This is a genomic window from Enterococcus sp. AZ188, from assembly GCF_050544075.1.
In the GTDB taxonomy this organism is placed as follows: domain Bacteria; phylum Bacillota; class Bacilli; order Lactobacillales; family Enterococcaceae; genus Enterococcus_D; species Enterococcus_D entomosocium.
This window is the reverse complement of record NZ_CP172943.1, coordinates 3,703,357-3,750,000: the sequence shown is the minus strand read 5'-3', so window position 1 is coordinate 3,750,000 and position 46,644 is coordinate 3,703,357. Positions and strand designations below refer to the sequence as shown.

At 45.7% G+C, this 46,644-nt stretch carries 46 protein-coding genes, 5 tRNA genes and 1 riboswitch (2 of these 52 cut by a window edge); of the genes, 47 read left to right on the top strand and 4 right to left on the bottom strand.

Annotated features, from left to right (window positions below):
• The 18 genes from IGI86_RS17260 to IGI86_RS17175 form a co-directional block, all read left to right on the top strand.
• Positions 1-67, top strand: a tRNA-Thr gene (locus IGI86_RS17260); it begins 6 nt to the left of the window's first position.
• A gap of 10 nt (positions 68-77) precedes the next feature.
• Positions 78-149, top strand: a tRNA-Gly gene (locus tag IGI86_RS17255).
• A gap of 18 nt (positions 150-167) precedes the next feature.
• Positions 168-253 (top strand) — tRNA-Leu (locus tag IGI86_RS17250).
• An 11-nt stretch (positions 254-264) separates the two neighbouring features.
• Positions 265-338 (top strand) — tRNA-Arg (locus IGI86_RS17245).
• A 30-nt stretch (positions 339-368) separates the two neighbouring features.
• Positions 369-442 (top strand) — tRNA-Pro (locus IGI86_RS17240).
• Between the two features lie 102 nt (positions 443-544).
• A complete protein-coding gene (rsgA, locus tag IGI86_RS17235) occupies positions 545-1,429 on the top strand; it encodes a ribosome small subunit-dependent GTPase A (RefSeq protein ID WP_086332823.1) in 885 nt (294 codons plus the stop codon).
• A 9-nt stretch (positions 1,430-1,438) separates the two neighbouring features.
• The gene (gene rpe, locus IGI86_RS17230) at positions 1,439-2,092 is read left to right on the top strand and encodes a ribulose-phosphate 3-epimerase (protein ID WP_005232947.1); all 654 of its coding nucleotides are present in this window, start codon (positions 1,439-1,441) and stop codon (positions 2,090-2,092) included.
• The gene (locus IGI86_RS17225; protein WP_016612034.1) at positions 2,093-2,725 is read left to right on the top strand and encodes a thiamine diphosphokinase; all 633 of its coding nucleotides are present in this window, start codon (positions 2,093-2,095) and stop codon (positions 2,723-2,725) included.
• 142 nt (positions 2,726-2,867) lie between these two features.
• The gene (mreC, locus tag IGI86_RS17220) at positions 2,868-3,725 is read left to right on the top strand and encodes a rod shape-determining protein MreC (protein ID WP_005232949.1); all 858 of its coding nucleotides are present in this window, start codon (positions 2,868-2,870) and stop codon (positions 3,723-3,725) included.
• 2 nt (positions 3,726-3,727) lie between these two features.
• A complete protein-coding gene (mreD, locus tag IGI86_RS17215) occupies positions 3,728-4,237 on the top strand; it encodes a rod shape-determining protein MreD (protein WP_008381673.1) in 510 nt (169 codons plus the stop codon).
• Positions 4,238-4,422: 185 nt separating this feature from the next.
• The gene (locus IGI86_RS17210) at positions 4,423-5,784 is read left to right on the top strand and encodes an NlpC/P60 family protein (RefSeq protein WP_301388489.1); all 1,362 of its coding nucleotides are present in this window, start codon (positions 4,423-4,425) and stop codon (positions 5,782-5,784) included.
• A gap of 103 nt (positions 5,785-5,887) precedes the next feature.
• A complete protein-coding gene (locus tag IGI86_RS17205; RefSeq protein WP_430617621.1) occupies positions 5,888-7,570 on the top strand; it encodes a PTS sugar transporter in 1,683 nt (560 codons plus the stop codon).
• Complete coding sequence (locus tag IGI86_RS17200) at positions 7,551-9,581, top strand: BglG family transcription antiterminator (protein WP_429968227.1); 2,031 nt, start codon at positions 7,551-7,553, stop codon at positions 9,579-9,581. The genes IGI86_RS17205 and IGI86_RS17200 overlap by 20 nt, the downstream gene beginning before the upstream one ends.
• 12 nt (positions 9,582-9,593) lie before the next feature.
• Entirely contained in the window at positions 9,594-10,028 is a 435-nt protein-coding gene (locus tag IGI86_RS17195; protein WP_016612038.1) for a PTS sugar transporter subunit IIA, read from the top strand.
• A 315-nt stretch (positions 10,029-10,343) separates the two neighbouring features.
• Positions 10,344-12,116: a PTS mannitol transporter subunit IICBA gene (locus IGI86_RS17190; protein WP_194199864.1), complete on the top strand. Its 1,773-nt coding sequence runs from the start codon at positions 10,344-10,346 to the stop codon at positions 12,114-12,116.
• A 15-nt stretch (positions 12,117-12,131) separates the two neighbouring features.
• Positions 12,132-12,569, top strand: a complete 438-nt coding sequence (locus IGI86_RS17185) for a PTS sugar transporter subunit IIA (RefSeq protein ID WP_005230254.1) — start codon at positions 12,132-12,134, stop codon at positions 12,567-12,569.
• Positions 12,570-12,591: 22 nt separating this feature from the next.
• Positions 12,592-13,740 carry a mannitol-1-phosphate 5-dehydrogenase gene (locus IGI86_RS17180; RefSeq protein ID WP_005232956.1) on the top strand — a complete coding sequence of 383 codons (1,149 nt, stop codon included), beginning with the start codon at positions 12,592-12,594 and terminating at the stop codon, positions 13,738-13,740.
• A 175-nt stretch (positions 13,741-13,915) separates the two neighbouring features.
• Positions 13,916-14,215: a hypothetical protein gene (locus tag IGI86_RS17175; RefSeq protein WP_005232957.1), complete on the top strand. Its 300-nt coding sequence runs from the start codon at positions 13,916-13,918 to the stop codon at positions 14,213-14,215.
• A gap of 135 nt (positions 14,216-14,350) precedes the next feature.
• Here the strand turns inward: IGI86_RS17175 and IGI86_RS17170 are convergent, their stop codons facing one another.
• Positions 14,351-14,863 carry a type 1 glutamine amidotransferase domain-containing protein gene (locus IGI86_RS17170; RefSeq protein ID WP_008381689.1) on the bottom strand — a complete coding sequence of 171 codons (513 nt, stop codon included), beginning with the start codon at positions 14,861-14,863 and terminating at the stop codon, positions 14,351-14,353.
• A gap of 124 nt (positions 14,864-14,987) precedes the next feature.
• On the opposite strand from IGI86_RS17170, the gene IGI86_RS17165 reads away from it, so the two are divergent.
• The 3 genes from IGI86_RS17165 to IGI86_RS17155 all read left to right on the top strand — a co-directional run bounded on the left by IGI86_RS17165 (position 14,988) and on the right by IGI86_RS17155 (position 16,919).
• Positions 14,988-15,539, top strand: coding sequence for a hypothetical protein (locus tag IGI86_RS17165; protein WP_061053507.1), 552 nt, complete (start codon positions 14,988-14,990; stop codon positions 15,537-15,539).
• A 181-nt stretch (positions 15,540-15,720) separates the two neighbouring features.
• Positions 15,721-16,155: a hypothetical protein gene (locus tag IGI86_RS17160; protein WP_061053506.1), complete on the top strand. Its 435-nt coding sequence runs from the start codon at positions 15,721-15,723 to the stop codon at positions 16,153-16,155.
• Positions 16,156-16,163: 8 nt separating this feature from the next.
• A complete protein-coding gene (locus tag IGI86_RS17155) occupies positions 16,164-16,919 on the top strand; it encodes a DUF6681 family protein (RefSeq protein ID WP_086298910.1) in 756 nt (251 codons plus the stop codon).
• Positions 16,920-16,975: 56 nt separating this feature from the next.
• Here IGI86_RS17155 and IGI86_RS17150 read toward each other — a convergent pair whose 3' ends face one another.
• Positions 16,976-17,383, bottom strand: coding sequence for an Hsp20/alpha crystallin family protein (locus IGI86_RS17150; protein ID WP_034871953.1), 408 nt, complete (start codon positions 17,381-17,383; stop codon positions 16,976-16,978).
• Between the two features lie 174 nt (positions 17,384-17,557).
• On the opposite strand from IGI86_RS17150, the gene ispE reads away from it, so the two are divergent.
• The gene (gene ispE, locus IGI86_RS17145; protein WP_086298909.1) at positions 17,558-18,409 is read left to right on the top strand and encodes a 4-(cytidine 5'-diphospho)-2-C-methyl-D-erythritol kinase; all 852 of its coding nucleotides are present in this window, start codon (positions 17,558-17,560) and stop codon (positions 18,407-18,409) included.
• Between the two features lie 179 nt (positions 18,410-18,588).
• Here the strand turns inward: ispE and IGI86_RS17140 are convergent, their stop codons facing one another.
• Entirely contained in the window at positions 18,589-18,768 is a 180-nt protein-coding gene (locus IGI86_RS17140; protein ID WP_005232965.1) for a hypothetical protein, read from the bottom strand.
• 306 nt (positions 18,769-19,074) lie between these two features.
• Between IGI86_RS17140 and IGI86_RS17135 the strand changes: the two genes are divergently transcribed.
• The 7 genes from IGI86_RS17135 (at position 19,075) to thiT (ending at position 26,044) form a co-directional block, all read left to right on the top strand.
• Positions 19,075-20,022 carry a metal ABC transporter substrate-binding protein gene (locus IGI86_RS17135; RefSeq protein ID WP_034878800.1) on the top strand — a complete coding sequence of 316 codons (948 nt, stop codon included), beginning with the start codon at positions 19,075-19,077 and terminating at the stop codon, positions 20,020-20,022.
• 12 nt (positions 20,023-20,034) lie between these two features.
• Positions 20,035-20,715: a metal ABC transporter ATP-binding protein gene (locus IGI86_RS17130; protein WP_005232967.1), complete on the top strand. Its 681-nt coding sequence runs from the start codon at positions 20,035-20,037 to the stop codon at positions 20,713-20,715.
• Entirely contained in the window at positions 20,688-21,518 is an 831-nt protein-coding gene (locus tag IGI86_RS17125; protein ID WP_005230272.1) for a metal ABC transporter permease, read from the top strand. The genes IGI86_RS17130 and IGI86_RS17125 overlap by 28 nt, the downstream gene beginning before the upstream one ends.
• Before the next feature lie 151 nt (positions 21,519-21,669).
• The gene (gene purR / locus IGI86_RS17120; protein WP_008381701.1) at positions 21,670-22,494 is read left to right on the top strand and encodes a pur operon repressor; all 825 of its coding nucleotides are present in this window, start codon (positions 21,670-21,672) and stop codon (positions 22,492-22,494) included.
• Between the two features lie 177 nt (positions 22,495-22,671).
• A complete protein-coding gene (gene glmU / locus IGI86_RS17115) occupies positions 22,672-24,045 on the top strand; it encodes a bifunctional UDP-N-acetylglucosamine diphosphorylase/glucosamine-1-phosphate N-acetyltransferase GlmU (RefSeq protein WP_008381702.1) in 1,374 nt (457 codons plus the stop codon).
• Positions 24,046-24,161: 116 nt separating this feature from the next.
• Positions 24,162-25,136 (top strand): ribose-phosphate diphosphokinase, encoded by a 975-nt coding sequence (locus IGI86_RS17110; RefSeq protein ID WP_008381705.1) that lies wholly within the window; start codon positions 24,162-24,164, stop codon positions 25,134-25,136.
• 181 nt (positions 25,137-25,317) lie between these two features.
• Positions 25,318-25,419: riboswitch (TPP riboswitch) on the top strand.
• A 52-nt stretch (positions 25,420-25,471) separates the two neighbouring features.
• Positions 25,472-26,044 carry an energy-coupled thiamine transporter ThiT gene (gene thiT / locus IGI86_RS17105; RefSeq protein ID WP_430599755.1) on the top strand — a complete coding sequence of 191 codons (573 nt, stop codon included), beginning with the start codon at positions 25,472-25,474 and terminating at the stop codon, positions 26,042-26,044.
• A gap of 54 nt (positions 26,045-26,098) precedes the next feature.
• Here the strand turns inward: thiT and IGI86_RS17100 are convergent, their stop codons facing one another.
• On the bottom strand, positions 26,099-26,887 hold the full coding sequence (locus IGI86_RS17100) for a hypothetical protein (protein ID WP_005232973.1): 789 nt from the start codon (positions 26,885-26,887) through the stop codon (positions 26,099-26,101).
• 231 nt (positions 26,888-27,118) lie between these two features.
• Here IGI86_RS17100 and IGI86_RS17095 point away from each other — a divergent pair, with 231 nt between their 5' ends.
• From IGI86_RS17095 to gor, 18 genes are all read left to right on the top strand, one after another.
• Positions 27,119-27,835: a class A sortase gene (locus tag IGI86_RS17095; RefSeq protein ID WP_005232974.1), complete on the top strand. Its 717-nt coding sequence runs from the start codon at positions 27,119-27,121 to the stop codon at positions 27,833-27,835.
• Positions 27,836-27,910: 75 nt separating this feature from the next.
• Positions 27,911-29,575, top strand: coding sequence for a patatin-like phospholipase family protein (locus IGI86_RS17090; protein ID WP_430617620.1), 1,665 nt, complete (start codon positions 27,911-27,913; stop codon positions 29,573-29,575).
• Positions 29,568-29,783 (top strand): YdbC family protein, encoded by a 216-nt coding sequence (locus tag IGI86_RS17085; protein WP_005230288.1) that lies wholly within the window; start codon positions 29,568-29,570, stop codon positions 29,781-29,783. The genes IGI86_RS17090 and IGI86_RS17085 overlap by 8 nt, the downstream gene beginning before the upstream one ends.
• A gap of 27 nt (positions 29,784-29,810) precedes the next feature.
• Positions 29,811-30,695 (top strand): YicC/YloC family endoribonuclease, encoded by an 885-nt coding sequence (locus IGI86_RS17080; RefSeq protein ID WP_086332810.1) that lies wholly within the window; start codon positions 29,811-29,813, stop codon positions 30,693-30,695.
• Between the two features lie 13 nt (positions 30,696-30,708).
• Positions 30,709-30,990, top strand: a complete 282-nt coding sequence (locus IGI86_RS17075) for a hypothetical protein (protein ID WP_005230307.1) — start codon at positions 30,709-30,711, stop codon at positions 30,988-30,990.
• 124 nt (positions 30,991-31,114) lie between these two features.
• The gene (gene gmk / locus IGI86_RS17070; protein ID WP_005230308.1) at positions 31,115-31,729 is read left to right on the top strand and encodes a guanylate kinase; all 615 of its coding nucleotides are present in this window, start codon (positions 31,115-31,117) and stop codon (positions 31,727-31,729) included.
• A 5-nt stretch (positions 31,730-31,734) separates the two neighbouring features.
• Positions 31,735-32,040: a DNA-directed RNA polymerase subunit omega gene (gene rpoZ / locus IGI86_RS17065; RefSeq protein WP_005232977.1), complete on the top strand. Its 306-nt coding sequence runs from the start codon at positions 31,735-31,737 to the stop codon at positions 32,038-32,040.
• A gap of 128 nt (positions 32,041-32,168) precedes the next feature.
• Positions 32,169-34,571 carry a primosomal protein N' gene (gene priA, locus IGI86_RS17060; protein WP_430617619.1) on the top strand — a complete coding sequence of 801 codons (2,403 nt, stop codon included), beginning with the start codon at positions 32,169-32,171 and terminating at the stop codon, positions 34,569-34,571.
• A 10-nt stretch (positions 34,572-34,581) separates the two neighbouring features.
• The gene (def, locus tag IGI86_RS17055) at positions 34,582-35,073 is read left to right on the top strand and encodes a peptide deformylase (RefSeq protein ID WP_005230314.1); all 492 of its coding nucleotides are present in this window, start codon (positions 34,582-34,584) and stop codon (positions 35,071-35,073) included.
• Complete coding sequence (fmt, locus tag IGI86_RS17050; protein WP_086332809.1) at positions 35,066-36,019, top strand: methionyl-tRNA formyltransferase; 954 nt, start codon at positions 35,066-35,068, stop codon at positions 36,017-36,019. Before def ends, fmt begins: the two co-directional genes overlap by 8 nt.
• A complete protein-coding gene (rsmB, locus tag IGI86_RS17045; protein WP_430617618.1) occupies positions 36,009-37,367 on the top strand; it encodes a 16S rRNA (cytosine(967)-C(5))-methyltransferase RsmB in 1,359 nt (452 codons plus the stop codon). Before fmt ends, rsmB begins: the two co-directional genes overlap by 11 nt.
• A gap of 14 nt (positions 37,368-37,381) precedes the next feature.
• Positions 37,382-38,122 (top strand): Stp1/IreP family PP2C-type Ser/Thr phosphatase, encoded by a 741-nt coding sequence (locus tag IGI86_RS17040; RefSeq protein WP_005230317.1) that lies wholly within the window; start codon positions 37,382-37,384, stop codon positions 38,120-38,122.
• Positions 38,119-40,122 carry a Stk1 family PASTA domain-containing Ser/Thr kinase gene (gene pknB, locus IGI86_RS17035; protein WP_005232981.1) on the top strand — a complete coding sequence of 668 codons (2,004 nt, stop codon included), beginning with the start codon at positions 38,119-38,121 and terminating at the stop codon, positions 40,120-40,122. The genes IGI86_RS17040 and pknB overlap by 4 nt, the downstream gene beginning before the upstream one ends.
• 223 nt (positions 40,123-40,345) lie before the next feature.
• Positions 40,346-40,813, top strand: a complete 468-nt coding sequence (locus tag IGI86_RS17030) for a CtsR family transcriptional regulator (RefSeq protein WP_005230319.1) — start codon at positions 40,346-40,348, stop codon at positions 40,811-40,813.
• 5 nt (positions 40,814-40,818) lie between these two features.
• The gene (locus IGI86_RS17025) at positions 40,819-43,299 is read left to right on the top strand and encodes an ATP-dependent Clp protease ATP-binding subunit (RefSeq protein ID WP_008381720.1); all 2,481 of its coding nucleotides are present in this window, start codon (positions 40,819-40,821) and stop codon (positions 43,297-43,299) included.
• Positions 43,300-43,568: 269 nt separating this feature from the next.
• On the top strand, positions 43,569-44,489 hold the full coding sequence (locus tag IGI86_RS17020) for a peptidase U32 family protein (RefSeq protein ID WP_016612060.1): 921 nt from the start codon (positions 43,569-43,571) through the stop codon (positions 44,487-44,489).
• A gap of 13 nt (positions 44,490-44,502) precedes the next feature.
• Positions 44,503-45,744 carry a peptidase U32 family protein gene (locus IGI86_RS17015; RefSeq protein WP_008381725.1) on the top strand — a complete coding sequence of 414 codons (1,242 nt, stop codon included), beginning with the start codon at positions 44,503-44,505 and terminating at the stop codon, positions 45,742-45,744.
• 94 nt (positions 45,745-45,838) lie between these two features.
• A protein-coding gene (gene gor / locus IGI86_RS17010) for a glutathione-disulfide reductase (RefSeq protein WP_313263676.1) crosses the window boundary here: on the top strand, positions 45,839-46,644 show its 5' portion. Its footprint extends 541 nt past the window's final position; 806 of the gene's 1,347 nt are visible here — the first part of the coding sequence; its start codon is at positions 45,839-45,841; its stop codon lies off the right edge, out of view.

The window sequence follows — 46,644 nt, the reverse complement described above, 5'->3', positions numbered from 1 at the left end:
TTAGCTCAGTTGGTAGAGCATCTGATTTGTAATCAGAGGGTCGAGGGTTCAAGTCCTTTAGCCGGCATCAGGAATACGCGGAAATAGCTCAGTGGTAGAGCACCACCTTGCCAAGGTGGGGGTCGCGGGTTCGAACCCCGTTTTCCGCTTTGCCTTAGCAATTTTCAGCCGGGGTGGCGGAACTGGCAGACGCACAGGACTTAAAATCCTGCGGTGAGTGATCACCGTACCGGTTCGATTCCGGTCCTCGGCATTTCATAATATGCGCCCATAGCTCAATTGGATAGAGTGTTTGACTACGGATCAAAAGGTTAGGGGTTCGACTCCTCTTGGGCGCGTAGTCTTTTTATTTGTTTCATTTTTATTATCGGGAAGTAGCTCAGCTTGGTAGAGCACTTGGTTTGGGACCAAGGGGTCGCAGGTTCGAATCCTGTCTTCCCGATTTTTTGATGCCTGAAGCATTCGCTTCAGGCTTTTTTGTGTTTTCAGCCAGTGAGAAGACCTGAAAATATGATACAATAGTAAAAAACGAGGAGGAAATTGTTTGAAGGGACAAATCATCAAAGCGCTAAGCGGATTTTATTATGTGGCATCAGAAGATGAAATCTTTCAAACCCGCGCTCGAGGAAATTTTCGAAATCGAAAAATCACTCCTTTGGTTGGGGATGAAGTGATTTTTGAAAGCAGCAATCAAACAGACGGCTATCTTTTAGAGATCTTGCCGCGAAAAAATGAGCTGGTTCGACCGCCAGTCGCAAATGTGGATCAAGGAGTGGTCGTGACAAGTCTAGTTGAGCCGAACTTTTCCTATAATCTATTGGATCGCTTTTTGGTGACCTTAGAGTATGAGGGGATCGAACCGATCATCTTTTTGACAAAAGCGGATCTTGTGAAAGATCTTGCCGCAATGAAAGCAATTGAGGAGACCTATCAAGCAATTGGCTACCACGTGATCACGTCAAAAGCAGAAGGCGAAGATCTATTGGAACTTCAACGGTACTTCCCTGAGCGGATCACTGTCTTTATGGGGCAATCCGGTGCTGGAAAGTCTACGCTATTGAATCGAATCGTCCCGGAATTGGCATTGGAAACAGGAGTGATCTCAGAATCTCTCGGACGGGGGAAACATACGACCCGTCATGTGGAGCTCTTGCCGATTTGTGATGGATTGGTTGCCGATACACCAGGATTTAGTTCGATCGATTTTCTGGAAATCGAAGCAGTAGAGTTACCAAAGCTCTTCCCTGATTTTTTAGCAGTAGCTTCCAACTGCCGCTTTAGGGAGTGTATGCACCTCAATGAACCTGATTGTGCAGTTAAACAGGGAGTTGCAGCAAATGAGATTGCTGCAACTCGTTACAAAAATTACGTGCAATTTTTAGAAGAGATTGAAAACCGACGTCCGGTTTATAAAAAGAAGAAAAAGTGAGGGAAAAGCATGATGAAACTAGCACCATCTATTTTAAGTGCCGATTTTGCAAATCTTCAAAGAGACATTGAGTTAGTGGAACGCCATGGCGCAGATTACATTCACGTAGACGTGATGGACGGTCATTTCGTCCCTAATATTACCTTAGGCCCAAACATCGTTAAAGCGATTCGCCCAGTTACCAAGCTGCCGTTGGATGTTCATCTAATGATCACCGAGCCAGAAAAGTATATCCATGCCTTCGCGGAAGCAGGCGCAGATATCATTGGTATCCACGCGGAAGCAACGCCTCATATCCATCGTGCGATCCAAATGATTGTGGCAGAAAATGTCAAAGCAGAAATCGTCATCAACCCAGGCACACCAGTTTCAGCCATTGAACATGTTTTATCCATGTGTGATCAAGTGTTAGTTATGACGGTCAATCCAGGGTTTGGTGGGCAATCATTTATTGAAGAATCACTGGAAAAAATTGCGGCGCTGGCTGCTTTAAAAGAAGAAAAAGGCTACCATTATGATATCGAAGTAGATGGCGGGATCGTTCCTGAGACAGCCAAACGCTGCCTGGAAGCAGGCGCAAATGTCTTTGTAGCAGGAAGCTATATTTACGATGCCGATGAACCTGCGGCGCAAATCAGAGCCTTGAAAGAAGCTTTGCAATAAATGAAGATTTTGTTAGCGGCAGGTGGAAGTCCTGAAAATTGGCCACAGTTGATGGCGTATGATAAATACATTGGAATTGATCGTGGGGCCCTGTTTTTGCTTCAGCACCAACGGCCAGTCGATCTGGCAATCGGTGATTTCGACTCCCTGACCGCAGCAGAACTGCAAGCGGTCAAACAACAAGTTAAAACAGTGATCCAAGCCCCTGCTGAAAAAGATGATACAGATACCCAATTGGCATTGGTTGAGACGTTGCGTCTTTATCCAGAAGCGCAAATCGACGTGATTGGTGCAACGGGGGGACGCCTTGACCATCTTTTAGCCAATCTGTGGTTAGTTTTAGAAGATCGGTTTCGTCCATTTGCCCCAAATCTGCGTTTTTTAGATCGTCAAAATGTCGTTCAGTTCTTTTTACCAGGCACCTATCAATTGGAAAAAGAACCCGGGATGCAGTATTTGGCGTATTGCTGTTTGACGCCGGTAACAGATTTGACGTTAACAGGTAGCAAGTATTTATTAGAAAACGTCCAAGTACCGTACCCAACTTCATATGCCAGCAATGAATTTCTGACACAAACAGCAGGTTTTTCCTTTAGCAGCGGGATGATAGCAGTCATTCAAAGTTGTGATTAAGAGACGGAACGTCTCTTTTTTTTGTTGAAAATTTCAGAAACTTAATTACAAAAAAAACATTAAGACGGACAACTTAGCTTTTGTTTGCAGGGTATTAATGGTAAAATTGGAACTACAGTTTGGAATTATTTGAGGTGTCTTTGTGAAAAAGTTTAATCCTAATAAAAATATTATCATCACATTGATTATTGTGATTTTAGTTGTCACCGTATTAAGCGTGACGATCGCCCGCCGAGCAGCGGGAAACTCCACCAATGCCGTGCAATCTACGGTCAATGACTCCGTTGGCTTTATCGATAAAATGATTACCGCTCCTTTTCGTTGGATCGAAAATGGTGCCAATTCAGTCAAAAATTTGTTTGTGACCTATGAAGAAAATGAACGTTTAAAAGAGAAATTGGACAGTTTTGAGGAACTGGAACAAGCGAAGGACAATGCGCAAAGAGAAATCGATGCCTTGAAAGAAGAGCTAGAGCTGAATGCAACCTTGACGAATTATGAACGGATCTCCGCCAATGTCATCAATCGGTCACCTGATACTTGGCAAGATATGCTGATCGTGGACCGCGGATCAAGAGATGGTGTTGAGGTCAACATGGCAGTCATGTCGCAAAAAGGCTTGATTGGTCGTGTCATTGAGGTCAATGCAGCTTCTTCTAAAATTGAACTTTTGACTTCTGAAAACCAGAATTCCAACCACTATCCGGTTCGGATCAGCGGCGAAGATGGGTCAAACTTTGGGATCCTAAGTAGTTACGATCAAAAAGAACGTTCCTTAGTCATTACCCAATTGACGGGGGACAATGAGCTGAAGGAAGGCGATGTCGTGCAGACCTCTGGATTAGGAGGAAACTCGCCCGCCGACTTAGCGATCGGAACAGTGATCCGTACCACCAAAGATGAGTTTGGTCTTGATACCCAAGTATTTGTAAAACCGTATGCCCAAATGTATGATATTCAAGCAGTAACGATTATCAAACGCTTGGCAGGTGAGGAATAGCCATGAAAAAGCATGACTACATCAAATACCTGGCAGCGGGCGTCTTCTTTTTGATGATGTTGGCAGATGGACAACTGACGCGTTTTTTGGAAAAATGGACCCAAGACAATTATATCGCCAGTGCGCATCTTTTATTGATCGCCCTTTTATGTGGCGCGAAGTATTTGCCGAAAAACTTTTTGATCACCACGGCGCTGGTGATCGGCTGTCTCTATGACGTGTATTATGTCGGTGTGATCGGCATCTACACGGTGGCGTTTCCCTTGATCGTGTGGATTATGTATATTTTGAAAAATACGCTTTATCAAAATGTATTTACCATGTTTTTCGGAATGATCATCTTTGTTACCAGCTTAGAAGTTGTGACATTGGGGGTTCAATTGCTGTTTAAGATCGCATCAGTTAGCACGTCATTCTTTGTTTCCCGCTTTTTAGCACCAACGCTTTTATTGAACATCCTTTTGTTTATCCTTTTAGTTGTTCCATTCATGAAGCTATTCAAAGACGAATAGCTTCATTTTTTTTGCGTTTGACTGTATAAAAATAACAGTGATTGAAATGTTTTTGTAATATTCCTTTTATCTCTCTGACATACGGCTGTGTTACAATCACACTATCGTGAAGGACTTTAGGTATTCTTAAGCATTTATACATAAAAAAACCATATTAGGGGAAGCAACAGCCGGAGGAATGAAGAGTGAAAAAGCGAATTTTATCTTTATTGTTAGTAAGTTCAATTGTTCTTACTTCTGCAGCAGCACCGACACTTGTCTTTGCATCAGATTTTGACAATAAAATTGAAGAAAAAAATCAAGAGATCTCTGACTTGCAAAACCAGCAAGCGAGCATCCAGTCACAAGTAGCAGCACTTGAAAGCGACGTGGCTGCAATCAATGAAAAAGCCCAAACTTTGTTGCAACAACAAGGGGATTTGCGTGCGGATTCTGAAAAGTTGAAGCAAGAAATTGCCGATTTGAAAGTCAGAATCGAAAAGCGTGAAGAAGCGATCCAAAAACAAGCTCGTGATGTTCAAGTCAATGGACAAAGCACGAACTTTATTGATGCAGTATTAGAAGCTGACTCTTTAACAGATGCTATTGGCCGTGTGCAAGCAATGACGACGATCGTCAATGCTAACAAAGATCTTGTGGATCAACAAAAAGCAGACCAAGAAGCAGTTGAAGCGAAAAAAGCGGAAAACGACGATAAATTGGCAGAGATCGCAGCGAACCAATTTGAATTAGAAACACAATTAGGGGATCTACAAGCCAAACAAGCTGATTTGAATGTTTTGCAAGCGGAATTGGCTGTTCAACAAGCATCTAAAGAAGATGAAAAAGCTGATTTAGAAAAACAAAAAGAAGAATACGAAGCAGAACAAGCTCGCATCGCTGCGGAAGAAGCGGCGGCAGCAGCAGCTCGTGAACAAGCAGCACAAGAAGCAGCGGCTCAAGAAGCGGCAGCAGCTGAAGCAGCTACTCAGGAAGCAGCACCAAGCGAATCTTCAACGTCGAATTCAACGACATCAAGCGCCACAACAAATTCTAGTACGACGACTGATACTACGCAAGGCAGTTCATCACAAGGCAGCGGTTCAGCAAATACGACACCATCGACACCTGCCAATAATAACAATAGCAATAACAACCAAGGATCAAATAATAGCAGCAACGGTTCAAGCAGTACTCCTGCACCCGCACAAACGGTCAATGGTTCAGCAATCGTAGCAGAAGCAATGAAATACATTGGTACCCCTTATGTTTGGGGTGGTACGACACCAGACGGCTTTGACTGTTCTGGCTTTACACAATATGTATTTGCTAAAGTTGGGATCTCATTACCACGGGTAACTTACGCACAAGAATTTTCCGGTACGGTAATTTCGATCAACGAAGCAAAAGCCGGTGACTTGTTATTCTGGGGTAGCCGCGGAAGCACACACCACGTGGCGATCGCTATGGGTAACGGACAATACGTTCATGCACCAACACCTGGTCAAAATGTTTCTGTCAGCAGTTACTCTTATTACTCACCAGATTTCGCGGTGCGCGTAAACTAAATCAATTGAAGCTATTTCAAAAGCTGGCGTTTTACGTCAGCTTTTTTTGTTTTCAGTCTTGCCAGAACATCTTATAATAGAGAAGAGAAAGGAAGCGGATAAAATGAACAAGACCTCGTCTTCCAGAGAAAAAATGATAACGGTTAAGTTTTATACGAATTATCTTTCTCGCATGATGATGCCGAATCTAAGTATTTTTATTGCATGGATGCTGATTTCATTCCTGCTGCCTTTGTTTTCAGTCGATCAACAAGTGATCCAGCAAATGGAACAAGGGGTCTTGACTGTGTTGCTGCCCCTCATGATTGCTTATACAGGTGGGCAAATGTTGGCACCTGAGCGAGGTGGGGTCGTAGGAGCAGTGGCGGTCTTAGGGGCTATTCTCGCAACGGAAATTCCCCAAGTCTTTGGGGCGATGCTACTGGGACCACTGGCAGGCTGGCTGTTGTATCGCAGTGATTCGATCGTGAGCAAAGTCAAAAGTGGCTATGAGATGCTGGTGCGCAATTTTATTGCAGGTGCGCTTGGCGGACTCCTTTTTTTAGGTAGTTATTTCCTATTGGCGCCGCTTTTTAATTGGTTCAGTCTCGGCAGCTATCAGCTCGTTGATTATTTCGTTCGGCAAAATGTCTTGCCCTTTATTCATATCATTGTAGAACCATTGAAGGTTTTGTTTTTTAATAATATTGTCAACCATGGACTATTTACGCCGCTAGGAATCGAAGCCGCGGCAGTTAACGGTCAGTCGGTTTTATTTTTGATCGAGGCCAACCCCGGTCCAGGATTAGGGGTCTTAGCGGCGTATCTTTTCTTTGGTTCAAAGCGAAACCGAACGAATGCCGCAGCATCCATTTTTGTGCAGGCCATTGGCGGGATTCATGAAGTCTATTTCCCGTTTGTTCTGCTCGATCCTTGGGTGTTGCTCGGTCCGATCGTTGGTGGTTTCAGCGGTACACTGATCTTCCAATTTTTAGGAGTAGGCTTGAGAGCACCGGCGTCCCCGGGCTCGATTTTGGCGATTTTACTCAATACACCGGCTTCTATGATCCTTGGTGTCTTAACTGGGATTGTCGTCAGTACGGTCGTATCGTTTGCGATCGCTAGTGTGCTATTAAAACGGAAGACCAATACAGAAAATGAGGAGCGTAAGATGCCGAAAATGAAGAAAGTCACGGAGATCGTCGTGGCCTGTGACGCAGGGATGGGGTCCAGTGCGATTGGTGCCAGCATACTAAAAAAACAGTTGCAAGAAGCCCAGCTAACGTTTCCTGTCCGCTATCAGTCGATTTATCGTGTGACGGATGATCCCAAGCTGTTAGTGATCACCCAACGGGAATTAGCAGCTATTGCCCAAAAGCAGACACCACACGCACAGCATTATGTGCTAGATAATTTTTTGGCGGCAGATGAGTATGCTCCGCTGATCCAAGAATTACAAAGAAGAGAACAGGATCCGCAAAAATCGTTACAAATCGAAGCAGCAAGTTCGCTAGGGTTTTCAACGATCATCTTTTTGTATACTGGAAAAAAACGCGGTTCACAAACGATGGCAGTGGAGATATTAAGAAAAATGGCTCGCCAACAAGCGCTGTCTTTGACCATCAAAAAAATGGCATATGAAGGACAAGCTCTTGATCCTAAGACAGTCTATATCCTCCCGAAAGAACTTGCAGAAAAGTGCCCGATCCCAGATGTTCCTTTACTGGTGGTGGATGATTTATTGACGACAGATGCGTATCGTCAGTTACTGACAGAAGGAGTCGACTATGTTTTTGACCAATCGTGAAACACTTTTATTAACGGAATTGATGAATAGTACCGGTCCAGTTTCTTTAGATCGCATGATGCAAGTCTTAAAAGTCAGTAAACGAACGGTGTACCGTGAACTGGCTAATCTAGAAAAATCCTTAGAAACAGTAGATGCTACCTTAGAGAAGGTCGGTCGTGGTCATTTCCAAATTTTTGCATCAGAAACGAGCATTCGCCAATTGCAAGAAGCCATTATGGCAGATACCGATCAAGCATTCGCGGCTAGTGAGCGACAACATCGTATTTTGTTGCAACTGACTACCGCCACGAAGCCTGTATCCAGTCATTTTTTCTTGGAGCGTTACCAAATCAGCAATACGACGTTTTTTTCAGACATCAAACAGCTTGAAGAGAGTCTCGCACGGCTGCCGTTAAGGATCGTGCGCAATCAAGGGTATGAGATTGAAGGCTCCGAAAAGTATCGGCGGTTGATCACAGCCAATACACTAGTGATGGAGATCAATGAATACCAATTTTTCCATTTACTGGAAACCGATGATGAAGCCCCGTTTATTTTTCAATTTCTGTCCCGCGACCACCTATTACTAGCCCAGCGGTTGATTCGCGAAACCATCGAGCCGCAGTTCAAGGAACTTAGTGACCGCAAATTGGCCTTTATCGTCTTGATGCTGGCGCTAGCCATGGATCGGGTAGCTTTGGGCTATACGGTGGAAGAAGAGACGTACCCGAGTCAGATCAACAAAGACTTGCTGAAGGTGGCGAAAAAGATTTTTGCTCAGATCGCCGAAAAGACCAAACTGCTTTATTCCATCAACGAAATCGTCTTTTTTGCCGTGTTACTAGGTGATTTTGCCAATTCCTTTGACCGTGATTTTTTTGATGACAATTTTGATACCGACTTGGCTTATCGTGTAAAACGCTTGATCGAATTGGTCAGTGAGCAAACGGAAGTGGCGTTTTATGAAGACACGAACTTGTATAAAATGCTGCTGACCCATATCTCAGGAGTAATGACGCGGGCTATTTTAGAAGAAGATCATTTGAACAACCCTATCCTAGAAAAAATCATGAACCAGTATGTCGAGATTGCCAGCGGGATTCGCAATCATCTGCCGCAAGTCTTTCCGCAGCAGCAGTTCTCGGAAGAAGAAATTGCCTATATGGTCCTGCATTTTGCCAATTCGTTGGAAAAAAATCCGAAAGTGTTAGAAGTCAATATTGCAGGGATCTCTCCTAGCGGATTAGCCTCCATCAGTTTGTTAGAGATGCAGCTGCGGAAACATTTTCCCTTTATCAATCAAATCACCTTCTTTCGAGTGGGGGATGTCAAACGGGAAAATATCGAGGAGACCTATGACTTGGTGATCTCGACTTCATTGCTGCCAGGGTATCAAGGAGAGTACAAACTCGTTTCACCGATCCTGCTAGAAGAAGACATTCAAGAGTTGAAGAAGGCCTTCCAAGCCATTAGTCAGAAAAAACGTTCCGCCAAAAAAGCGCCCTCTGCTTTGGTCAAAGAGGAATCCTATGAAGCGGTCTTGGCTTTTATCGAAGCTATTAACCAGCTATTGGCGCTGTTTCAAGTGCAGGCGATTGATAACCCAGCGGACTTGGAAGAAACGTTGCAGCTGGTGCTGACGTCTTTTGATGCACATGTTGTTTTAGATCGTGAGAAAGTTGTTGATCGTCTCTTAAGGCGCTACTTCCAAGCGCCAGTGGGCATTCCTGACACCCACTTTGCCTTGTTTCACGCGGCGAGTTCGGCGATCCTGCAACCTGTTTTTCGTATTTTCGATTTGAAACAGCCGCTGCCACTTCTAGCGATGGATAAAAAAGAAATCGCTGTTACCCGTTTATTAGTCATGCTGGCGCCCTATCCTATCAATGAAACAAGCTCTCAGATGTTAGGGAAGATCAGTGGTTCGATCATTATGAATGATCTAAATACGGAGATTTTTAATTCCGGCAATGATTCGATTATTTATCAGTTACTCTCTTCGCTCTTGATTGAAGAAGTAAAACAATAGGAGGGATCAGCGATGTATATTCCACAGGAGCGGATTTTGTTGGATCAACACTTTACCGATGCCACAGAGGCTCTGACAAAAATTGGCGAGTACTTAGTCAACCAGGAGATCGTCTCTTTACCTTATGTCAAAAGCCTTTTGCGGCGCCATCAAAAAACAGGTGTTTACATCGGTAACTTTGTTGCATTGCCCCATGGGGAAGAAGAAGCCCAGCAATGGATCAAGGAAGAAGGGCTCTTTTTGATCCAAGTGCCGGATGGCGTCGACTTTGGCACGAAGGAGCAACCCAAAATCGCTACGATCCTTTTCGTAGTCGTCTTAAAAGAGCAGCAATTAGCTGTTTTGCAAGAAATCGCCTTTTTTTGTTCCGATATGCAAAATGTTCGGGCGCTTAGTGATGCCGAATCGGTTGAAGAGATCCAACAGATTTTGCTTGCAGAAGAATAAGCGGTCAGCAGCAGACTGGCTTGTAACAAGAGAAGCGAACGAAATGAGTGAATGAGCTGCCTCCGTGTGCTCGCTCTTTCTACCTTGTGTAGAAGGAGCGGGTACACGTTTTTTTTTGTGTTTTGGCAAAAACCAGATAGAAATGCTCCACGTGAAACATAACAAAAATAAGCGAGTGCAGGGGCTACTCGCCTTTTTTTGTTCTGTCTGTTTGGCTACAAGTTTTGGCACAGTTTTTTGTGCCAAAGTACGACTTTCGACCGTTTTGGGAAGCGCCTACAATAAGGGTGTAAGCAGACGAGAGGAGAGAAAAAAATGGAACAGACACAAAAAGCAGCCAAATCATCAGTAAAAGCAAAAGTTCAAAAATTAGGCAGTACGTTGTCGAGTATGGTGATGCCAAATATCGGCGCATTGATTGCATGGGGTGTATTAACGGCATTATTTATTCCAGATGGGTATCTACCAAATGAAGCTTTTGCAACGATGGTCGGTCCAATGCTAACGTATTTGATCCCAATCTTGATCGGGTATACCGGCGGGAAAGTGATTGCTGGCGACCGCGGGGCCGTGGTTGGGGCGATCGCGACGATGGGGGTCATCGTCGGAACAGATATCCCAATGCTATTGGGTGCGATGATCATGGGTCCTTTAGGCGGTTGGGTCATCAAGAAATTTGACGAGATCTTCCAAGACAAAGTTCGCGCTGGCTTTGAAATGTTGGTCAACAACTTTTCATCAGGTTTGATTGGCTTTGCCTTAGCATTACTGGGCTTTGTAGCAATCGGGCCAGTTGTTAACACCTTGACACAAGCAATGGCAGCAGGGGTAGAAGTGATCGTCAATGCCCACTTGATTCCATTAGCCAATATTTTTATTGAACCAGCAAAAATCCTATTCTTAAACAATGCCATCAACCATGGAATTTTGACGCCACTAGGTACTGAGCAAGTCAGCGAATTTGGGAAATCGATTCTTTACTTGTTAGAAGCCAATCCTGGACCTGGTTTAGGAGTCTTGCTAGCCTTCACTTTCTTCGGAAAAGGAGCAGCGAAATCTTCGGCACCTGGAGCGATCATCATTCACTTTATCGGTGGGATCCATGAGATCTACTTCCCATACGTCATGATGAAACCATTGATGTTCTTAGCAGTGATTGCCGGCGGTGTATCAGGAAGCTTTACCTTCCAATTGTTAGGTGCAGGCTTACGGGCACCTGCTTCACCAGGTTCGATCATTGCGATCTTAGCAATGACGCCATTCAACTCGGTGATGAGTGTCGTTTCTGTCTTAGCCGGAATTGCCGTAGGAGCAGGCGTGTCCTTTATCGTCGCTGCCGCGATCTTGAAAGCAGATGCGAAGGATACGGTGGATAATTTTGAAGAAAAAGTACAACAAACGCAAGCAGCAAAACTCAGCGCCAAAGGTTTGGCGGCTCAACCAATGACTGGCATCAATCGCATCATCTTCGCATGTGATGCAGGCATGGGCTCCAGTGCTATGGGGGCATCGATATTACGTAAAAAAGTCAAAGAAGCGGGTCTTCCACAAAATGTTTCGAATTCCGCCATCAACAATTTGACGGACGATGCCAATACATTGATCGTCACTCAAGAAGAATTGCAAGAACGTGCCAAACAAAAAGCGCCAAATGCGACTTTCGTCGCGGTTGAGAATTTCCTGAACTCTCCACGGTACGATGAAATCGTAGCCACATTGTCAGGGACAAAGACAGCGGGGGAGTTAGAAAAAAAGTCTGAAGCAGGCAATCAGGCAGATGTTCCTTCCGCCAATGACCTTAAGCAAGTCAGTGAAATCATTTTGGCCCACGATGATCGCAAAGGTTCGGCAACGATGGCTCAGAAAGTCTTCCAAGATCTTTTAGCCAAAGAAGCTCTGACGATGCCAATCAGAAAAAGCCATATCAATGATCTCCATGCCAACGCCTCTTCCCTGGTGATCACAAAAGAAGCCTTAACGCCGCAAGCGCAAACCTCAGCGCCAGAAGCGATCCATCTATCCGTTAATAATCTGATGGGAACGACGAACTATCAACGGATCGTGGCATCGATCAAAGCAGCGAATTAAGAAAGGATGAGCCGAATGCAAGTATTAGAAAAAGACATGATTGAATTGAACAAACAATTTGCGACCAAAGAAGAAGCCATTCGTTACTGCGGCGAAAAACTGCTGGCGGCAGGCTGTGTGGAAAAAGAATACGTCGAAGCCATGCTTGAGCGTGACGAGATGCTCTCAGTCTATATGGGGAACTTTATTGCGATTCCTCACGGTACGGATGAAGCCAAAAAATACGTCAAAAAATCAGGTATCTGTATCGTGCAAGTGCCTGATGGCGTGAATTTCGGTACAGCGGACGAAGAAAAAATCGTCACCGTCCTTTTTGGTATCGCGGGCAAAGGGGAAGATCATCTGCAATTGGTCCAACAAATCGCCCTCTTTTGCAGTGATATCGATAACGTCGTCGAATTGGCGGATGCTTTGGATAAAGAAGAAATCGCCCAAAGTTTGACCGTAGCATAAGGATTTAAGGAGGATACAAGACATGAAGGCAGTTCACTTTGGTGCAGGTAATATTGGTCGCGGCTTTATCGGCGAGATATTGGCTGCCAACAACTTTGAAATCACATTTATTGATGTCAATGAAACGATCATTGACGCCTTGAAAGCAAGACAAGGGTATACCATCGAATTAGCCGATGAGACCCAAGAACAGATCCACATCGAGCATGTGACAGGATTGAACAATGCCAAAGAACCAGAAGCGGTGATCCAAGCGATCGCCGAGGCAGACATCCTTACGACCGCCATTGGTCCCAACATTTTGCCGCATATCGCTGAGCTGATCGCCAAAGGCTTAGAAGCACGTCAGCAACACCCAGACAAGCCAGCCATTGATGTGATCGCCTGTGAGAATATGATCGGCGGATCGACCTTTTTAAAAAGCGAAGTGCAAAAATACATTGCGGATTGGTCAGCGTTGGAAGCGACGGTTGGTTTTCCAGATGCAGCGGTGGATCGCATCGTACCGCTGCAGCACCATGAAGATCCCTTATTCGTTCAAGTAGAACCCTTCTGCGAATGGGTGATCCAAGAGTCAGGGATGAAATCCTCGATCCATCTGCAAGGGGTCCATTATGTGGCGGATCTGGAACCGTATATTGAACGGAAATTATTCAGTGTCAATACGGGTCATGCCACGGTAGCGTACACAGGCGCCCTCCAAGGCTATCAGACGATCGATGAAGCGATGCAGGACCATTTAGTGGTGATCCAATTAAAATCCGTTCTCGAAGAAACTGGCCGGCTTTTAATTGAGAAATGGGCTTTTGATCCTGAAGAACATGAACGGTATATCGAAAAAATCATCCAACGCTTTAAAAACAAACACATTTCCGATGCCATCACTCGGGTGGCACGGACACCTGTCCGCAAATTAGGGACCGAAGAACGCTTTATCCGACCAGTCCTTGAGTTAGAAAAACGCAATATGCAGCCAGATCATCTCTATGAAACGATCGGCATGATCTTCAACTACAAAGACCCTGAAGATGAGCAAAGCCAACAATTGCAAGCACTTTTGGATGAAAAATCACTACCGGAAGTCATTGCAGAAATCACAGGCTTGCAAGATGAAGACATGATTGAAACGATCCGACAAAACATTGAAAAATATGCGTATGTTGCCGCATAAAAACGAGTAAAACACAGAACAAGCAGATAAATTGCCGCATCCGTAAAAGCTAGCCCAACAAGCGAGCTTTTGCGGATAGGTCAATTTCTTTCAACGCTTGTTCTGTGTTTTTTGGCTCACCGATTGACCTTTGCTGCCAACTTGACGATAATAAGAAAAGAAATGAGGGAGAGCAATGGAACGATGGTTTGAAGAAGCCCAGCTTCAAGTAATTGAGTTGCCGATCGAATGGCAGGAAAACCGCCCCGTCTATCGGGCCTTTATCCGTGAATTGCCGACGATCCAAGGGGAAGGAACATCGCGGCAAGCTGTTTACCGGCAGTTGGCAGAAGCCTACGCGGCTTACCTTGCCCAACTTCGAGAGGTCAATGAGGCGCAGGAAGAAATGACGTCTTCCTTATTATCGACGGAAGAATTATTGCGCTACTATGATGGCGAGACCTTCGATGGTTTTGAGTTGCCCTCTGACGAGTAACAGGAAAAAAGCCATTCACTGAAAACTGAAAAGCTACGCAAGAAAAAACCGCTCAGCTGCAGCTCGATCGATACGAAGGATCGAACGCTGCAACTGGCGGCTTTTTTTCTCTAAGAAACCAAGTCTTATTCGTGGTTAGTTCAATGCCTCGGTAATGGCTTGATTGAAGGCATCTAAGTCATCTGGGTTTCGGCTGGTGATCAACCGATAGGTTTCGTCGATCACGACGGGCTCATCTTTGACAGTGGCACCTGCGTAGGCTAAATCTGGTCGCACAGAATCATAAGCCGTCAAGGTCAAATCTTTCGTCAGTCCTGTTTGGATAAACAGTTGTGGGCCGTGGCAAATGGCAAAGACGGGACGATCAGATGTCAAAAAGTCTTTCGTCAATGACACATAGCGCTCATCGGTCCGTAATTGGTCAGGGGAGAAACCGCCTGGGATCAACAAAGCATCAAAACTGGCGGGATCGATCGTATCGATGGCCGCATCAACGGGAAACGTTCCACCTTGTTTGCCTTTTACGGTCTCGGCGCCTTCATTACTAATAACGACTACTTCATGTCCGGCCGCTTCCAGTGCTTCTTTTGGTGACGTCAATTCAACATCTTCAACTAGATCAGTGACAATAACAGCAACTTTACTCATTCGATCTCCTCCTTATTACTTGATGAACAATTTGTTCACCTGCTATTATTTATGCTAACGAAGATTTTCGCTGTTGACAAATCATCTGTTTGTCTGCAGCTTGAAAAAGAAAGAAGGCAACGCCATGGCAACGATCCAACTATTTATCTCTGATACCCCCCTTTGCTTTGAAAAAGCGGAATTCACTTTTATGGAAGAAACATTTGTCATCGAGAAACAGCAACTATTTGAAAAAGTCGATGCGGTGATGCATCAAGAGGTATCCTCGTCCTTGGTTTCATTGGTAGAAAAAGCCCTTTTGACGCTAGAAGCGATCGGGGAAGAAGAGGATTATTTCGACCTGCTTTATTTGACCTATGAGAATACCCGGCGTTCCCTCAGCGGACAGCAATTACTCGCACAGCCTTTTCCAGCTGTAGAGGCAGCCTTGCAGCCGGTCTTTGATGAGTTGGCAGAACCGATCGTAGAAAAGTTTTATGAAGAGCTGACCAATCAATTAGAAGAAATCACCGATGATGAGCTGTTTAGTTCCTACTATCTGGATGATGAGCAAGCGGTGATTCAAATCGATGCCCCGATCCAACATGAAGAAGTAATCGCATTGCCCGCCCTTTTACGGGATTACCATGGCACGTTGCACCTGACCTTTGAAAAGTTTTATGAATACCTTGTGTAGCGGCGGCAACTGTCGTCGTTATTTTTTGTGAAAACAGTTACATGTTTAGTTTTTTTTAAATCCTGCGACAGAAGCCTCGGGAATCTTGACCCTTTTGTCAGAAACGATTATAAAGGTAAGAAGAGGCTGAAGGAACCGAGACTGCCGATGGGCAGAATCGGGTAAGAAAAGGATGAGAATCATGCGAAAAGTCCCGCCTATTTTAAAACCAATTGCACTTTTAACGATATCAACGATCATTGCCACTGCCACCGGCGTGGTGAATTCAGGCAGTTACCGCCAACCAAGTCGTGCGACGGAAACGACAGAAACGACCGAACAAGCACCAAGTGAAAGCACACCGTCTTCGATAACGGAAGACAGTCAAAATCAAACACCTGCTAGCACGGACTCACAACCGACGAACGATGACCAGCAGAACACACCGTCATCCAGCAGTGAAGTAGTAACACCAGAAACGACCCCGTCTTCTTCGGTGCCGACAGAAACGACACCATCAAGCGATGAGAGTGTTTCACCGGCGACACCGGAAAACAATCAAGAAACGCCTTCTTCAAGTGAAGAAACCACGCCAGATCCACAAGGGATCATGGATGAGAATCAAGGAAATGAGTAGGTGAGAAAATGACGCTTATTTTAGATTTAATCAACGGCATCCACAAATTTTTGGGCTATCTTGACATCAGTCCCAAATACTTGAATCGCGCCTATACCATCCTCAGCATCATTCCAACGGCGTATATTTTGCGGATCGTCTATGGAATGTTTGCGAACCAAAACTATTTTCAAGCGATCCTTTATACGATCGGCTTTTTGGTCTTAGTCTATTTTTGGGTACTGAATATCTTCTATTATTTCTTGAATAAAAATATGAAGTTCGATGTCACTCAGACCTTTGTCAAAGTCTTGCCGGATGAAGTCTTCAATATTGAAGGGGAAACTATCAGCACCACCGACATTGATCGTTTGACGACTGAAAAAGCGGTGATCGATTTTGAAGAAGACTATCAGCTGGTATTGGCGAATCATTTGCAGACCTTGATCGCTCAAGAAGAATTGGCGATCAAACCGTCATCCAACGGCTTTACGATCCCGAAAAATACCTTGTACCCTTACTATTTTGTCAAACAGCAAGGGAAAAACGAGTACGTATTGCAGATCGGGACCAGCTACACGGAGATGACGAAAGTCGGCACGATTCAATGGACCGGCAAGCAACCTTTAGAGCCAGTGGGCTTATTTATCACTGGCGGTGATTTTGTCAAAAATGATGTCAAATACCATGAACCCTACAGTTTGAAATTGTACGTCAAAAAAGAGGTCTCCGAAGAAGAACCACAGACCTCAAGACAGGCATATCGACGACAAGCACGCAAATAAGAAAAGGCAGTTCCCCCAGAGCGTTCTCTGAAGGGACTGCCTTTTTGGTATCTCGGTTATTCGATCGGAATGTTTTTTGCAGGTGCGTCTTTGTAGCTAGCTTTCGGTAAAGTCAGGGTCAAAACGCCGTCTTCAAACACTGCTTTGATGGACTCGTCATCAATGTCTGTGATGGTGAAGGTCCGTTGATAGGCACTGCTGGAGCGTTCTTTGCGCAAATAATGTCCGAAATCATCCTCGGTTTCAGTGGTCTCCGTTTGAGCCGCTGAAATCGTCAAGGTATTGTTGACGTAACTGACGCGGATGTTTTCTTTCTTGATGCCGGGTAAATCTGCTTGAACGAGATACTTGTCTTCGTATTCTTTAATGTCCGTGTTCATTTGTCGTTCTTGCCAAAAACTGTTCATTAATTTGCCTAATAGTTCTTCGCCGCCTGCTAAATCTCTTGGAATCAAATTTGCCATGTGGTTCCCCCGCTTTCTTTTATCCATTGAGTTGGTACCTCTATTTTACGAGGAACCAAGCCAAAGGGCAACCAAAATGGCAACAATCATAAAAACAAGAGAAATCACTCAACTATCTTATAAGAATCTGCTATGATAGAACTAAATAACTATCAGATGATTGGATGAATGAAGATGGAGATTATTGAAAAAGCGCCAGCTAAGATCAACCTCGGTCTCGATGTGTTAGAGAAAAGAACAGACGGCTACCATGAGTTGGAAATGGTGATGTCTAGTGTTGATCTAGCCGACCGTCTGATAATGGAAGAGATAGCAGAAGATAAGATCATTGTAGAAACCAACAAAGCTTTTTTACCAATTGATAAACGCAATAATGTCTATCAGGCCGCCAGTATTTTAAAAAAACGCTATAGTATCAAAAAAGGCATCCGCATTCGCATCACCAAGAATATCCCGGTGGCAGCTGGGTTAGGGGGTGGCAGTACGGATTGTGCGGCAGCGTTGCGGGGGATGGTTCGCCTTTGGGACTTGGATCTTTCCATGGCAGAGCTGATCGATATTGGTATGGAAGTTGGTACTGATGTTCCCTATTGTCTGTATGGGACCACTGCTCATATTGCAGGAAAAGGGGAGCTGGTGACGCCGCTGCGGCCGATGCCGCAATGTTGGGTCATCTTAGTCAAACCTCGTCTGAGTGTTTCAACGGGGAAAATCTTTCAAGAAGTCGAGCTAGACCAACTGCACCATCCAGATATCGCAGCATTGTCTGCCGCCGTCTTAGCCGAAGACTACTCGGCTATGATCGCTGCCATGGGCAATAGCCTAGAAGCCATCACGATCCCGAAGTATCCGATCGTCCAACAGATCAAAGATCGCATGATGAAATATGGTGCCGATGTTGCCTTGATGACCGGCAGCGGACCGACTGTTTTTGCTCTTTGTCAAAAATATTCACGGGCACAGCGGGTCTACAATGCCTTAAAAGGGTTCTGCGACGAGGTTTATCTTGTACGTACATTGAAATGAATGAGTCAAGGACACAGGCTGGATTCGCCTGTGTTTTTTTGCATTCCTTCTATAAAATCCAGTTCAATAGTAAAGAATAAGGCAGCTGAGGTAGGGAGGAAGCATCTAGAAGCTGCCCTACACAAAAGTCCCCGACGAAAAAAAGACGTCGGGGTCTGATTCTTTACCTAAAGCAAAGGCTATTCTTTTTGGTGCTGCTTCTTTGCGGATTTTTTCTTTTTGTCTTCTTCGTACAATGGTTTGTCGATCGTTTTGCGGATTTCTTCGGTTTGCTGCGATGCAGGATCTTCCGGTAAATCGATTCGATTCAGCAGTTCGCTGTTGTTTACAGTTGGCGGCACAGTTACAAATTCGTTCATCTTCGTTTCCTCCAAGTGCTTTTAGATGATTATCCTACTTACTCTCTAATTTTTCAAGTTATCACAAAGGAATCGCATGGCCAACGGTGTAAAATAAGACGATGTTCCCGAGAGAAGAATCCGCTTCAAATGAACGTTTTCTCCTATGTTTTCCGATTTATCTCGAAATAAAAGTTTTAAATCGTAAAACGTACGATTTGTCTTGACGAACCGGAAATCATTTGATAGAGTAACTTTTGCTAACAAAACGGAGTTGTTCCGTTTTAAAATAAAAAGATGAGCCAGCAAATGGAAGGGGAAATCCCGATGAAAAAAATCTTACTTACTACAGCACTCCTTTTAGGGGGCGTGCTTCTTGGCGCTTGTGGGCAGCAAGAAGCGACAAGTCAATCGAGTGACGCAGAAAAGCTGTCGATCGTCACGACCTTTTACCCAATGTACGAATTTACGAAAGAAGTCGCAGGTGAGGCAGCGGATGTCTCCTTGCTGATCCCTGCAGGAACAGAACCTCATGACTATGAGCCAAGTGCCAAAGATATGACCAAAATTATGGATGCAGATGCCTTTGTCTACAATAGTCCTGAGCTAGAAACTTGGGTTGCTAGTTTGACGGATTCCGTCGATCCTGAGCAAACAGCAGTGATTGAAGCGGCCAAAAACATTCAGTTGGTGGAAGGCACAGAGGAAGAGCATGGTCACGAGGACGAAGACAGCCATGAAGGCCATGATCATACGTATGACCCTCATGTTTGGACTGACCCAGTCTTAGCGATCCAAGAAGTAGAAACGATCCGCGATGACCTGATTGCGAAGTTTCCTGAGCAAAAGGCAACCTTTACGGAAAATGCGGCTGCCTATATCGAAAAGCTTTCTGCTTTAGATGAAGCCTACCAAGCGGCATTAAAGGATGCGACCCAACGAACCTTCGTTACGCAGCACGCAGCCTTTGGCTATTTGGCACGGCAGTATGATTTAGTCGAAGAATCGATTTCGGGCATTTCACCCGATCAAGAACCAACGCCAAGTCGGTTGGCTGAGCTGAAAGAATATGTGGAAGAAAAACAAGTCAAAGTTATCTATTTTGAAGAAAATGCCTCATCGAAGGTGGCTGAGACCTTAGCCTCTGAAACGGGCGTGGAGTTAGCGGTCTTGAATCCATTAGAAAGCTTGACGCAAGAGCAGATGGATAACGGCGAAACATACCTGTCTGTAATGGAAGACAATTTGGCAGCATTACAAAAAAGTATTCACTAAGGAGGCGCCTGCGTGCGTTATATCGATGTAAAAGATTTGACCTTTTATTATGATGATGAGCCCGTCTTGGAAGACATTTCTTACTTTGTTGAAGACGGCGAATTCGTGATTTTGACCGGCGAAAATGGGGCGGCAAAATCTACTTTGATCAAAGCAACCCTTGGTTTGTTGAAACCTTCTAAAGGAGCAGTCACCTTGGCGACCAAGAATGCAGCTGGTGAAAAATTAAGCATCGGCTACATTCCTCAGCAGATTGCTTCCTTTAACGTCGGGTTCCCCAGCACCGTTTTGGAATTGGTCCAATCAGGCCGCTACCCAAGAGATCGTTGGTTCAAGCGACTGACGAAACGAGACCATGAACATGTCCGCCGTGCATTAGATGCCGTCGGGATGTGGGACGTGCGTCATAAACGGATCGGTGAGTTGTCCGGTGGCCAAAAACAGCGGATCAGCTTGGCACGGGTCTTTGCCACGGATCCTGATTTATTTATTTTAGATGAACCGACTACGGGGATGGATGAACAATCCCGCAATCTGTTTTATGAACTGCTGCGGCACAATGCTCATGACCACGGCAAGTCGATTTTGATGATCACTCATGATCACGAAGATATCAAAGAATATGCGGACCGTCAGATCCGTTTAGTGCGGAAGGAGGATTCACCATGGCGCTGCTTTCATATGAATTCATGAGAAGAGCTTTTCTTGCGGCGATTTTTATTGCTGGTATCGCACCAATGCTAGGGGTCTTTCTGGTGATTCGAAGACAGTCATTGATGGCTGATACGCTGTCCCATGTCTCTTTAGCAGGGGTGGCACTAGGCTTCTTTCTAAATCTAAATCCGAGTTTGACGACGCTATTGATTGTAGTCATTGCCGCAATCATTTTGGAATACTTGCGAACACTGTACCGCAGTTATTCAGAGATTTCGATCGCCATTTTGATGTCCGGCGGTTTAGCGTTAGCCCTCGTCTTGATGAACCTTAGCGGGGGGAACTCCGCAACGAGTATCCAATCGTATTTGTTTGGGTCGATCGTTACGATCACACAAGAGCAAGTTTGGATCTTAGGCTTTTTGTTTTTAGTCGTTTTTGCTTTATTTTTCTTATTCAAACGGCCCATGTACATTTTGACCTTTGATGAAGATACCGCTCATGTCGATGGCTTGCCTGTGCGAGTGATGTCGATGCTCTTTAATGTCTTGACGGGGGTGGCAATCGCCATGATGATCCCGATTGCGGGTGCATTGCTGATCTCTGCGATCATGGTTTTACCAGCTGCCATCAGTATGCGTTTAGGCAAAAGCTTCAACGCGGTGATTTTGATCAGTGTCGTGATTGGCATGATTGGGATGATGTCTGGTTTGACCAGTTCCTTTTATTTGGACACACCACCGGGAGCGACGATCACGCTGGTTTTTATCGCTCTTTTCTTAGTAATCAATTTGATCAAACGCATCGTGATCCTCGTGCAACGAAAACAACGCCTCAAATAAAGGGCTTTATGAAAAAGAAACGAAGAATTTTCGTTTCTTTTTTTTAAACTCTAATCAAAACCGAACGATATAAGCAATATTTCAGATAATGCTCGCATTTATCCCGAAAAAGCCTTATAATAAGGCGAATAAACTAAAGGAGTTGTCCGGTGTGAAAATACGTCGAAGTGAACGACTGATCGATATGACACATTACTTGTTGAATCATCCCCATGAATTGATTTCATTGTCCTTCTTTTCTAAACGATATGCCTCTGCAAAATCATCGATTAGCGAAGATTTATCTATTATCAAAAAGACCTTTAAAGAACGAGGAACAGGCATTCTTGATACCGTGCCAGGCGCTGCTGGCGGTGTTTTTTTTGTGCCTGAAATTTCTGAAGAAGAAGCGTATGCGTACGTTGAAGGGCTGGCAAAACGCTTGTCTGAGCAAGACCGTTTGTTGCCTGGCGGCTATGTCTATCTATCTGACTTATTGGGCGAACCGGAATTGCTGCGCCAAGTCGGCCGCATCATCGCTTCCAAATATTTAGGCGAACAAATCGATGCGGTGATGACCGTTGCTACTAAAGGAGTTCCGATCGCTCAAGCAGTCTCTTACTACTTGAATGTTCCCTTCGTGATCGTGCGTCGTGATTCCAAGATCACTGAAGGCTCGACCGTGAGTGTCAATTATGTCTCTGGTTCTTCAGAGCGGATCGAAAAAATGGAATTATCCAAACGCAGCTTAAAGCGCGGCTCTAGAGTATTGGTGGTTGATGACTTTATGAAAGGCGGCGGCACGGTCAATGGGATGAAGAGCTTGATTGAAGAATTTGAGGCCGAATTAGTCGGTATTACGGTTTTTGCCGAAACGAAATTCAAAGGCAAGCGGGCCATCAGCGATTACAGCTCTCTGCTGTATGTTGAAGATGTCGATACCCAGACCAAAACGATCTCGGTAGTACCGGGAAATTATTTTGAGAAAAAAGCCTGATTTTTGTGGCTCTTAGACTGGCGCAAGCAGCTGTTTTTCGAACGGCGGCTGCCAGTCTTTTTTTGATTGGTCTAGGTGGAGATTCCTTAAATCGTTGAAATTTACAAGTACTTGGGCTAAACTGTTTATAGGAAATTCAATGAACAAAAATCGTTCAGATTGATAGGAGTGGAATACGTGGACGCACGTTTTGCAATAATTTTAGCGGCTGGAAAAGGCACGCGCATGAAATCGAAGTTATATAAAGTGTTACATCCGGTTTGCGGTAAGCCAATGGTGGAGCACATCATGAACCGAGTGGTGGAAACAAGTCCTGAAGAGATCGTGACGATCGTTGGTCACGGGGCGGAAATGGTCAAGGAGCAACTGGGGGATCGCACCAATTACGCCTTACAAGCCGAACAATTAGGTACCGGTCACGCTGTCGTTCAAGCCGAATCATTTTTAAAGGGCAAAAAAGGCACGACCTTAGTAATTAGTGGGGATACGCCGTTATTGACGACGGAAACCTTGAATAACTTGTTCGATTACCATCAAGGGAAAAATGCATCGGCAACGATCTTGACGGCACAAGCGGCAGACCCAACGGGCTATGGCCGGATCGTACGGGATCATGTCGGCATCGTGGAAAAAATCGTCGAGCAAAAAGATGCGTCGACCGAAGAAGCACTGATCCAAGAAATCAATACAGGCACGTATTGCTTTGACAATGAATTGTTATTTGACGCCTTGGCAAAATTAGATACGGACAATGCCCAAGGGGAGTACTACTTGACTGATATTATCGAGATCTTAAAGGAAGACGGCAAAATCATCGCTGCTTATCAAACCGAAGATTTCCATGAATCTTTAGGAGTCAACGACCGCATCGCCTTAGCCGAAGCCAATCGCTTGATGCGCCAGCGGATCAACCGTCAACACATGCAAAACGGCGTGACCTTGATCGACCCGGCGACGACTTATATCGACGAAGGCGTTGTGATTGGTTCAGATACCTTGATCGAAGCCGGTGTGATCATCAAAGGGCAGACGACGATCGGAGAAGACTGTGTCATTACGGCAGCTTCTGAAATTGAAGACAGCAAGATCGGCAACCAAGTGACGATCAAGGCATCGACGATCGAGGAGAGCATCATTCATGATGGCGCCGATGTCGGTCCCAATGCCCACCTTCGCCCCAATGCGGAAATTTTGGCCCATGCCCATATCGGTAACTTTGTGGAAATCAAAAATGCGACGATTGGTGAAGGCACCAAAGTCGGACACTTGTCCTATGTCGGTGATGCAACCTTAGGCAAAAACATCAACGTCGGCTGCGGTGTAGTCTTTGTTAATTATGACGGCAAGAGCAAATTTAAAACGACTGTCGGGGACAATTGCTTTATCGGCTCCGGGTCTAATCTGGTTGCACCCTTGACCATCGAAGAGGAAACGATGATCGCTGCTGGCTCAACGATCACCAAAGATGTTCCTAAACACAGTATGGCGATTGCCCGCGCCCGTCAGGAAAATAAAGCGGATTACGCGAAAAAGTTACCTTATCTAAATTAGAAATAGCGAAATGACTTGATTTCTTAAGGAAAAATGACTACTATTTATTAGGAAGAAGATTCTAGTAAAAAGGAGTCATTTTTTTCTAGATGAACGCAAAGAAAGTGGAGGTTCTCATGTCAAATCATTATTTTGATCCAAGATTGAAGATTTTTTCTCTGAACTCAAATCGTCCTTTGGCGGAAAAAATCGCAGCTGCAGTAGGTGTTGAATTAGGTAAGTGTTCAGTCAAACAATTTAGCGATGGTGAAATCCAAGTGAATATTGAAGAAAGTATTCGTGGTGCCCACGTCTACGTGATTCAATCAACCAGCAGCCCTGTAAACGATAACCTAATGGAATTGCTGATCATGATCGATGCTTTGAAGCGCGCCAGTGCGAAGACGATCAATGTAGTAATGCCTTATTATGGTTATGCAAGACAAGACCGCAAAGCGCGATCAAGAGAACCAATCACCGCAAAACTTGTAGCAAACATGATCGAAAAAGCCGGTGCGAACCGTATGGTTACACTGGATTTGCATGCTTCACAGATTCAAGGGTTCTTTGATATCCCAGTTGACCACTTGATGGGTGCACCATTGATCGCCAACTACTTCTTGGAAAGAGGCATTCAAGGCGATGACGTCGTAGTCGTTTCACCAGACCACGGTGGCGTGACTCGTGCCCGCAAATTAGCTGAGTTTCTTAAGTCACCAATCGCGATCATCGACAAACGTCGTCCGAAAGCCAACGTAGCGGAAGTCATGAATATCATTGGTCATGTTGAAGGCAAAACTTGTGTCTTGATCGACGATATGATCGATACTGCTGGTACCATCACATTGGCTGCGAATGCGTTGAAACAAGCAGGTGCCAAAAGTGTTTACGCCTCATGTACTCACCCTGTCTTGTCAGGACCTGCCTTGGAACGGATCGAAGATTCGGCCATTGAGCATCTAGTTGTGACAGATTCGATTTACTTGCCAGAAGACCGTAAGTCGAAAAAAATCGATGAGATCAGTGTTGGTGCCTTGATGGGCGAAGCGATCAAACGAATCCATGAGAACAAACCAGTAAGTCCACTGTTTGAATCAAAATTATCAATTTAATCGTGCCTCATAAGCATGAGAACAACAACCAATGGTCGGTCTTTAACCGCTCATTGGTTGTTTTTTTCTGAGGAGTTTCAGGATGTTTTTAGAAAAAACGATCGCAGTCATGTTTCTTTTCATCAATTTATGGTATTCTTGAAAGTGACTTGCGAAACGCAAGCACAAAATAAAATAGAATCTAATCACAAAGGGGAGTCTGCAAAGGCTGAGAATGAGAGTACTCTAAACCCTTCGTACCTGTTTCGATCATGCGAACGTAGGAATTGTGACGAGTTGAAGTGTCTAACACTTCTCCTTTGTGAATTGTGATGATTCTAAAGGAGGAGTTTTTTTTGAAACGAAAAATGTCGCTGCAAGTGTGGACGGAAGGAACGATGATTGCTGCTATCGGGGTCGTCTTGTCGTATATCCCGATCCAGACAGCCAATTCCAGTATCGACTTGTCTCTAGGGCTCGTGCCCTTGGTCTTGTATTCGTATCGTCGCGGGGTGCTGCCGGGAATGACGGCGGGATTTATTTGGGGCTTGCTGAATATTTTGATTGGTAGCGCCATGCGTAACTTTATCACCGTTCCACAGATCATCTTTGAATACCCCTTTGCCTTTGCTTTTGGCGGGATGGGCGGCTTGTTTGCTAATAAAATCCAACAAGCGATCCGTCAAAACAGCAAAACCGTTACGTGGTATGTCGTCTTAGGGGGCATCGTGGCGGTGATCAGCCGTTGGTTTTGGCATTATTGGGCTGGAGTCTTTGTCTGGGGAATGTACGCACCGCCAGGACAAAGTCCGTATCTGTATTCCTTGATCTTCAATGGATCATCGGTCATTATCAATATCGTTTATGTAGGGGTCGTCCTAGGTCTCTTAGTCAAGGCAGCCCCGAAATTATTTGTGCCTAAAGCTTAGTTTTAGAAATGAAATCATAAAAAATGTCTTGATGCTCTTTGAAAAAGAGAAGCATCAAGACATTTTTTTGTCGAAAAAGCCAAAAGCCAAATCTTCTTGATCAATTTCCAACGACCAGTTTTTTTTGCTGGCTGAGTAGCGCAAAACTGCAATTTGATCTAACTCTTTTTGATTGACCAATGTGCTTTTCAAGCCAGCATCTTCTGACAGATAGATTGGGATCGTATAAGTTTTATCGATCAGTTGTTCTTGTGTCAGACAGAAGACGATGCCTTCTTGCATGATTCCCCGCAACTCTTTCAGCAAATTAAAATCGAGTTTTTCCACCGGTGTTGCTTTTTTAAAAAAGGAGAGGCGATCATTGATTTTTTCTAAGACGATGCGGGTGATCCGATCCGCCAAGATCCGGTAATACTCATCTAAGTAACGATAATAAACGCGGGAACGTGCATCTTTTAAGTCAAAGAAAACAAAGTTATTTTGCAGTTTGTAAAAGAAAGGGGAGTGGAGGTGTGTCTTCATGTGGCCAAAATATAACAATTCGGAGATCTCTAAAGGCGTCAATTCTTTGACCATCTCGTAATCATTAAAATCGATCCACTTCATTTCTTCGGCAATGCGACCTTTGTTGATTTGCTGAAAAAACAGTTGGACATCTTCCATTCCGCGTATCACTTTTAAGCCCGTATGACCGTCGAATTCGCCGAAATCACTGGAAGGATCAAGCAAGAGCAAATTCTTGGGCTGATGGACGATGCTCTTGTTAAAATCTTGGGGGGCAAGCCCGCGGGTCAAGACGGCATTGCTGGTTGTATCAATATGTACGTAAATCGTGTTAGACATGCCGATCGATCCCTCCTATATACTAAGTTCATTCTACAACAAAGCGCTGAAAATTGCTTGTATCTTTTCGTTTAAAGTTATATTACAAAATAACAGAAAAAACAATTTTTAAGTTCCCTTTTTCGACAAAAAAAGGCAAATCTTGTCTTTTCGTAAAAAAACTGGCCAAAATTGGCGTCTTTATGAGGATTTTGGTATGATAAAAGAAGAAACTAATGGAGACGAGAACCTATGAGAAAAAAGAAAAGCAGACTTTCGAATTGGCTGAGCAATCTCTTTTTGCTTGTGCTGTTATTGATTGGTTTAGCATTGATTTTTAATAATCAAATCAAAAATTATTTTATTAAACAAACAGGTGAAGCATACGCAGTCGGCACCATTGATCGTAGTGAGGTCGAAAAAAATATGGAAGCGGAAGCGACCTTTGATTTTGATGCCGTGGAGCCGGCAAGTTCAGAAGCAGTCTTACGGGCGCAGCTGAGCAACAAAGCTTTGCCAGTGATCGGCGGCGTGGCGGTTCCCAGTGTTGGGATCAATCTGCCGATTTTTAAAGGCTTGGCCAACGAGGCCTTGCTGTATGGTGCTGGTACGTTAAGTCCCACCCAAAAAATGGGGGAAGGCAATTACGCGTTAGCTAGCCATCGCGCTCAATCGCCAGAGCTCCTGTTTACACCATTGGATGATGTCGCGATCGGGGCGGCTATCTATGTGACCGATCTGGAAAATATTTACACGTATACTGCGACTTCTTCTGTGCGGGTCGACCCGACCGATGTTTATTTGCTTGACGAAGTAGAAGGCCGCAAAATGATCACGCTGATCACCTGTGGGGAAATGGGCGGTGTCACCCGTCGTGTGATCCAAGGTGATCTGGAATCTGTAACGCCTGTCGACGAAGCAACGGATGAGATGTTGGCAGCATTCAACATGGCACAACGAACATTTTAATCAAAAGAATAGCTCGAGTGGTACGGCAGCTGGCGTGTCATTCGTCTATTCTTTTTTGCATAAGGAGGCGTCTTGATGAAAGTGAAAAAACTGACTTCGATCGATTTTCTTGCACAAAGGGCAGGATTTCAAGAAAGCCGACTCGTCTTTTCCTTTTTTGAGTCGCATTCAAAAGCGCGACGAGCCTTTCTAGCCGATATAGCGCAGCAGGGCTGGCAGATCGACAGCCGTTACGGACGTCTTTACCTTGCTGGGCAGTTTGATTTTGACCAAAAGACACTGACTATCACCAATCTGCTGGTGGAAGCGGCCGCCGAGTTTACTTGGAAACAACTGCTGGCCGTGACAGAAAACTTCGCCCGCAGTCGCTTTGTAGCAGCCGTCTTGTGGCAGCTTCCTCATCGGACCCCCTTGGCGGAGTGGTTTATCCAGCAAGGGTATCAGGTGGTCCCTCAAGGGTATCAAAAAGCGCTAGCTTATCAGACGGCGCTGGTTTTAGGCGGTGGCGGTGCTCATGGGGCGTATCAAATCGGGGTTTGGCAAGCGCTGCAAGAACGGGGCATCACCTTTGAATGGATCACGGGAACTTCCGTCGGTGCCTTGAATGGCGCCTTGATTTTAATGAACGATGTGGAAGCGGCCGTCGATTTATGGGCAAATATCTCTAACGAGCAAGTATTGCACTATCCGCTTGCTTCGGTACGTGCCCAAACACTGCGAGATTTGATGAATCAAGCCAATTCGCTGGTCCGCGAAGCGGTCAAAAGCAACGGTGCCAGTACCGAACCGTTGGCAAAGCTTTTGCAAAAGACCTTTGATCAAGATAAATTCAGCCAAACTGCTTGTCGTTTGCTGATCTGTACGACTCGTCTGCCAGATTTCAAGGAGACGGTTTATGCCTTTGATCCATCAGCAGTAGAAGAAAACCTGCATTGGTTATTGGCATCAGCCTCATTTTATCCAGCGATGCAGGCGCAAAAAATTAATGACGTCTATTACATTGATGGCGGCTATCGCAATAACCTGCCCATCGATGTCGCTCTACAGCAAGGGGCAACGGAATGTATCGCCGTGGATGTCCAAGGACCCGGCATCAATAAAAGGACGGTTTTGACGGAAGAAACTGCGCAACTTTCGTTAGGGTCTCCTTGGTCCTTAGGCAGCTTTTTGGTTTTTGATGCCCAGCGTTCGCTGGATAATATGACCTTGGGCTATTTGGAAACCTTGAAAGTGTTCGGCAAATACCAAGGCCATTGGTATACCTTTGAAAAGACGGTTGATTTTCAGCCGTTATGGCGGGGCTTTTTGAAAGAGCTACGCCAGACAGACCCGTTGCTTTATCAGGAACTAAAGAAAAAAGAATTTTGGAAAAAAATGCGTAAATTCTATCAACAGGATGTGCCATTTGAGCAGTGGGGGCGTATACTGATAGAGTGTACCGCGAAAGTATTGTATCTAGCGCCTACGGTGATTTATGAGCAGGAAACGATTCTAACGGCTTTAGCTGAGAAAATTGCGCTAAAGGCAGTGGAAGAAGCCGATGCCTGGTCGATCACAGAGTGGCTGAGTTATTATCGCGACCGTTTTTTTGTCTTGTCCGAGCAAAACCGCTTTTTCTTTTTTTATCGGACGCAGCAATTGAATCTGCCCGCCATTCAGCAGATTCGTCGGCGTTACCCGCTGACTGCTTTAATGGCAGCGTATAGTCACTATCTTTTGAAAGGAGCAGAAAATGGATAAATTTTCGTATGAAATCGTTGAAGAGATCGCCGTGCTTTCGGAAAATCAAAGAGGCTGGCGCAAAGAATTGAATTTGGTGAGCTGGAATGGGCGTCCGCCAAAATTTGATCTGAGAGATTGGGGTCCAGAGCACGAGAAGATGGGCAAAGGCGTGACCTTATCCAATGAAGAATTTGCAGAACTTAAAAAAGCCCTGCTTTCCATGTAAGAAAGCAAAATGGTAAGGAGTGATCAAATGAAAAGTATGACTGGTTTTGGCAAAGGCAGTGCAGAAACGCCAGATGTGCAGATCGAAATTGAGATCAAAAGTGTCAATCAGCGCTTTTTGGACCTGCAGCTGCGAATGCCCAAACAATTGAATCCTCTAGAAGGTGCTTTACGGCAGTCGATCAAGCAGACCCTCCAGCGGGGGCGGATCGAACTGTATGTGACGTTAAAAGAAAAAACCGCAAATACGAAACAGATCGAGATCCAATGGGACTTGCTGGAACGTTTCATGCAGGAGATCGATACCGAAGCCAAAGACCGTTTTGACCTAGCAGAGCTGCCAAAAGCAGCATTGCTGGAACAATTCCTGCTCCATGAAGCTTTTCTAACGATCTCTGATCAAGAGCCAGAAGAAAGCACCTTAGCCGATGGCGTGATGGAAGCATTAGACCAAGCGTTGGCAGCGATCGACCAAAGCCGCTGGGTGGAAGGGCAAGGCATTCTGCAGATCTTGCAAGAAAACCAGCGACAGCTGCAGGAAAAACTAACAGAACTCAAACAATTCGTGACCCTCTATGAGGCGGACTACCAAGAACGCTTTGAAAAGAAACTGACTGCCTATCTAGGGGAAGAAGTCGATCGCGATCGTTTACTGACAGAGTTGGCGATTTTATTGGAACGCGGCGATATCCACGAAGAACTGGATCGTTTAAGTATCCATTTAACGACGATGACGGAGCTGCTGGCAGCCGAGACACCAATAGGTCGAGAACTGGATTTCTTGATCCAAGAGATGAACCGAGAAGTCAATACGATTGGTTCAAAATCGAGTCCGATCCAAATCAAAAACAGTGTCGTCCAAATGAAGACGATCATTGAGAAAATCAGAGAACAAGTTCAAAACATCGAGTAGGAGGAATGAACCAATGAAATATTACGATATCACCTTTCACGAACTGAGCGGAAAAAATGTCATCAAGCGCAGTATTCCCTCTGATAAAGAGAATTTCTCTGCGTGGGAAGATGCCTGCGTAGCCATCGAGCCGGATTTTCTTCATCTACTAGTTGATGGCGTAGCTGTTTCTTTAAATCGTCGGTACATCGTGCGTATCGATTGCCAAGAAGTGACGGATCCGACCGAAAAAGCGATCACTGCCAAAGACGAATTAGCAGGGGTCATCAATACCTTAAGCAACATGGGCTTTTAAGAAAGCAGCCGAAGTGTAGACTAGCAATTTCATGAAATTCCCATTATAATAAAGTAGTTCTTGAAAGTTGCTGAAAAAAAGTGCAAAATAGACGTTAAGCAAATGTCAGTGAAAGGACGTCATTATGTCAGAGCGAGGATTACTTATAGTTTTATCAGGACCTTCCGGAGTAGGGAAAGGGACCGTGCGCAAAGCAATTTTTGAGAGTGACGACAACGATTTTCAATATTCCGTTTCAATGACCACTCGTCAAAAACGCGAGGGGGAAGTGGAAGGGGTCGATTACTATTTCCGCACGCGGGAAGAATTTGAAGCCTTGATCGAAGCCGGTGAAATGCTGGAATACGCCGAATATGTCGGCAATTATTATGGCACACCATTATCTTATGTCCAACAAACACTGGATCAAGGAAAAGATGTATTTTTAGAGATCGAAGTGCAAGGGGCAAAACAAGTAAAAGACAAAGTTCCCGATGGTGTGTTTATTTTTCTGACGCCACCTGATCTGGCAGAATTACGCTCTCGTATTACAGGAAGAGGAACCGACTCTGCCGAAGTGATCGATGAACGGATGCGTGTCGCCCGTGAAGAAATCGAAATGATGGCTTTATATGATTATGCCGTTGTCAATGATGAAGTACCTAAGGCAGTCCAACGAATTCGCGAAATTATTTCGAGTGAACATTTTCGCGTTGACCGAGTGATCGGAACCTATATCAAAATGTTAGAGGAGCTGTAAGAAATATGATGTTAAAACCTTCAATCGATTCTTTGTTGGATCGTGTCAACTCAAAATATTCATTAGTGATCTTAGCAAGCAAACGGGCGCATGAACTTGATGCCGGTGCGCAAGCAACATTAGAAAACTTTGATTCAGTGAAAAGCGTGGGTCAAGCGCTTGAAGAAATCGAAGCGGAATTAGTCGTTAATGATCCGCATCCGGAAATCAAACGGGCCCGTTTGAAAATGGAACAAGAAGAGCGCAAAGCGCAAAAAGACCAAGAACAAAAAGAATTAGAAGCGCGTATCCGCGACGAACAAAAGCTATAGACAAAAGCAAGCTAGAGCACGCCTGTGTTCTGGCTTTTTCTTTTGAATGGCGATGGTTAAATTTTTGTAAGGGGTACAGACAAACCCCAGCCCATTTAGTAAAATAGAACCTAAAAGGAGGAGAAGAGATGGCGTACATAGCAGAAGTGATCGTGGATGTTCCCACGATGCAGACCGATCAGCCTTTTACTTATCTGATCCCATCAGAATTACAAGCCGCCATTGAGACAGGAATGCGGGTCGAAGTGCCATTTGGCAAAGGTGACCGTCATATCCAAGGGTTCGTCGTCGGGCTTTCAGAAGTTGCCGAACCGCAACAGACCTTAAAACCAATCGTTCGTTTGTTGGATTTGTCGCCTGTCGTCAATGAAGAACTTCTCCAATTAGCCGACTACATGAAGGAAACGACCTTTGCCTTTAAGATTACTTGCTTGCAGACGATGCTGCCTAGTGTGATGAAAGCCGAGTACCAAAAGCAGATCGTTTTACTCGAAGGAAATCATCCCATCAAAGAATATTTTCCCGAAGACGGCATCCTCAGCTGGCAAGCCGCCGAAAGTGCAGGGCTGCTGCCGCAGTTGAAGCCTTTGCGGGAATCCGCAGTAGTTGAATTGCAGTATCTCGTGAAAAATAAAAACAAAGCGAAAATGACCCGTTATATTGAACGTAAGATCGAGCCAGCAGAAATCCCCGCCGTCCAGCAACAGCTGCGCAAAGGGGCCAAACGCAAGCTGGAAATCTTACAGATTTTGACAGAGGAAGCCCGCTTGCCGGTTTCCTTTTTTACCGAACAAGGGATTTCCACCGCGGCTTTGAACCAAGCACAAGAAGCTGGCTGGCTGACCTTTACGGAAGTTGAAGCCTACCGTGATCCTTACAAAGACCGTCAATTTCAAAAAACGGTCCCCCTTGAATTAAATGAAGAACAGGCAGCTGCAGTAGCGCAAATCACTGCTTGTGCGGATAACCAAGAGGCGCAGACTTTTTTACTGGAAGGGATCACCGGCAGTGGAAAAACAGAAGTCTATCTACAAGCGATCGCCCAATTGCTGAAACAAGGCAAAACTGCGATCATGCTCGTACCGGAGATCGCTTTGACCCCGCAAATGGTCGAACGCTTTAAAAGCCGTCTCGGCGACGCAGTGGCTGTTTTACACAGCGGCTTGTCCCAAGGTGAAAAATACGATGAATGGCGTAAGATCGAACGTGGGGAGGCGCAGGTGGTGGTTGGCGCCCGCTCGGCGATTTTTGCTCCGTTGAAAAACATCGGAGTCATCATCGTCGATGAGGAGCACGAAGCCTCCTATAAGCAAGATGAAGCCCCTCGTTACCATGCGAGAGATTTAGCGATTTGGCGCAGCCAGTACCATCACTGTCCAGTGGTGTTAGGCAGTGCGACGCCGTCATTGGAGTCTCGTGCCCGGGCGCAAAAAGAAGTCTACCGCCTATTGAAATTGAATCAACGGGCAAAAACCAGTGCGCAATTACCGCAGATCGAAGTCGTGGATATGCGTACCGAATTTGCCAACAAAAAGTATCAAACCTTTTCTCGTCCGTTACAGGAAAAAATCACAGACCGCTTGGCCCGCAAAGAACAGATCGTCTTGCTGCTGAATCGGCGCGGCTACTCTTCCTTCGTGATGTGCCGCGATTGTGGGTATGTTTTGCCTTGCCCAAATTGCGACATCTCCTTGACGCTCCATATGGATACCAAAACGATGCGCTGTCATTATTGCGGACATGAAGAACACATCCCCCATCGTTGCCCCAACTGTAATGCAGACAAGATTCGTTATTACGGAACGGGCACGCAAAAAGTGGAAGAAGAGTTGAAGGAACTGTTTCCCGAAGCGCGGGTTTTACGGATGGATGTCGATACCACCCGCAAAAAAGGCGCCCACGAAAAAATCTTGACCTTGTTTGGGGAGAAAAAAGCGGATATTTTGTTGGGGACCCAAATGATCGCCAAAGGCTTGGATTTCCCTGATATCACACTGGTAGGGGTCTTGAATGCCGATACCGCCTTGAACTTGCCAGATTTTCGTTCGAGTGAACGGACGTTCCAGCTGCTGACTCAGGTCAGTGGTCGGGCAGGTCGGGCGGAAAAAACTGGCGAAGTGGTGATCCAAACATTCAACCCTGAGCACTACGCCATCCAATTGGCACAGTCGCAAGACTACGAAGATTTCTATCAAAAAGAGATGTGGATGCGGCACCAAAGCGGTTATCCACCGTACTATTTCACCGTCAAAATCACCTGCAGCCATCCCGAAGAGCAAGTCGCCGCTCAGAAGATGTTTGCGATCGCGCGGGATCTGCAGCAGGAGCTGTCACCGCGAAGTATTTTGTTGGGTCCGGCACCAAGTGCGATTTTGCGGGTGAAAAACCGTTATTACTACCAATTGATCATTAAATACAAAAATGAACCGCAGCTACCTGCTTTGTTGACCCGTCTGTTGGATCAAAGTCAAATCGATCAGCGCAAAGGATTGTACGTATCGATTGACCAAGAGCCGTTGAATTTTATTTAGAGGAGAAAATATGCGTTATCCTATTATTATCACCCCCGATGAACGTCTTCGTCGGCAAGCAAAACCCGTCAAAGTAATTACCGATGAGCTCGTTCAGCTACTAGACGACCTTTATGAAACGATGGTCGCCCATGACGGGATCGGTATTGCCGCACCGCAAGTCGGCAAAAACCTGCAAGTGGCGATCGTGGAAGTCGAAGAAGACGATCGCTTTGAAATGATCAACCCTGAGATCATCGCTTCTTCTGGTGAATCCCTTGATGTGGAAGGCTGCTTGAGTATTCCCCACACCTTTGGGACCGTCAAACGAGCAGACGAGATCACTGTCCGCTATTTCGATCGAGAAGGAGAAGAAATGGAAGTGGAAGCATTCGGCTACTTGGCGCGTGCGATGCAGCATGAGATCGATCATTTAAATGGCGTGCTGTTTGTCGACAAGCTCGTCGAACGCATTCCTGAAGAAGACTTAGAAAAGTATATGGAGGAACATGAAAATGACTAAAATCGTCTTTATGGGTACCCCGGCGTTTTCCGTCCCAATTTTAGAAGGTTTGCTTGAAGCCGGCTATGAAGTGGCAGCAGTCGTGACCCAGCCGGATCGTCCCGTCGGTCGCAAAAAAACCATCACTCCGACACCCGTCAAAGAAGCGGCGTTGAAGCATGGCTTGTTGGTTTTACAACCAGAAAAAATCAGTGGGTCACCAGAAATGGAGCAGATTCAAGCTTTAGCACCTGATCTGCTGATCACGGCAGCTTTCGGCCAATTTTTACCTAGTGCTTTACTAGAAGTACCGAAGTATGGCGCTATCAACGTTCATGCGTCCCTACTACCGAAATACCGTGGCGGAGCACCTGTGCATTATGCCATCATGGAAGGCGAGCAAGAAACGGGTGTAACCATCATGGAAATGATCAAAAAAATGGATGCTGGCGGTATTTTTGCTCAAGCTCATTTGCCCATCACGGCACAAGATGATGTGGGTACGATGTTTGATAAGTTGAGCCTATTAGGCAAAGACTTGTTGCTGGAAACTGTGCCGAAAATCTTGTCAGGAGAGTTGCAGCCGGTTCCACAAGAAGAAGCGAAAGTAACCTTCTCGCCGAATATCAGCCGTGAACAAGAAGCCATTGACTGGCAGAAAACGGCGGTGCAAATCGATGCCCAAGTCCGAGGCATGCGGCCATGGCCGATCGCCTTTACGACACAAAACGGCAACCGCTGGAAGCTTTGGCAAGTAACACCGCTGGAGCAAACGACGACAGCCCAGCCAGGAACGATCATTGAACGGACGAAAAAAACGTTGCTGATCGCTTGTGGGGAAGGCACGGTATTGGCTATCGATGAATTGCAGCCAGCTGGAAAAGGCCGACAAGACATTGCCGCATTCTTAAACGGCAGTGGACAACAGATTCAAAAAGGGGATCAGGTAGGTACCTATGAAGCGTAATCTTGGAGACATACAATATACAGTGCGTTTTGTGGCACTAGAAGCGTTGTTGCGAATCGAAAAAGGCGGTGCTTATTCCAATCTACTGCTGCGGGAATTGATGAATCAAGGGCGTTTAAATGACAAGGACGGTCGCTTACTGACTGAATTGGTGTACGGCACCATCAGTCGTCAGCTTTTATTGGATTATTATTTGGACCGGTTTATTAAAAATGCCCGCAAAGTCGACCCGTGGGTCAAAACGCTGCTGAGGCTTTCCTTGTATCAGATGCTGTATCTCGATAAAGTACCCGCCCATGCCATCATTCATGAAGCCGTGGATATTGCGAAAGCCAAAGGCAATCCGGGGACTGGTAAATTCGTCAATGGCGTGCTGCGCACGATCCAACGACAAGGAGTGCCAGACTTGGTATTGATTAAAGACCCAATGGAACGTTTAGCAACGGAAATCAGCCTGCCCTTATGGCTAACGAAGAAACTAGTCAAACAAATTGGGATCGAAGAAACCAGTGAGCTAGGCTATGCCCTATTTGAACCCAATCATGCCAGTGGTCGTATCGATCTGCAGCGCATCTCGCAAGCAGCAGCGATCGAACGGCTACAAGAAGAAGGCATTGACGCACGACCAAGTGAGCTTTCCCCCTATGGGGTTGTGGCTGACAAAGGATTTATGGCGGGCTCTTCCCTCTACAAAGAAGGCTTACTGACGATCCAAGATGAAAGTTCGATGCTGGTTGCCCCCGTTTTACAAGTAGCCCGGGACCATCAAGTATTGGATGCGTGCGCCGCACCAGGAGGCAAAACGACCCATATCGCTGCCTTCTTGTCTGCAGCAGAGGGCGGCAAAGTGACAGCACTGGATATCCATGCCCATAAAGTTAAGCTGATTCAGCAAAATGCCCAACGTTTAGGCGTAGAAGCAGTTGTGGAAACCCGCGTGATGGATGCCCGAGAGACGGCTCAAACCTTTGCCCCCGAACAATTTGATCGCATCTTAGTGGATGCCCCTTGTTCTGGATTAGGGTTGATGCGCCGTAAGCCGGACATTAAATACAGCAAGACGGAGGCCGATTTCCAACGCTTGCCGCAGATTCAGCGAGAGATTTTGGAAAGTGCCGCCCCAACCTTGAAAAAATCGGGTATAATGGTCTACAGCACATGTACGATTCTAGAGGAAGAAAATCAACAAGTCGTGGCAGCGTTTCTCGCTGACCATCCTGAATTTGAGCAAATGCCTCTTGCGGTAGGACCGCTGGCAGCCGAAGCTGTTCAAGAGGATATGTTGACGATCTATCCGCAAGATTTTATGACAGATGGCTTTTTTATCAGTTGTCTACGCAAAAAGTAACGAGGTGAAAGAAATTGGAGATTCGTTTTCAAACAGATGTCGGCAAACGTCGCAACACAAACCAAGATTTTGCAGCAACCTATGTAAATAAAGCCAATGTGACATTGGCCTTGCTTGCCGATGGCATGGGGGGCCACCGGGCCGGAGATGTCGCTAGCCGTCAAGCAGTCAGTGAGATCGGCACCGCTTGGGAACAGACAGAGCTGACAGACAGTGAAAAAACTGCCCAATGGCTGATCCAAAAAATCCAAGCAGAAAGCCAAGTGATTTTCCAAAAAGGACAAGAACAAGAAGAACTTAGCGGCATGGGCACCACGATCATTGCTGTGGCCTTATTAGGCGACCAGTTTACGATTGCCAATGTCGGGGACAGCCGTGCCTATCTTTTACGCAATCAAGTGCTGACCCAAATCACAGAGGACCATTCACTGGTCAATGAATTGGTGAAGTCAGGACAAATCACAGCAGAAATGGCCTTGAATCATCCTCGCAAAAACGTTTTGACCCGCTCGATCGGCATGCCAAGCGAAGTCGAAGTCGATGTGGCGATCCACTTTATTGCAGACGGGGATTATTTGCTGCTGTGTTCAGACGGATTGACCAACATGGTCTCAGATGAAGAGATCACAGCAACGATCCAAGAAACCCCTGTGCTGGAAGAAGCAGTGCAATCATTGATCGATCAAGCCAACGAACGCGGCGGTGTCGACAATATCACGGTATTATTGATTAAAGTTGGAGGAGAGCGCCCATGATCGAAATTGGGAAGAAGATAAACGGCCGATACAAAATCATCGGCAATATCGGCAGCGGCGGAATGGCAAATGTGTTTTTGGCGCATGACTTGATCTTAGACCGTGAAGTGGCAATCAAAGTGCTTCGTTTTGACTTCCAAAACGACCAAAGTGCGATTCGGCGCTTTCAACGAGAAGCATTGGCGGCGACTGAGCTGGTTCATCCCAACATCGTAACCGTTTATGATGTCGGCGAAGAAGACGGCATGCAGTTTTTGGTGATGGAATATGTCAAAGGGATGGATCTCAAGCGCTATATCCAAACGCACTATCCAGTACCTTATTTGCAGATCGTTGATATCATCCAACAAATCTTATCAGCGGTAGCGCTGGCCCATCAACACCGCATCATTCATCGGGACCTCAAGCCCCAGAATGTGCTGATCAATGAAGACGGCGTGGTGAAAATCACCGATTTTGGGATCGCGATCGCCCTATCAGAAACATCGATCACCCAAACTAACTCGATGCTAGGCTCGGTGCATTATCTTTCACCAGAACAAGCACGAGGCAGTATGGCGACCAATCAATCAGATATTTATGCGATTGGGATCATTCTCTATGAAATTTTAACCGGCAAAGTACCTTTTGATGGCGAATCAGCCGTAACGATCGCCTTGAAACATTTCCAAGATGAGATCCCTTCGATTCGGATCTATGACAAAAATGTTCCGCAATCGCTGGAAAACGTCGTATTGAAGGCGACCGCCAAAGAACCGGCGGATCGGTACAAAACTGCCGATGAAATGCGAGCGGATCTTGATACTGTATTGTCACCTGATCGACTCAATGAACCGAGATGGGAACCTCATGCCCTGATGGATGAAACGAGAGTGCTGACCCCTGTAGAAGCAGCCCAAGTTGAAACGCCGCCAGTGGAAGAACCCGTGGCAGAAACGGCTGCGGATCAAGCCGAAGAATCAGCGAAACCGAAAAAGAAAAAACGCAAACGCTGGCTGCTGCTGCCGGTCATTATGGTGATCGCACTGCTAGGCATAGGCAGTTATTTCCTATTCGGCGGTGGTCGGGGGGATGTAGCGATTCCTGAAGTCAACGGCCAGACAGAAGCGGCCGCCCGGGCCGAACTGGAAGCCGCTGGCTTACAAGTGGCAGACGAGGTAGAAGAAATCGAAGACGATGAAGTCGAAGCAGGCAATGTCGTCAAGACCGATCCGCCAGAAGGCAATGAAGTCAAAAAGAATTCCGTCGTGACCCTCTACATCAGTAGCGGAACCAAGAAAATCACCCTTGATGACTATGAAGGTCGCTCCTTTGATGATGTCAAAAAAGAGTTGATCGATTTGGGCTTTGATGAAGACAGAATCAAAGAAGAGCTAGAGTCGTCAGATGATGTCGATGAAGGGGATATTATCAGTCAATCACCAGCAGCAGGGCGGGAAGTTTCCCCAGCAGAAGACGAAATCACCTTTAAGGTCAGCTCCGGACCAGATAGCTTCGCAATGGACAACTATTATGGCATGACAGAGGCAGATGCACGAGCAGCATTGACGTCTCGTGGTGTCGACCGATCACAGATCGAAGTGAACTATCAATCTAGCAGTCAACCATCAGGCACGATCATCGCCCAAGCACCCGCAACAGGTGAAACGGTGGTGACTTCCCAAACGACCATCACTTTGACGGTCAGCAGTGGGCAGGAAATGGTCAATGTACCAAGAATCGTTGGGAAAAGCCAAGCCGATGCAGAAGCAGACTTGAATGAAGCGGGATTGGACTCGACTTTTGAGGAAGAGGACGGCTATAATGACTCGGTACCAGCTGGACATGTTGTCCGTGTCTCTCCAGGTGCTGGAACCTCCGTCGAAGTTGGCTCTACTGTAACGGTCACGATCTCTAGAGGACCTGAACCAGATGATTCGTCCTCATCGACGCCAAGCAGTAGTTCAGATGATTCCTCTGATTCAAGCGCTACGAGTGAAAGTAGCTCAGAAAGTGATTAGAAACTAGCTAAAACCAAATACTTTAACCAAGCAGCCTTCGGGGACCAAAGAATTCTCTTTTTGTTCCCCGTCCAGCTGCTTGTTTTTGTTTCTAAACCTTATAGTGAGGCACAGGTGTCTTTAAAATTTCCTTTAGTCCTGCCATTTGTGCAAGCGTACATCTTTCCAAGGATTCAAAAATTGGGTATAATGAAGGTCAGAATTAGTCAAGGGAGGGAATGAATTGAGTCATCACAATACTTCCGATTTGATTGAAGCATATTTGAAGAAAATTCTTGAAGATAGTGAAACCATTGAGATTCGTCGCGCGGAAATGGCAAATTTGTTCAACTGCGTGCCCTCACAAATAAACTACGTGATCAATACCCGCTTCACCGTTCAAAGAGGCTATGCGGTTGAAAGCAAACGCGGCGGGGGCGGCTATATTCGGATCGAAAAAGTCAAAATCACGGACAGCCACCACTACTTAAAAGAAATGAATCAACTATTCGATGAAACCATCTCGGAAAAAGATGCGTATGCAATAATCCAGAAACTTTATGAGGAAGGAATCCTGTCCAAGCGAGAAGGCAACTTATTATTGACCGTCATCGCGAAAGCAGTTCTAGGACGTTCTCCTTATGAAAATAGAACACGAGCTGATTTGCTCCATGCAATTCTAGAACGATTAAGTTACGAAGACAGGAAGTGAAAGAGATGGATGAATTATTCACCCAACGCGCGAAAGCCGTTTTGGCTATCGCCCAAGAAGAAGCAAAATACTTTAAGCACCAAGCGGTAGGTTCTGAACATATTCTATTGGCACTGGTCATTGAACAAAACGGGATCGCCGGCAAAACGTTACGGGAAATGAATATCACAGAAAACGATATTCGTGAAGAAATCGAACATTTAACAGGGTACGGCACCGTTCGTCAATACCCAGAAAATGCCTATCTCGCGTATTCACCACGAGCAAAACATACATTTGCTTATGCAGGGGATGAAGCCAAGCGTTTAGGGGCACCGCAGATTGGTACCGAACATCTATTATTAGGCTTATTAAGAGACGAAGACATTTTGGCTTCACGAATCATGCTGAATCTCGGCTTGAGTCTCGCGAAAATGCGTCAGCTTTTGAAGAAAAAAATGGGCTTCAATGAAAGCAAAACGAACGGAAGTGCTGGTCGTCGTCGTCCAGCCCAAGCCAAAGCGCAGCAAGGAACACCAACCTTGGATTCCTTAGCTCGTGATTTGACCAAATTAGCCCGTGAAAAACGGTTGGATCCTGTTGTCGGTCGTGCCAAAGAAGTCAAACGCCTGATCCAGATCCTTAGCCGTCGGACCAAAAACAACCCTGTTCTCGTGGGGGAACCTGGTGTTGGGAAAACCGCGATCGCCGAAGGCTTAGCCCAAAAAATCATCAATGGGGAAGTCCCAGAAGACATGCAAAACAAGCGTTTGATGATGCTGGACATGGGGGCTTTAGTTGCCGGAACGAAATACCGGGGCGAATTTGAAGACCGAATGAAAAAAATCATTGATGAGATCTATCAAGATGGTCAAATCATCTTATTCATTGATGAATTGCATACACTGATTGGGGCCGGCGGAGCAGAAGGGGCGATTGATGCCTCGAATATTCTGAAACCAGCCTTAGCCCGTGGGGAATTGCAAACCATCGGTGCCACAACACTAGATGAGTACCAAAAATACATTGAAAAAGATTCTGCGTTAGAACGCCGTTTTGCCCGGGTGCAAGTCGACGAACCGACACCAGAAGAAGCGGAAGAAATTTTACGGGGCTTGCGTCCTCGTTATGAAGAACATCATGGGGTGGAAATTTCTGATGATGCGTTACACGCCGCTGTGCAACTGTCCGTGCGTTACATCAATTCGCGCCAATTACCAGATAAAGCCATCGATTTGATGGATGAATCAGCTGCCAAAGTGCGTTTAGACAAAACCGATGAAAGTTCAGAATTGGCAGATCTGCAAAACGAGATCGCCAACTTGATCGAAGAAAAAGAAGCCGCTATTCGTCAGCAAGATTTTGAAGCAGCAGCTCGTTTACGGATCAAGGAAAAGAAATTGACTCAACAGCTGACGGAAGTAGCGTTTATGGAAGTCAAAGAAGCATCAGGCTATGCCGATAGTGTTACTGCAGAAGATGTTGCCACGGTCGTTTCCCAATGGACCGGCGTACCTTTGCAGCAGATGGAGAAAAAAGAAAGCGAACGCTTGTTGGATCTTGAAAAGATCTTGCATCAACGGGTAGTTGGCCAAGAAGAAGCAGTCAAGGCAGTCGCTCGTTCGATCCGCCGCGCCCGCAGTGGGTTGAAAGATCCGAACCGTCCAATTGGTTCCTTCATGTTCTTAGGCCCGACCGGTGTCGGGAAAACCGAGCTTGCCAAAGCCTTAGCAGAAGCGATGTTTGGTAGTGAAGATGCCTTGGTTCGTGTCGATATGTCCGAATTTATGGAAAAATACAGCACGAGCCGTTTGATCGGTTCACCGCCAGGCTATGTCGGCTACGATGAAGGTGGGCAATTGACGGAAAAAATCCGTTCAAAACCATACTCCGTCATCTTATTGGACGAGGTGGAAAAAGCCCATCCCGATGTCTTCAATATCCTCTTGCAAGTGCTAGATGATGGTCATTTGACGGATGCCAAGGGTCGGAAGGTCGATTTCCGCAACACGATTTTGATCATGACCTCTAATATCGGTGCCCAACAAATCCGCGAAGAAAAAAGCGTTGGGTTTAATGTCACTGATTTAACGAAAGATCACCAAGCGATGCAAAAACGGATCTTAGAAGAGCTGAAAAAAGCCTTCCGTCCGGAGTTCTTGAACCGTGTGGATGAAACAGTGGTCTTCCAATCCTTAGGTGAAGGGGAGATCCACGAGATCGTGAAGATCATGAGCAAAGCGATCATCAAACGATTAGGCAACCAAGACATCCAATTGAAGATCACGCCATCTGCCATTGATGTGATCGGTAAAGCTGGTTTTGATCCAGAATATGGGGCACGGCCGATTCGTCGAGCCTTGCAAAAAGAAGTCGAAGACCGTTTAAGTGAAGCACTCCTATCAGGGCAAATTCATTTAGGTGACAAAGTAACGATCGGTGCTTCCAAAGGATCGATCACCCTCAATGTCAAAGAGGGACAAGCACGGGTCTTGCAACAAGTTTAAGTCGAGCCAATAACGGTAGTGGCGTTTCTATGGTCGAGCAATCGGCATCCATAGGAACGCCGCTTTTTTGTCTTGTTATGTCTAGTAGTGATCAAGAAGTCTCCACTGATTATGATTGATGATTCACAAAAAAATATCCTTCTAAATAGCTTTATGACAACGGTTGATTAATGATCAAAGCGCTATTCGTGAAAAAAAGAGTAACGAGACCTCTTGGAAAGAATCCTGCTGTGTGATACTATGAATGAGTTGAAAAAAGGAGGAGTATTATGGTTGAGATTATCGCCACGGTGGAATCGATCGAGCAAGCACAGCAGCTGATCCCTTATGTTGATACATTGTTTTTTGGAGAAGAGACATTTGGGTTGCGCCTACCGGCCTCTTTTTCTCGTGAAGAGCAAATCAGACTGATCGACATGGCCCACGAAGCTGGAAAGAAAGTGACGATCGCGGTCAATGGCATCATGCACCCAGAAAAAATGAAGCTGATTCCAGAATACCTAGCATTTCTGAAGACCAATCAAGCCGATCAAATCGCTCTCGGAGATCCTGGGATCATTTACCGCATGAAGCAAAATCCAGAATGTGCCTTGCCATTTATCTATGCAGGGGAAACCTTAGTAACAAGCGCTCGTCAAATCAATTTTTGGGGACAAAAAGGGGCAAGGGCAGCCGTTTTAGCGCGAGAAGTTCCTTTCGAGGAAATGAAAATCATGGCCCCGCAACTAAATATTCCTGTGGAAGTATTGGTTTATGGTGCGACCTGCATTCACCAATCGAAGCGTCCGCTTTTACAAAATTATTATAACTATACCCAACAATCGGAAGAAAAGAACCACGATCGTGGGTTGTTTTTATCCGAACCGAAAAAAGAAGAAACCCACTATTCCATTTATGAAGATAGCCACGGTACGCACATTTTTGCCAATAACGACATTAATTTGATGCTGCAGCTGGCGGAATTAGCCGAAACAGGCTTTCAAACCTGGAAGTTGGACGGAATCTATACACGAGGGGCAGCCTTTGTGGCAATTGCTAAACTGTTTGCCCAAGCCAAGACCCTTGTAGAAAGTGGGGAGTGGCAAGCAGAGCAAGCTGCTGTGCTCAGTGAACAAGTTGCCCAACTTCATCCGGCAGAACGTGGGTTAGACACTGGATTTTATGCCATCGATCCTGACGATATCAAGTAAGGAGCAAGAACAAATGACCGTTAAACAAGCATTGAAACGACCAGAAGTGTTAGCACCAGCTGGTACGTTAGAAAAATTAAAAACAGCGATCCACTATGGCGCTGACGCTGTCTATATCGGCGGCAATGCCTATGGCCTACGGAGTCGCGCGGGAAACTTTACCTATGAAGAAATGGCGGAAGGGGTGGCTTTTGCCAAAGCCCACAACGCAAAAGTCTATGTAGCAGCCAACATGGTGACCCATGAGGGCAATCAGGAAGGTGCAGGGGAATTCTTTCGGGAATTGCGAGATGTCGGTATTTCGGCCGTGATCGTTTCTGATCCCGCTTTGATCCAGATCTGCGCAACAGAAGCGCCAGGTCTACCGATCCATTTGTCCACCCAAGCTAGTGCCACGAACTATGAAACATTGGAATTTTGGCGGGAAGAAGGCCTAGAACGGGTCGTTCTCGCCCGAGAAGTGTCGATGGAGGAAGTCGCTGAGATCCGCAAAAATACTAGCGTGGAGATCGAAGCCTTTATTCATGGCGCCATGTGTATTTCGTATTCTGGCCGATGTACTTTGTCCAATCATATGTCGATGCGAGACGCTAATCGCGGCGGCTGTTCGCAATCTTGCCGCTGGAAATATGATCTGTTTGACATGCCCTTTGCAACGGAACGAAACAGTTTGACCAAGAATGGGACAGTGGAAGAAGAATTCTCCATGAGTGCCGTGGATATGTCGATGATCGAACATATCCCTGATCTGATTGAAAACGGCGTGGATAGTTTCAAAATCGAAGGCCGCATGAAATCGATCCACTATGTTTCAACCGTGGCGAACGTTTATAAAGCAGCCGTGGACAGTTACATGGCCGATCCAGAGAACTATGTCTGCAAACAAGAATGGATTGATGAACTGTGGAAAGTTGCGCAGCGCGAGCTTGCGTCAGGCTTTTACTATGATACCCCAAGTGAAAATGAGCAGTTGTTTGGTCCACGTCGGAAAATTCCGCAATACAAGTTTATTGGGGAAGTCATGGCATATGATCCGGCAACGAAAACAGCTACGATCCGGCAACGAAACCACTTTTCCGTCGGCGATGAAATCGAATTTTATGGTCCCGGATTCCATCACTTTCACCAAACCGTTGAAGTCATGTATAATGAAGACGGTGAATCCATCGATCGTGCACCAAATCCTATGATGCTGCTGACGATGCCGGTCAAAGAACCGGTGGAAGTCGGAGACATGATTCGGAAGAAAAAATAAGGTCGAGAGTTTCTCTCGGCTTTTTTTGTTGAAATCAATCCAGCCAAAAAGGATCGATGAGAACATAGACAATCTTAAGGAGGAAACAACAAATATGGAAACATACGACTACATAGTAATTGGCGGCGGCAGCGGCGGGATCGCCTCAGCCAATCGAGCAGGAATGCACGGCGCCAAAGTATTATTGATCGAAGGCAATGAATTAGGCGGCACCTGTGTCAATGTCGGCTGTGTGCCGAAAAAAGTCATGTGGCAAGCCAGTGAGATGTTAGAAATGATCAAGCGGGACGCAACTAGCTACGGCATTTATCCACATGTGGATAAATTTAATTTCACTGAGCTTGTGGATAACCGTGAAAAATACATTGATTTTTTACACACGGCCTATCAAAAAGGCTTAGATAGCAATAATGTAGAAGTTATCCACGGTTATGCACAGTTTGTGGATAACCACACGGTTACCGTCAATGGGGAAAACTACCATGCAGCAAACATCTTGATTGCCACCGGTGGAAAACCTAGCGCTATGAATATTCCTGGTGGTGAGTACGCCATTGACTCGAATGGTTTTTTTGCGTTGCGAGAAGCACCAAAGCGTATGGTCGTCTTAGGGGCAGGCTACATCGCAGCCGAAATCAGCGGGGTCAGCCAACAGCTGGGCAGCCAAGTGGCTTGGGCGTACCGCAAAGAGCGGCCATTACGAACCTTTGACAAGATGCTTGCGGATAATCTTGTGGAGATGTACCAAGAATCAGGGATCGAAACTTATGCAGGCTACGTTGCCTCTCGTATCATTAAAGAAGGTGACGAGTATATCGTTCACTTTGAAAATGGTGAAACCTTGACCGGCGATTGCGTCCTTTTTGCTGGTGGTCGCGTGCCGAATACGGATAAGTTAGG

Coding starts and splice junctions, on each gene's coding strand:
- IGI86_RS17085 (WP_005230288.1), top strand. CDS start 29,568: ATGGATAAATTTTCGTATGAAATCGTTGAAGAGATCGCCGTGCTTTCG.
- fmt (WP_086332809.1), top strand. CDS start 35,066: ATGACTAAAATCGTCTTTATGGGTACCCCGGCGTTTTCCGTCCCAATT.
- IGI86_RS17185 (WP_005230254.1), top strand. CDS start 12,132: ATGCAAGTATTAGAAAAAGACATGATTGAATTGAACAAACAATTTGCG.
- IGI86_RS17225 (WP_016612034.1), top strand. CDS start 2,093: ATGAAGATTTTGTTAGCGGCAGGTGGAAGTCCTGAAAATTGGCCACAG.
- IGI86_RS17100 (WP_005232973.1), bottom strand. CDS start 26,887: ATGTCTAACACGATTTACGTACATATTGATACAACCAGCAATGCCGTC.
- IGI86_RS17075 (WP_005230307.1), top strand. CDS start 30,709: ATGAAATATTACGATATCACCTTTCACGAACTGAGCGGAAAAAATGTC.
- IGI86_RS17090 (WP_430617620.1), top strand. CDS start 27,911: ATGAAAGTGAAAAAACTGACTTCGATCGATTTTCTTGCACAAAGGGCA.
- priA (WP_430617619.1), top strand. CDS start 32,169: ATGGCGTACATAGCAGAAGTGATCGTGGATGTTCCCACGATGCAGACC.
- IGI86_RS17025 (WP_008381720.1), top strand. CDS start 40,819: ATGGATGAATTATTCACCCAACGCGCGAAAGCCGTTTTGGCTATCGCC.
- IGI86_RS17205 (WP_430617621.1), top strand. CDS start 5,888: ATGAACAAGACCTCGTCTTCCAGAGAAAAAATGATAACGGTTAAGTTT.
- IGI86_RS17180 (WP_005232956.1), top strand. CDS start 12,592: ATGAAGGCAGTTCACTTTGGTGCAGGTAATATTGGTCGCGGCTTTATC.
- ispE (WP_086298909.1), top strand. CDS start 17,558: ATGGAGATTATTGAAAAAGCGCCAGCTAAGATCAACCTCGGTCTCGAT.
- def (WP_005230314.1), top strand. CDS start 34,582: ATGCGTTATCCTATTATTATCACCCCCGATGAACGTCTTCGTCGGCAA.
- rpe (WP_005232947.1), top strand. CDS start 1,439: ATGATGAAACTAGCACCATCTATTTTAAGTGCCGATTTTGCAAATCTT.
- IGI86_RS17200 (WP_429968227.1), top strand. CDS start 7,551: ATGTTTTTGACCAATCGTGAAACACTTTTATTAACGGAATTGATGAAT.
- rpoZ (WP_005232977.1), top strand. CDS start 31,735: ATGATGTTAAAACCTTCAATCGATTCTTTGTTGGATCGTGTCAACTCA.
- IGI86_RS17160 (WP_061053506.1), top strand. CDS start 15,721: ATGCGAAAAGTCCCGCCTATTTTAAAACCAATTGCACTTTTAACGATA.
- IGI86_RS17140 (WP_005232965.1), bottom strand. CDS start 18,768: ATGAACGAATTTGTAACTGTGCCGCCAACTGTAAACAACAGCGAACTG.
- IGI86_RS17080 (WP_086332810.1), top strand. CDS start 29,811: ATGAAAAGTATGACTGGTTTTGGCAAAGGCAGTGCAGAAACGCCAGAT.
- IGI86_RS17110 (WP_008381705.1), top strand. CDS start 24,162: ATGTCAAATCATTATTTTGATCCAAGATTGAAGATTTTTTCTCTGAAC.
- IGI86_RS17020 (WP_016612060.1), top strand. CDS start 43,569: ATGGTTGAGATTATCGCCACGGTGGAATCGATCGAGCAAGCACAGCAG.
- IGI86_RS17150 (WP_034871953.1), bottom strand. CDS start 17,383: ATGGCAAATTTGATTCCAAGAGATTTAGCAGGCGGCGAAGAACTATTA.
- IGI86_RS17135 (WP_034878800.1), top strand. CDS start 19,075: ATGAAAAAAATCTTACTTACTACAGCACTCCTTTTAGGGGGCGTGCTT.
- gmk (WP_005230308.1), top strand. CDS start 31,115: ATGTCAGAGCGAGGATTACTTATAGTTTTATCAGGACCTTCCGGAGTA.
- IGI86_RS17190 (WP_194199864.1), top strand. CDS start 10,344: ATGGAACAGACACAAAAAGCAGCCAAATCATCAGTAAAAGCAAAAGTT.
- mreD (WP_008381673.1), top strand. CDS start 3,728: ATGAAAAAGCATGACTACATCAAATACCTGGCAGCGGGCGTCTTCTTT.
- IGI86_RS17175 (WP_005232957.1), top strand. CDS start 13,916: ATGGAACGATGGTTTGAAGAAGCCCAGCTTCAAGTAATTGAGTTGCCG.
- IGI86_RS17170 (WP_008381689.1), bottom strand. CDS start 14,863: ATGAGTAAAGTTGCTGTTATTGTCACTGATCTAGTTGAAGATGTTGAA.
- rsmB (WP_430617618.1), top strand. CDS start 36,009: ATGAAGCGTAATCTTGGAGACATACAATATACAGTGCGTTTTGTGGCA.
- IGI86_RS17095 (WP_005232974.1), top strand. CDS start 27,119: ATGAGAAAAAAGAAAAGCAGACTTTCGAATTGGCTGAGCAATCTCTTT.
- IGI86_RS17015 (WP_008381725.1), top strand. CDS start 44,503: ATGACCGTTAAACAAGCATTGAAACGACCAGAAGTGTTAGCACCAGCT.
- IGI86_RS17165 (WP_061053507.1), top strand. CDS start 14,988: ATGGCAACGATCCAACTATTTATCTCTGATACCCCCCTTTGCTTTGAA.
- IGI86_RS17125 (WP_005230272.1), top strand. CDS start 20,688: ATGGCGCTGCTTTCATATGAATTCATGAGAAGAGCTTTTCTTGCGGCG.
- pknB (WP_005232981.1), top strand. CDS start 38,119: ATGATCGAAATTGGGAAGAAGATAAACGGCCGATACAAAATCATCGGC.
- IGI86_RS17155 (WP_086298910.1), top strand. CDS start 16,164: ATGACGCTTATTTTAGATTTAATCAACGGCATCCACAAATTTTTGGGC.
- IGI86_RS17195 (WP_016612038.1), top strand. CDS start 9,594: ATGTATATTCCACAGGAGCGGATTTTGTTGGATCAACACTTTACCGAT.